Annotated in this window: 44 protein-coding genes and 2 pseudogenes (1 of these 46 cut by a window edge); 14 read left to right on the top strand and 32 right to left on the bottom strand. The window is 66.1% G+C overall.

The window, feature by feature from the left end:
- The 4 genes from ACWESM_RS32215 to ACWESM_RS32200 form a co-directional block, all read right to left on the bottom strand.
- The coding region (locus tag ACWESM_RS32215; protein ID WP_452494995.1) for an AMP-binding protein at positions 1 to 215 on the bottom strand (215 nt) is incomplete at its 3' end.
- 54 nt (positions 216 to 269) lie between these two features.
- Positions 270 to 1,124 (bottom strand): alpha/beta fold hydrolase, encoded by an 855-nt coding sequence (locus ACWESM_RS32210; RefSeq protein ID WP_452494993.1) that lies wholly within the window; start codon positions 1,122 to 1,124, stop codon positions 270 to 272.
- A 3-nt stretch (positions 1,125 to 1,127) separates the two neighbouring features.
- Positions 1,128 to 2,036 carry a VOC family protein gene (locus tag ACWESM_RS32205; RefSeq protein WP_452494991.1) on the bottom strand — a complete coding sequence of 303 codons (909 nt, stop codon included), beginning with the start codon at positions 2,034 to 2,036 and terminating at the stop codon, positions 1,128 to 1,130.
- A gap of 39 nt (positions 2,037 to 2,075) precedes the next feature.
- Complete coding sequence (locus ACWESM_RS32200; protein ID WP_364426121.1) at positions 2,076 to 2,618, bottom strand: VOC family protein; 543 nt, start codon at positions 2,616 to 2,618, stop codon at positions 2,076 to 2,078.
- Between the two features lie 194 nt (positions 2,619 to 2,812).
- On the opposite strand from ACWESM_RS32200, the gene ACWESM_RS32195 reads away from it, so the two are divergent.
- Positions 2,813 to 3,208: a YciI family protein gene (locus tag ACWESM_RS32195; RefSeq protein WP_397277764.1), complete on the top strand. Its 396-nt coding sequence runs from the start codon at positions 2,813 to 2,815 to the stop codon at positions 3,206 to 3,208.
- Positions 3,209 to 3,330: 122 nt separating this feature from the next.
- On the opposite strand, the gene ACWESM_RS32190 is transcribed toward ACWESM_RS32195, so the two are convergent.
- Positions 3,331 to 3,486, bottom strand: a complete 156-nt coding sequence (locus ACWESM_RS32190; protein ID WP_364426125.1) for a hypothetical protein — start codon at positions 3,484 to 3,486, stop codon at positions 3,331 to 3,333.
- Between the two features lie 62 nt (positions 3,487 to 3,548).
- On the opposite strand from ACWESM_RS32190, the gene ACWESM_RS32185 reads away from it, so the two are divergent.
- Positions 3,549 to 4,094: a hypothetical protein gene (locus ACWESM_RS32185; protein ID WP_364426127.1), complete on the top strand. Its 546-nt coding sequence runs from the start codon at positions 3,549 to 3,551 to the stop codon at positions 4,092 to 4,094.
- 31 nt (positions 4,095 to 4,125) lie between these two features.
- Here ACWESM_RS32185 and ACWESM_RS32180 read toward each other — a convergent pair whose 3' ends face one another.
- A complete protein-coding gene (locus ACWESM_RS32180; RefSeq protein ID WP_364426129.1) occupies positions 4,126 to 4,887 on the bottom strand; it encodes a dienelactone hydrolase family protein in 762 nt (253 codons plus the stop codon).
- Between the two features lie 913 nt (positions 4,888 to 5,800).
- Here ACWESM_RS32180 and ACWESM_RS32175 point away from each other — a divergent pair.
- A complete protein-coding gene (locus tag ACWESM_RS32175) occupies positions 5,801 to 6,094 on the top strand; it encodes a hypothetical protein (protein ID WP_355073792.1) in 294 nt (97 codons plus the stop codon).
- 292 nt (positions 6,095 to 6,386) lie between these two features.
- On the opposite strand, the gene ACWESM_RS32170 is transcribed toward ACWESM_RS32175, so the two are convergent.
- From ACWESM_RS32170 to ACWESM_RS32125, 10 genes are all read right to left on the bottom strand, one after another.
- The gene (locus ACWESM_RS32170) at positions 6,387 to 6,698 is read right to left on the bottom strand and encodes a hypothetical protein (RefSeq protein ID WP_452494989.1); all 312 of its coding nucleotides are present in this window, start codon (positions 6,696 to 6,698) and stop codon (positions 6,387 to 6,389) included.
- 525 nt (positions 6,699 to 7,223) lie between these two features.
- The gene (locus tag ACWESM_RS32165; RefSeq protein WP_397277769.1) at positions 7,224 to 8,366 is read right to left on the bottom strand and encodes a fatty acid desaturase family protein; all 1,143 of its coding nucleotides are present in this window, start codon (positions 8,364 to 8,366) and stop codon (positions 7,224 to 7,226) included.
- Positions 8,367 to 8,666: 300 nt separating this feature from the next.
- Positions 8,667 to 10,157 carry a glyceraldehyde-3-phosphate dehydrogenase gene (locus ACWESM_RS32160; RefSeq protein ID WP_364426136.1) on the bottom strand — a complete coding sequence of 497 codons (1,491 nt, stop codon included), beginning with the start codon at positions 10,155 to 10,157 and terminating at the stop codon, positions 8,667 to 8,669.
- A gap of 138 nt (positions 10,158 to 10,295) precedes the next feature.
- Entirely contained in the window at positions 10,296 to 11,534 is a 1,239-nt protein-coding gene (locus ACWESM_RS32155; protein ID WP_452494986.1) for a vWA domain-containing protein, read from the bottom strand.
- On the bottom strand, positions 11,531 to 12,772 hold the full coding sequence (locus ACWESM_RS32150; RefSeq protein ID WP_452494985.1) for an AAA family ATPase: 1,242 nt from the start codon (positions 12,770 to 12,772) through the stop codon (positions 11,531 to 11,533). Before ACWESM_RS32150 ends, ACWESM_RS32155 begins: the two co-directional genes overlap by 4 nt.
- A gap of 56 nt (positions 12,773 to 12,828) precedes the next feature.
- Positions 12,829 to 14,229, bottom strand: coding sequence for a hypothetical protein (locus tag ACWESM_RS32145; RefSeq protein WP_364426142.1), 1,401 nt, complete (start codon positions 14,227 to 14,229; stop codon positions 12,829 to 12,831).
- 457 nt (positions 14,230 to 14,686) lie between these two features.
- A complete protein-coding gene (locus ACWESM_RS32140) occupies positions 14,687 to 15,169 on the bottom strand; it encodes a nucleoside deaminase (RefSeq protein WP_364426144.1) in 483 nt (160 codons plus the stop codon).
- 76 nt (positions 15,170 to 15,245) lie between these two features.
- Positions 15,246 to 15,551, bottom strand: coding sequence for a hypothetical protein (locus ACWESM_RS32135; RefSeq protein ID WP_364426146.1), 306 nt, complete (start codon positions 15,549 to 15,551; stop codon positions 15,246 to 15,248).
- Between the two features lie 337 nt (positions 15,552 to 15,888).
- On the bottom strand, positions 15,889 to 16,920 hold the full coding sequence (locus ACWESM_RS32130; RefSeq protein WP_397277779.1) for a medium chain dehydrogenase/reductase family protein: 1,032 nt from the start codon (positions 16,918 to 16,920) through the stop codon (positions 15,889 to 15,891).
- A 73-nt stretch (positions 16,921 to 16,993) separates the two neighbouring features.
- Complete coding sequence (locus tag ACWESM_RS32125; RefSeq protein ID WP_397277781.1) at positions 16,994 to 17,560, bottom strand: TetR/AcrR family transcriptional regulator; 567 nt, start codon at positions 17,558 to 17,560, stop codon at positions 16,994 to 16,996.
- A 146-nt stretch (positions 17,561 to 17,706) separates the two neighbouring features.
- Between ACWESM_RS32125 and ACWESM_RS32120 the strand changes: the two genes are divergently transcribed.
- From ACWESM_RS32120 to ACWESM_RS32100, 5 genes are all read left to right on the top strand, one after another.
- Complete coding sequence (locus ACWESM_RS32120; RefSeq protein ID WP_364426151.1) at positions 17,707 to 18,153, top strand: CBS domain-containing protein; 447 nt, start codon at positions 17,707 to 17,709, stop codon at positions 18,151 to 18,153.
- 172 nt (positions 18,154 to 18,325) lie between these two features.
- Complete coding sequence (locus ACWESM_RS32115; protein ID WP_452494983.1) at positions 18,326 to 20,518, top strand: serine/threonine-protein kinase; 2,193 nt, start codon at positions 18,326 to 18,328, stop codon at positions 20,516 to 20,518.
- Between the two features lie 71 nt (positions 20,519 to 20,589).
- Complete coding sequence (locus ACWESM_RS32110; protein WP_397277786.1) at positions 20,590 to 21,150, top strand: hypothetical protein; 561 nt, start codon at positions 20,590 to 20,592, stop codon at positions 21,148 to 21,150.
- Between the two features lie 18 nt (positions 21,151 to 21,168).
- Positions 21,169 to 22,503 (top strand): Dyp-type peroxidase, encoded by a 1,335-nt coding sequence (locus ACWESM_RS32105; RefSeq protein WP_364426155.1) that lies wholly within the window; start codon positions 21,169 to 21,171, stop codon positions 22,501 to 22,503.
- Positions 22,500 to 23,516, top strand: a complete 1,017-nt coding sequence (locus ACWESM_RS32100; protein ID WP_452494980.1) for a hypothetical protein — start codon at positions 22,500 to 22,502, stop codon at positions 23,514 to 23,516. The genes ACWESM_RS32105 and ACWESM_RS32100 overlap by 4 nt, the downstream gene beginning before the upstream one ends.
- Positions 23,517 to 23,623: 107 nt before the next feature.
- On the opposite strand, the gene ACWESM_RS32095 is transcribed toward ACWESM_RS32100, so the two are convergent.
- A complete protein-coding gene (locus ACWESM_RS32095; RefSeq protein WP_355073821.1) occupies positions 23,624 to 24,856 on the bottom strand; it encodes a lipase family protein in 1,233 nt (410 codons plus the stop codon).
- Positions 24,857 to 24,989: 133 nt separating this feature from the next.
- Entirely contained in the window at positions 24,990 to 25,844 is an 855-nt protein-coding gene (locus ACWESM_RS32090) for an NAD(P)H-binding protein (RefSeq protein ID WP_452494978.1), read from the bottom strand.
- A gap of 137 nt (positions 25,845 to 25,981) precedes the next feature.
- Between ACWESM_RS32090 and ACWESM_RS32085 the strand changes: the two genes are divergently transcribed.
- Positions 25,982 to 27,004, top strand: coding sequence for an Lrp/AsnC family transcriptional regulator (locus tag ACWESM_RS32085; RefSeq protein ID WP_355073825.1), 1,023 nt, complete (start codon positions 25,982 to 25,984; stop codon positions 27,002 to 27,004).
- Positions 27,005 to 27,269: 265 nt separating this feature from the next.
- On the opposite strand, the gene ACWESM_RS32080 is transcribed toward ACWESM_RS32085, so the two are convergent.
- The 3 genes from ACWESM_RS32080 to ACWESM_RS32070 form a co-directional block, all read right to left on the bottom strand.
- On the bottom strand, positions 27,270 to 27,707 hold the full coding sequence (locus tag ACWESM_RS32080) for a MerR family transcriptional regulator (protein WP_364426164.1): 438 nt from the start codon (positions 27,705 to 27,707) through the stop codon (positions 27,270 to 27,272).
- Positions 27,704 to 28,051 (bottom strand): hypothetical protein, encoded by a 348-nt coding sequence (locus ACWESM_RS32075; protein WP_452494976.1) that lies wholly within the window; start codon positions 28,049 to 28,051, stop codon positions 27,704 to 27,706. Before ACWESM_RS32075 ends, ACWESM_RS32080 begins: the two co-directional genes overlap by 4 nt.
- A gap of 348 nt (positions 28,052 to 28,399) precedes the next feature.
- Positions 28,400 to 29,494, bottom strand: a complete 1,095-nt coding sequence (locus ACWESM_RS32070; protein ID WP_452494974.1) for an Rv2629 family ribosome hibernation factor — start codon at positions 29,492 to 29,494, stop codon at positions 28,400 to 28,402.
- A 139-nt stretch (positions 29,495 to 29,633) separates the two neighbouring features.
- On the opposite strand from ACWESM_RS32070, the gene ACWESM_RS32065 reads away from it, so the two are divergent.
- The 3 genes from ACWESM_RS32065 (at position 29,634) to ACWESM_RS32055 (ending at position 31,765) form a co-directional block, all read left to right on the top strand.
- Entirely contained in the window at positions 29,634 to 29,975 is a 342-nt protein-coding gene (locus tag ACWESM_RS32065) for a DUF3140 domain-containing protein (RefSeq protein WP_452494972.1), read from the top strand.
- A gap of 66 nt (positions 29,976 to 30,041) precedes the next feature.
- Positions 30,042 to 31,250: an alcohol dehydrogenase catalytic domain-containing protein gene (locus tag ACWESM_RS32060; RefSeq protein WP_452494971.1), complete on the top strand. Its 1,209-nt coding sequence runs from the start codon at positions 30,042 to 30,044 to the stop codon at positions 31,248 to 31,250.
- A gap of 11 nt (positions 31,251 to 31,261) precedes the next feature.
- The gene (locus ACWESM_RS32055) at positions 31,262 to 31,765 is read left to right on the top strand and encodes a hypothetical protein (RefSeq protein ID WP_397277798.1); all 504 of its coding nucleotides are present in this window, start codon (positions 31,262 to 31,264) and stop codon (positions 31,763 to 31,765) included.
- 71 nt (positions 31,766 to 31,836) lie between these two features.
- On the opposite strand, the gene ACWESM_RS32050 is transcribed toward ACWESM_RS32055, so the two are convergent.
- The 3 genes from ACWESM_RS32050 to ACWESM_RS32040 form a co-directional block, all read right to left on the bottom strand.
- Positions 31,837 to 33,513, bottom strand: coding sequence for a long-chain fatty acid--CoA ligase (locus ACWESM_RS32050; protein ID WP_397278066.1), 1,677 nt, complete (start codon positions 33,511 to 33,513; stop codon positions 31,837 to 31,839).
- Between the two features lie 122 nt (positions 33,514 to 33,635).
- Entirely contained in the window at positions 33,636 to 35,336 is a 1,701-nt protein-coding gene (locus tag ACWESM_RS32045; protein WP_397075953.1) for an aldehyde dehydrogenase family protein, read from the bottom strand.
- Positions 35,333 to 36,901: a GMC family oxidoreductase gene (locus ACWESM_RS32040; RefSeq protein WP_452494970.1), complete on the bottom strand. Its 1,569-nt coding sequence runs from the start codon at positions 36,899 to 36,901 to the stop codon at positions 35,333 to 35,335. The genes ACWESM_RS32045 and ACWESM_RS32040 overlap by 4 nt, the downstream gene beginning before the upstream one ends.
- A gap of 177 nt (positions 36,902 to 37,078) precedes the next feature.
- On the opposite strand from ACWESM_RS32040, the gene ACWESM_RS32035 reads away from it, so the two are divergent.
- Complete coding sequence (locus ACWESM_RS32035; protein WP_452494969.1) at positions 37,079 to 38,323, top strand: PucR family transcriptional regulator; 1,245 nt, start codon at positions 37,079 to 37,081, stop codon at positions 38,321 to 38,323.
- A 56-nt stretch (positions 38,324 to 38,379) separates the two neighbouring features.
- Here ACWESM_RS32035 and ACWESM_RS32030 read toward each other — a convergent pair whose 3' ends face one another.
- The 8 genes and pseudogenes from ACWESM_RS32030 to ACWESM_RS31995 form a co-directional block, all read right to left on the bottom strand.
- On the bottom strand, positions 38,380 to 39,453 hold the full coding sequence (locus tag ACWESM_RS32030; protein ID WP_452494967.1) for an LLM class flavin-dependent oxidoreductase: 1,074 nt from the start codon (positions 39,451 to 39,453) through the stop codon (positions 38,380 to 38,382).
- Positions 39,453 to 39,965, bottom strand: coding sequence for an SRPBCC family protein (locus ACWESM_RS32025; RefSeq protein ID WP_364426183.1), 513 nt, complete (start codon positions 39,963 to 39,965; stop codon positions 39,453 to 39,455). The genes ACWESM_RS32030 and ACWESM_RS32025 overlap by 1 nt, the downstream gene beginning before the upstream one ends.
- A 317-nt stretch (positions 39,966 to 40,282) precedes the next feature.
- Positions 40,283 to 40,870 carry a TetR/AcrR family transcriptional regulator gene (locus tag ACWESM_RS32020; RefSeq protein WP_364426186.1) on the bottom strand — a complete coding sequence of 196 codons (588 nt, stop codon included), beginning with the start codon at positions 40,868 to 40,870 and terminating at the stop codon, positions 40,283 to 40,285.
- A 136-nt stretch (positions 40,871 to 41,006) separates the two neighbouring features.
- On the bottom strand, positions 41,007 to 42,008 hold the full coding sequence (locus ACWESM_RS32015) for an NADP-dependent oxidoreductase (protein WP_397277805.1): 1,002 nt from the start codon (positions 42,006 to 42,008) through the stop codon (positions 41,007 to 41,009).
- 127 nt (positions 42,009 to 42,135) lie between these two features.
- Positions 42,136 to 42,270 (bottom strand): annotated as a pseudogene (locus ACWESM_RS32010) (SDR family oxidoreductase); the annotation flags it as partial.
- Positions 42,271 to 42,344: 74 nt separating this feature from the next.
- Positions 42,345 to 43,561: pseudogene (locus ACWESM_RS32005) on the bottom strand (acetyl-CoA C-acetyltransferase).
- Positions 43,562 to 43,862: 301 nt separating this feature from the next.
- Positions 43,863 to 44,372, bottom strand: a complete 510-nt coding sequence (locus ACWESM_RS32000) for a winged helix-turn-helix transcriptional regulator (protein WP_452494966.1) — start codon at positions 44,370 to 44,372, stop codon at positions 43,863 to 43,865.
- A gap of 280 nt (positions 44,373 to 44,652) precedes the next feature.
- Positions 44,653 to 45,216, bottom strand: coding sequence for a PadR family transcriptional regulator (locus ACWESM_RS31995; RefSeq protein ID WP_364426193.1), 564 nt, complete (start codon positions 45,214 to 45,216; stop codon positions 44,653 to 44,655).
- Positions 45,217 to 45,479: 263 nt separating this feature from the next.
- Between ACWESM_RS31995 and ACWESM_RS31990 the strand changes: the two genes are divergently transcribed.
- Positions 45,480 to 45,730, top strand: partial view of an NAD(P)H-dependent flavin oxidoreductase gene (locus ACWESM_RS31990; RefSeq protein ID WP_452494964.1) — the beginning only. The gene runs 748 nt beyond the window's last position; 251 of the gene's 999 nt are visible here — the first part of the coding sequence; its start codon is at positions 45,480 to 45,482; its stop codon lies off the right edge, out of view.

Raw genomic sequence — 45,730 nt, 5'->3', positions numbered from 1 at the left:
TTCCACATGAACGTGCCCACCCGATCACCCACCCCGATACCCAGCCCACCCAACGCGTTCGCCAACCGCGCCGACTCCGCCCCGACCTCACGATAAGTCATGGTGCGCACACCGGTACCCGTCCACGTCGACACAGTCGAATCCCCAGCGAACGTCGATGCGTAGCGCAGCAACGTCGCCAACGACAACGGCTCGTCCTGCATAGTGCTCAACATCGGAACTCCTTCTTCCATCGATGACTTCCCCACAGAAAGCCACATTGAGCGAGGTCAGGCCTCGGACAGGAACGGTTCCACGACGCCGAGGAACTCGGCGGTCTTCTCGATCATGGTCCAGTGGCCGCAGTTGCCGAGCACGTGCAGCCGGACGTCAGGAAGAAGTTCCAGCAACGCCCCCGAGGATTCCTTCCACGGCACCACCCGGTCGTCTCGCCCGTGAATCATGAGGGTCGGCTGTGCCACCCGGGTCAACTCGGCACCGGACAGGGCCAGGTCGTCGACCCAGCGTTGGCGCGGTTCGGGAAACATCGCTTCCCACGATTTCGCGACGGCGGGCTCGACACTTGCCCCGTATCGCATCTCGACCAGCTGATCGGTGATCAGCCCCCGGTCGTAGGCGAACAGCCCGATGATCTCGCGCATGTTCTCGATTCCCGGCCGGTAGTTCCAGACGGTGTCGAGCCCTTGCGGTAGCGCCATCGCGACACCCATCGAGCCCATGAGGACGAGTCGACGAACGGCCTGCGGACGCTCGGCCGCGAGTGATAAGGCGATTGCCCCGCCCATCGAGTTGCCGATGATGTCATAGGTCTCGATGCCGAGTTCGTCCATGAGCGCGAGTGCGTGCCGGGTCCACGCCTGTCGGCCCCACGTGCGCGCCGCACCGGTGGCTGTGCCACCGAAGCCCAACTGATCGGGGGCGATGACGCGCCGGCTCTGCGACAGGGACGGCAGCACGGGTCGCCAGTTGGCCGCGGCGCTCACACCGGGACCGGATCCGTGCAGGAGCAGCAGCGGCGGCTGCGCGCTCTCGCCTGCGGGCTCCCCGGTGTCGATGACAGCGGTGCGCACCCCATCGACTTCGCGTAACGATGCGGTCGGATGATCGCTGGTGATGACGGCCACTTGCTAACTCCTCGTCGGGGTGGGTCGGGTTCCGGCCATCGAGGCCGCGTGCTGCGTGGAGACCCGCTTGACCGGACCCAGCCACATGTCGATCGAGCCGGGTTCATCCGGATCGAACGTGCGCGGTCGCCAAGCCGCGTCGTCCTCGATGCGACGCACCCCGAACGAGTATTCGTAGGTGAAGCCTTCGGGACCGAGAAAGTAGAGGAACACCGCTGTCGACTGCGGGTGGCGACCAGGGCCCATTTCGATCTGGACGTCGCGTTCTCGCAGGAAGTGCCAGGAACGGAAGACGTCGTCGATGGACTCCACCTGAAAGTTCATGTGGCACAGACCAGCGCTCTCGCCCTGGAATACGGCGAGCTTGTGGTGGACGGGATCGATCCGCATCAGGCACGCGGCGTCGCCGATCCAATCCGACACGCGGGCGTTGAAGTGCCCGTTCCAGAACCGGTAGGCCTCGTGCACATCCGGTGCGTCGAGGCAGAGGTGCCCGAACTCCGTGATGCCTGCCGGCCGAGCGAAAGCGACGGGGCGGGTGATCGTCTCCTGTTGGCTGACCAGCTCGATGCGATTGCCGAAGGGATCGTCGAAGCCGATGAACTCGGCCACGCGTCGCGAGCGAGCCTCTTGCTTCGACCCGCGCCGCACGGCGAAACCGGCATGCTCGAGTTCGTTCTCGGCAGCCTCCAGCGCATCCGAATCGGCGACGGTGAACCCGGAGGCCAGGACCCCCGACACGCCCTCGACCAAAGCCAGACAGTGGTGGCGGGAGTCGGCGCGAAGGTGTGCGACCCCTGGTTCGGTCTCACCGGCGAGTTCGAGACCGACGATGCGGGTCGCGAAGTCGACGGCGGTCCTGAGATCGGCGACTCCTGACCGCACATAGGCGATGTCGGTCAGCGTGATCATGGGTGTTCTCTCCTGTGGAAACTTGCCGAACGCACGGTGTCAGGAGTCGATCGCGTCCGGGATGAGGTTCTTCACCAGCCCCGGCTGCAGATAGCCGGTCTCCCCGTACCGAGCTACCAGCGCCGCGTTGTCGGCCAGCAGTTTCTCGATCGGTTCGGTGAGGTCGATCGCTGCCAGGAATGGCTGGCGGGCGGGCAAGCCGGTCTGCCAGTACACCTCGCACCGGTTGCCCTCGGGATCGAAGAAATAGATGCCGAACGCGTTGCCGTGCGTCACGATCATGTCGAAGTCGACATCGTGCTCGATGAATCTGCGGTGGAACTCGATCAACTCGGTCAGATGATTGACCCGGAACGAGACCTGCTGAATCAGTTTGGTGTTCTCGTCGGCGCGCGCCACGGTCCGGCCTTCGACGAGCTGGAACTCGTGGTGTTCGAAGTTCGGCCGGGCACTGAAGAACCGCATGCCCAGATTCAGGTCCTCGTCGGTGACCGTCAGTCCGAGGACGTCGCGGTAGAACGCTGTACTGGCTTCCAGGTCATCGCAGAAAACTCCGAAATGACCGAGTTCAGCGATCGGCATGGTGAATCTTCCTTCCCGTGGTGGCGGCCGGGTCATGTGCTGGTCGATCGAGTGCTCCTGGAACGGCCCGGCCGAGGAGTCCGCAGGTGGCGTCACTCCTGTTCGCTACGCGTCCGACCGTAATGTGTATGCACTTTTACTGTCAAGGCTCTTCCGGATGTTGCCGCCGCACGGAAATTGCATACAGTTATGCGATGAGTTTATTGCCTCCCGCCGCCGATCGCGACGCCCCTGACCCCTCACTGCTCCTGGGCCGGGACTACTGGATGGTGACCTCGACCCCTTCGGCCGGGACGACCTCCGAGGACATCGCCGCCCTCGCCCCCGCGCACATAGCCTGGCTGCTGGACCTCGAGGAACGCGGCCTCGTCTTCCTGTCGGGCCCCCTCGTCAGCGGCCCCGGCGCCGGTCCGGGATCGGGCGTCACGATCTTGCGCGCCTCCGACGAAGCCGACGCAACCGCAATCGCGTCAGCGGATCCGTTCGTCACGGCGGGTCTGCGCAGCTTCGTCGTTCATCGGTGGCGCCTCAACGAGGGCAGCGTTTCGATGCGCCTGTCACTCGGCCGCGGCACCTACGAATGGCATTGAGCGGGGGCCCCTTCGAGCCCGCATCTCGTCGCACTCCCACCGCCTTCAGGCATAGAACCGTTGACGAGCGCATTTCCTGATGTCATAGTGTATACACTCTGCTGACAATGGTCGATCAGGTATCAAGGTGTGGCAGATCTCCACCGTCCGCACAGGTCATCGGCGACGACCGCCATCGACAGCAACGGCAAAACCCGGTTGAAGGAACTCCAGTGGGACGCTTGGACGAACGCGTCGAATTCACCTCCGGCGCAGCTCATGGTCAGGGACTCCGCCACGCGGTTCACCTTGCCGAAGAAATCGCACCGACCTCCATCGCGCCTCGGTATGAGGTGCGACGATGACCGCCACGGCCTTCTGCTCCCGAGCCGAACCACTCCGGCCGCGCGACGACGGCGATCCGGAGGAAGAAAAAGCACCGTTGCTCGGGCCTGATCAGTTATTGGCGGCGATCGCTGGTCACCTTACGCAAGGATCATCGCTGATCGAGTGGGCTAGGGAGTTGGGCGATCTGCACGCGGCACTGATCCCAGTGCGCCTGAATCGAACGCGTCTTCCCGCCGAATTCGATGAAGCTCGCGTCCACATCGACATTGCCGAGATCGTCAGCGAGATCGATTCGTGGGCGTTCGTCCATGTTCCGAGAGCCCCCGGAGCGCGCAGGCACACCCATTCCCTGGGAGAGGTGATCAGCCATATCGCAAAGATCTATGCCAACGCGTGGTGGACGGTGCTACACGTCGATGACAACGACGTGCGACACGAGGCATGGTTTCATCTCGGTGAGGTCTGCGAAGGCTACGCGCAGCTGATTCACGACGTCCAGGCCTCCGGGGTCCGATTCCCGCTAGGATGGCGGGGCATCCGACACGCGCCGCCGACCTGACAGCTGCTTCCGCGAGGTCGGCCGAGCCCGGCTACTGGCGCAAATTGCGGTCGAACAGGGCCAGCAGTTCGCGGTAGTGCCGTTCATCGGCCTCGGGGTCGTGTGCGGAGGTATCGGCCTGGGTGTAGCCGTGTTGGGCACCCTCGTAGACCTCGGTGCGGTGGCGGACACCGGCGGCATCCAGCGCCTTGTCGAACAGGGCGATATGTTCCGGAGTCATGTGGTGATCCTCGCCCGCGTGGGCGAAATACAGTTCCGCCGTGACGTTTCCGAGGGTGAGATGCGGACTGTCCGGGGTGTCGGTCACCAGCGGTCCGCCGTGGAATCCTGCCACCGCCGCAACCCGATCGGGGAACATGGCGGCGGTCAGCACCGCCAGCCGCGCACCCATGCAGTAACCCGTGACGCCGACCTTTCCCGCTATGACCTGCGGCGACGCTGCCAGCCACTCGAGATATGCGCCGACATCCGAACGCAGGAGCTCCGGGGTCAGCTCGCGGATCATCGGGAAGACCTGTTGGAAGATCTCCGGCCGCTCCCCCGGGTCGATGAAGTCCGGCAGCTCGATCACAGGCGCACGCCCGTGCCGGTAATAGGCGTTCGGCAACAGAACGGTGTAGCCATGGGCGGCAATCCGATCGGCCAGTGATCGCAGGCTGGGCCGCAGTCCGAAACCGTCCTGAATCACGAGCACTCCCGGATGGGCGGCGCCATCGTCGGGGTAGGCGACATACGAGTCAGCGACACCGTCGGATGTCCGGACGTCGACCGACATACCGTTCACTGCGGTCACCCTCGAATCCTCCTGCCATGCCAGCCTTTCGAACATACCCCATTCAAGATCAGCCGATTCGACTCGACTACCGGTCGTCGGAGCATCGAGCCGAGACAGGGGCGGAGCGGTCGAGCCCGACGCGAACCCGATCATCGACGACTGGGTCAACCTTCTCGTCGACCTCACCGCACACGACCGGGACAACCGGCCGATCATGCTGTGCGGCCTCAGCGCGGGCGGCATGCTCGTCTATCACGTCGACACCAAGCCCCAGGGCGGTCTCAGCGGCACCAGCCGGCACATCCGGCAGGTCCGTAACGGGATGCAGTCGCCGATTTCATCTTCAACAACCGTCCGTCCAGGCTCATGCATTGTCTGCATATTTGCAGAAGACGTATTTATTTCTGCGACATAAAGCGATCGCGACGCCGAGGATCCGCAGATTTGCGCAATAGTCGACCGAAACCGGAGAGCATGCTTCCACTTGGATGGATCGACCGGAGGGGCGTTCGATAGTCGAATGCACCGTTTGGGCACGGGAGAGCCCCCGCAGGACGTGCATGGGATGCGGAATTGTACCGACATACCGCAGTGCGACTCGTCCCCTAGCAGGTCAAACCAGACGACACAGGTTGGTGGCACCGAGTGTGCCGTCGGCTCGACTCACGCCGAACGGAATGGAAGCGCACCGCGAGATCGACTCCGCCGCACGTTGATACGCGGGGTGTCGAGAAATCGATTTGATTTGATCATCGACTTCACCGAGGGATGAAGATCAATTTGTGTTACCTCGGCAAAATATTCAGTTAGCCAACTATTAACGGTGATGATTACCACAGCAAGAGAAGTGGATTTGTAGATTTCTTTTTCTTAACGTTGCTGGTGCGCCCGTGATGGCGTCGTTATCCCACTGTGAAAGGAAGCTCCGTAGATGTTCTCTCGTAAGGCCCTTCTCGCCGCCAGCACCGTCTCCGCCGCTGCCCTGTTCTTCGGCCCGGTCGCGGTGGCCTCCGCCGCCCACTCCGCCGCCGGCACCGGTTCCGCGGGCCTGGCCTCGGGTTCGGCCGACGGTGGCTCGTCCACTGGTTCGGCCGGCTCGTCCTCCGGTTCCGCCATGCTGGACTCCGGCAGCTCGGCCCTCGACGGGGGCACCTCCGCCGTCGTCAACGTCATCGATGCGATCACCGGCATCCGGGACCTGACCCAGCCCAAGCCCGCCTCCTGATCCGGTCTCGGTAGATCACCGCATCGTCCGTCTGCCCCTTCGGGGCCGGACTTCCCTGCGCCGCTCCGCTCCACACCGCGGCCCGCACTACAGCGGTGAATTCGCTACAGCTGAACTAGTCGATTCGCCGCATCGAAGCAGATGCGGCGGGTGGACCCTGAGATTCCGTTTGCCCGCTAGGGAGACAGCTCCCAGTGCTGCGAGCGCTGAGCTTCCTTGAACACAGGTTCGTGCCGCCCGGCGAAGTCGCCGGACGGCACGAACTTTTTTCGGGCCACCCGCCGAATGAAGTTCAGCAGGCTACGTCCCCCTGGGCGGCCTTGTCGAACGACACATGCACATGGTCGTAGTGATTGGCGGTCGGGCTCCCGCGGTCTTCCAGATAGGACCAACCGCTGCCATCGTTGTACCGCTGCCGCCAGATCACGTACGTCACACCGAAACGCTGCTGATTGGCCAGCACGTATTCGGCGATCGCGTCGCCCCGCGCGGAATCGGGTGTCATGAGATCGAGTGCCAAGCCTGCGCCGTGGTCGCCGTCGCTACGGCCGATGGCGCCGCCGATGTCGGCGACGGCGAACGTCTTCTTTAGTAGGTTGCCCACCTGTGCCACGTGCGGCCGCGTGCCTGCGAGTTCGGTCGAGCACGGGACAGGGGGAGGCGGTGGTGGCAGGTGCTGCGCAGCCTCCCTGGCCGACGGTGGTGGTTGCTCGGCCGCGGACGCCGCCGCTGTCGGCCGAGTGATCGACGGCACGCTGGTCGGCGGCGCGACGGCTGCCGACGGCGGCGAATCGGCCGCTGCGGCATGCCGAGCCTCCAGGCCCGGTCGCGATACCGCCCACAACACGACGGCGAGGGCCACGGCGATGCCGCATACGGCCAGGGCACTGAGCTTCCGGGCTGCGGTCCGTTTACGGTGTTGACCAGGCATGATGTCGGCTACCGATTACAGTCGAGAATAGGTCACCGATACATTACGAAATGGTCGCGAAAATGTCACGCCGAGCGGGCGAAAGGTGCTCGGGTCCGCTGACAGGATCGAGTCCGAGTGTCCTGCTGTGCCGCGGAACGAGCTGACCAGGCCAGAAACCGGTAGAGAGCGCTGTAATGGTTCAGCTGAGGTGAGAAGTCAGTCGGGTCGACTGTCGGCTACCGCAGAAGATTGCGGGCCGGCGAGTCGGCCGACGGCGTGGAGGTGGCTCAGCGCTTGGCGGTAGGAGTCCAGGACGCTGGTCTCGCAGTAGGGCACCTCGAGTTCGACGCAGAACTGTTCGACCATCGGCTTGGCCCGGCGCAGGTTGGGCCGCGGCATGGACGGGAACAGGTGGTGCTCGATCTGGTAATTCAGTCCGCCGAAGGCGGCGTCGACGACTCGGCCGCCGCGGACATTGCGGGACGTGAGCACCTGCCGACGCAGAAAGTCTGCCGACTCGCCTTCGGCCAGTACCTCCATCCCCTTGTGGTTGGGCGCGAAAGTGCAGCCCATATAGAACCCGAACAGGCCCTGGTGCACAGCGATGAAGACGACCGCTTTACCCGGCGACAAGACCAGGAAGACCGCGGCGAGATACCCGGCGGCGTGCGCGGCCAACAGCGCGGCCTCCCAGACGCGGTTGGGTATCGCCCAGCGCAGCACCGCCCGGACACTCGCGTAGTGCAGACTGCCTGCCTCGAGCAACAACATCGGAAAGAACAGCCAGGCTTGATAGCGGAAAATCAACCGCCGGATGCCTTTGCCGGTCCGTGCTCGATGGCCGGAATGGGCCAGCACCCCCATCACGTCCGGATCCGAACCCTCGGTGTTGGGGTGAGCGTGGTGGCGGTTGTGATTACTTACCCACCAGCCGATGCTCACCCCGATGCCGAGATTGCCCGCGATCACACCGACCAAGTAGTTGGCCCGCCGACCGGCGAAGATCTGTCGGTGCCCGGCATCATGACCGAGGAACGCGAACTGCGCGAATACCACTGCCAAGAAAGCGGCAACCACCAGCTGCCACCACGAGTCGCCGACCATGACGAACACCGCCCACCCGGCAGCGAACGCCACCGCGGTGACCGCACTCTTCCAGACGTAATACCGCAACCGCCGATCCAGTAGCCCGGCTTGGCGCACTCGACGCAGCAACACCGCATACTCGCTGCCACGCGCCGGTCGGTTTTCCTTGATCTCGGCGGTCGGCGACGAAGCAACCGGCGCTGCTTGCGGTCCGTCCCGATCGATCGGGTCATAGTCCGCGAGCGCGGTTGTCGTGACGGAGGATGTCGGCATCGTCCGACCGGTAGAACCTTCGAGAACCACGGATTGCCTGCACATCCTGTTGTCACTGTTGGTTTCCGGGCTCGGACCGTTGTCCTTCCGTGCCCGGCGTCGACGACAGCAGGCTATCGGAAGTCGGCGCGGAAGACTCACCTGCCTCGAGAACTAGAGTGTCGCGATGAGACCACTGCGAGGTGAACGGATGTGCCGATCGACGACACATCCGCGTGACGATCGGGTTGCACAGACATCGGCAGGCGCGAGATGAGGAATTGTCCTATGGCCGAGACACTTCCGTGTCGGTTGTGCGAGTTACCGAGCGTCGGTAGTAGTCAGCACGCGGGCGTCGGCGGTGCCGTCCAGCCGCGCGCCGGCCTGAGGATAGGTCGGGTACTCGATGCCCGAGATGTACTGCACCGTCCGCACCACCTGGCACGAGTAGCCGAATTCGTTGTCGTACCAGACATAGAGAATCGCGGTGTCACCCTCGACGATCGTGGCATTGGCATCGATGATCGACGCTGCGCGCGATCCGATGAAATCGCTGGAAACCACGTCCGTGGCGGCGGTGTAATCGAGGTTTCGGCTCAACGGCCCGGCGAGCGAAACCCCGCGCAAGTAAGCGAGCACATCGCTCTTCGTCGTCTCCCGCTGAAGCTGCAGGTTCAGAATCGCGACCGAAACGTCGGGGGTGGGAACACGAATCGAGTTGCCGGTGATCTTGGCCTTGAAATCCGGCATAGCCTTCGCGACCGCGGACGCGGCACCCGTTTCGGTGAGCACGAGATTGAACGGCGCGGAACGACCGCGCCGGTCCGCCTTGTGATAGTTGTCCAGCAAGTTCTGGTCGTTGGTGAACGAATGAACCGTCTCCACGTGCCCGCGGATGATGCCGTACTCGTCGTCCATGGCCTTGAGCGGCGGAACGATCGCGTTGGTCGTGCACGAGGCGCACGAGAAGATTTGCTGCGACAGGTCCAGGCCGCGATGGTTCACGCCGTGCACGATATTCGGGATATCGCCCTTACCGGGCGCGGTGAGAACGACTTTCGCGATGCCGGGGCGCAGATGCTGCGACAGCCCGTCCCGATCACGCCACCTGCCCGTGTTGTCGATCAGGATCGCGTTCGTTATCCCGTACTCGGTGTAGTCGATCGTCGTCGGATCATCGCTGTAGATGAACTTGATCGTGTTCCCGTTCGCGGTGATCGTGTCGTTGCCGGTATCGACCTTGATCGTGCCGTTGAATGCGCCGTGCACCGAATCCCTGCGAAGCAGCGACGCTCGCTTGCTCAGATCGTCGTCGCCTCCCTTGCGCACCACCACGGCACGCAGGTTCAGCCCGTTGCCGGATCCGGCCTTCTCGATGAGCAGGCGAGCGACCAGGCGACCGATGCGGCCGAAGCCATAGAGGACGACATCCCTCGGGCCCGGGGACAGAGCCTTGTTGCCGTTGGTCACCTCGGCCAGCACCGCCGCGGTGAACTCGCGGATCGACAGTCCGCGATCGTCGGCGCGATAGGTCATGACCAACTGACCGAGATCGATCTTGCATGGCCCGAGATCCAGTTCACTGAGCACTCGCAGGAAGGGAAGAGTCTCGTCCACCGACAACTCCTCGCCTTCGATCTGCCGCGCGAAGCGGTGCGTCCGCAGGATGCTGATCACCGACTTGTTCACCAGCGACCGGCTGTGCAGCAGGATCGTCACGCCCTTGCCCCGATACAACGTGCCGATGATGGGAATCATTGCCTCGGCGGCGGCTTCCTGGGCGTTCCAGCGGTCGAGTTGTTCGGTAGTCAACGTAGGTCCTCGGATCTCCTCGATTTACACGCGTATCGATGCTAATCAGGGCCCCGATTTCACCGAGGCCGGATCCCCCCTCGTGAGATCGCCAGGTGGCGACCCCGAGCGAGCACCATCGTCCGAGCGGCGGGCGGCCTATCCGATATCGACTACTCGGGCCCATGCGGGAGGCGCGTCCGGAACGTAATCGGGGTCGTTTTCGCGCCACGAAGCGGCGTGCTGCCGACGGAACAGCCCTACCACCGTCCGGCACGGTGGCCGTGTGGTCGGCCAGGGTGTCTGGCCGTCGGTCAGCACCACGAGGACATCCGGGCGGGGGTGGGCTCGTATCGCCTTGGCGATGCCCGTGCGCAGGTCAGTGCCGCCGCCGCCCACCAGTGGTATCCGCTCGGCACGGCACAAGGGATGCACGATCCTCGCCGCCGCGTCGCACGGCAGCACGGTGACCAGGTCGCGGCGGCCGCCCACGGCACGGGCGATGGCGGCCACCTCGAGCAGCGCGCTGCCCAGTTCCGTATCACTGACCGACCCCGAGGTATCGATGAGCACCGAGACCCGAGGCGGCGTTCGCCGCAGACTCGGCAGCACTACGCCGGGCACCCCCGCCGAGCGCCGTGCCGGCCGGCCATAGGTGTAGTCCGCACCCGCACCGGCGACGCAGAACGCGGAGCGGAGAGCCGCTCCCAGCAGATCCCGCCACGGTTGCGGCGGATGGAACGCCTCTTCCGCCCAGCGCCGCCACCCTTTCGAGGCGTTCCCCGGACGGCCGATGATGCCCTGCGCCACCCGGAATCGGACGGCGTCTCGTTCGTGTTCGCTGAGTCCGTCCGCACCGTCGGGCCCGAGTTCCCATTCGCGTTCCAATCCGTCTGCGCCGCTGCCGCAGTCGAGCCACGCTATGCCCTGCGTAGTGGGTCCGAGCCGGAACTTGCGCAGGTAGTCCTCCATGAGCTCCCCCTCGGGCAACCCCAACGACTCGGGCGTGACAGCGTCATCGGGGCGGGTCAGCCCGTCGCCGAATGCGTCGTCGTTGATTTCGCAGTCCGCGGCGATGTTCATCCGCAGTCGTTCCGCCGGGCCGGTCAAGTCGTGTTGCCGGGCGAAGCGGTCACTGCGACCGTGATGGTCGCGCAGCAGATGCGACACCTCGTGCACCCACACCCCGGCCAGATCCGCTACCGAAGTCCGGTCCACGAACGCAGGCGACACGTAGCAGCGCCAGTGCCGGTCGACACCCATCGTCGGTACTCGGCGCGATTCGACGACGCACAGCGCGAACAGAGCGGTCGCCAAGTAGGGCCGGACCCTGGCGGCGTGCAATCGGGCGGCGAAGAGCTTGTCGCGGTCCAGCGGCCGCAGCGCGTTCGCGGTCATCGGCCTGCCTTCGCCGCGACACGGCCCGCTGCCCGATCCGCTTCCGTGGACACCGATACCACTCCGGCGAGTTCCTCGATGGCCGCGGGCACGTCCCAGTCGTCCTGGCGCAGCGTGGCGAGAGTGGTTGCGGGAACGACGATCAGATCCGGCGCCCCGGTTTCCGAAGCCTTGACCAGAAGCGCCCATGCCGCATCCCAGCGGGATTTCTCCGGCCGTTTGCGGACCGCAGCCACAACGCCGTCGAGCACAGCCTGCCGCAGATCCCCCCGCTCGGGCAGGACGGCTCCCGCCGGGTCGGCGAGCAGTACTTCCGGGTCCGGGAGGTCCATCCGGTCCAAGCTCGCCAGCAGCTCGAAGCCCGGCCCCTCGCCAACAGTGCCTCGGACCAGCTGGGAAAGCACATCCCGGGATGAACCGGCCGCGGTGGCGAAGGCGATCAGCCGCAATGTCATCTCCCAGCTTCGAGGCGACGGCCAGGGACCGCCTCGGCGGGTTTCGGTGCTGGGGAGTTGATGCACGAGAGCGGGACGAGCCGCCAGAAGCGCACACACCGCGCGGCGCGCGAAAGTCACAGCGTCGCCCAATCTTTCGGGTGCCAGCCGCGGTAGCGTCGCATGGGGCCAGGTCCCGCCGAGGCCCCGAACGACCACTTCGTGATCGTGGGCCCATTGCAGATGCACGAACCGGTTGGCCAGTGGCGGGCTCAGTTCCCAGCCATCGGCCGCCGAGGATCGCGGATTGGCCGCGGCGACGATCCGAACACCGGGCGGCAGTTGCACGGTGCCGATCCGCCGCTCCAGGACCAGACGGAGCAGGGCGGCTTGCACGGCAGGCGGGGCGGTGGACAGTTCGTCCAGAAACAGCAGTCCGCGCCCGGTCCGGACGAGCCGTACGGCCCAATCCGGCGGAGCCATCGGGACTCCGTGTTCCGCGGGATCGTCCCCGATGATGGGCAGGCCCGAAAAGTCGGACGGCTCATGGACACTCGCGATCACCGTGGTCAGCGGCAGGTCCAGGTCGGCGGCGAGCTGGGTCAGGGCCGCGGTCTTCCCGATCCCTGGTTCACCCCATAGGAGAACCGGCAGGTCGGCGGCCACGGCCAGCGCCAAGGCCTCCAGTTGGTTATCGGGGCGCGGTTCGGTGGTTACCTCGCGGAGCAGACTCAGCAACTCGTCGGCCACATCGAGTTGGGCGAGGCGGGCCGGATCGGCGGCCGTACGGACAGCAGTAAGCATGTGTGATCACCTGAAGGGGTTGCGTTGTCGAGTGGATGTGCGGCGAGGTCGCCGGGTCAGCGCGAGGTCGCGTTGCGGGGGTGCGCGCGGCGGTCGCGTGGACGGCGCACCGGAGGAACGCGCCCGATCCCTGGCTCGGACAGGCCCGCCTTGAACAGTCCATAGGTAATTCGTTGTCGCGCGAACGTTTCCAGTTCGTCGCGCAGAGCACCGTCGCGCAGTACCGCGTCGGGACCGAGCAGTCCCGCTACGATGGCCAGCGCGCCGGCGGTGTCGCCATGGTCCAAACGCTCACGGACACCGACCAGACAGTCCGGATGACGGTGCGCCTCATCGATGGCCTGCAGGCAAGGCAGTGGAGTGCCGGTCAGTGCGACCAGCAGTTCTTCCCGCCGGATCTCGGCCTGGTTATGGTCCAGCGCGGCCAGGAACCCGTCGACCAGCCCGATCCTGTGCTGTTCTCCCCTGCACTGCACCAGGCGCGGTTGACCTGCCCGGTCCAGGATGCGTGGCGCATCGTTCGGCGAGTAGTCGGGTACCAGTGCCGAGGCGACCAGCGGATGCAGCCGATCGGCCGCTATCGCGCCGGCACGAAGCAGTGCCAGATCGGGCAGCACCCAGGTCGCCGCGTCGGGCAGGACGGGCAGCGCGGAGACGCCGCCAACCGGGTATCCCGACGCGATCCGCACCATGGACGGTCCAGAACCGTTTCCGTCCACGTCGAGAACCAACCGTTGCCGGGCCCCGAACCGCACCACGAAAGTACCGCTACGCCGTCCCTCGGTGTGGCGCAGCATCTCCGCCTCGGCCGCCCAGCGGTCGACGGCGCAGCGGCGGACCTGCGGCACCGCGGCGAGCAGTTCGGCGGCCGGCATCGCGCAAGTATCCGCGTGCCGCTCGGCCCCGGACCGTGTGCGCAGCTCGCCGACTCTGCGCGCGTCCCACAAATGGCGATGGAGATCCAGGCGAAAACGCCGGTGTGGGCGAGGATGCGGATGGAGCCCGGCGCTGGTTCCGGCGGCGGACCCGTCCCACAGCGCGAGACTGATCCGCTGACCGGCGTCCGCCCAAGCCGGCGCGGTCCGAACGACAAGGTGCATGGGGCGTGCGCCGCCGCGCTGGTCCGGTGCCGTGTCGTACCGCGCCAAGGCGATGGTCAGACCCGGCCGCAACAACCCGTCCGGAGCGACTCTCGGCAGATGCCAGCGCAACAGGTCAGGAGCCAGATGGCGGAGATCGGCCCGGATTCGAGCCGCGAGTTCGTGCCCGTGGCTACGCGCCACCGACCGCACAGTGAAATCGACATCGAAGCCTGCCGCGGCACACGCGCCCGCCCAGTCCCCCACGCGACGGCGGGCGGTAGCAGTCTCGATCATGGAGGGCGGCACGGCGAATTCACGCACACGCAGCCAGAAGGAAAGGCGGGAGTCGTCCTCGTTCGCGATGTGAGTGAGCATCAGCACTCACCTTGTGCGAACGGAACCCCCAATCTTTGAACAGATGGAGTCATCATCGCGTTGATCATAACCTCCCGAACCGCCACCGGCCAGCCGAAGGGGCTCGGCGGCAGCTTCGCCGAACCGCTTCCACCCCCACAAGCACCCGCCAGACCGGTTGGTGCAGTTGATGATCAGCTAGTTTCCGGTGATACATCGACGCCACATCCCCCTGCGGCATCGCCCGGGGGACGACTGCACCAGCAGATCCAGTCGCCCCGGATGCGCCACTCGAGCCGTACGGCAACCGCCTACCGAATGAATCGGCGAATGTGATTCGGGAACGGGAGGTTTCGAGTGCGGCCACCACCTCATCGACGAGGAGCCGGCGAACCTCTCCTGAATCAGCAGGACCATTCTGGACCGGAGTCCCGTCACCGCCGAGAACTGAACACCATTGCGGCTGAGTGGTGCCGCTTCAGCTGCGGAAAGCGTGCGCACGGTGGAGTGCCTCGATCGCGTCGGTGAGTTCGGCGACCGGCCCGTCGACCACGGCGTCCGGCACGACCTCGGTGATCGGCAGCGCCGCGACCGGGGCACGCGGGACACCCCATTCCGCCAGCCAGGACACCAATTGACCGGACGACACGGCGTACACGATCCGCCCCAGGCCGACCCATCCGTGGCTCGCCGCGCACATCGGGCAGTGCTCGCCGGAGGTATAGACGGTGGCCGCGGCGCGCTCGTCAGGCGACAGATGTGCCGCGGACCAGCGAGAGATCTCGAATTCGGGATGACGTGTCGCGTCACCCGCCTTGATCCGGTTCCGATCCTCGAAGAGCACTTCCCCGTCGGCCGAGACCAGGAGCGAGCCGAACGGCTCGTCCCCGTCGTCGAGCGCCTCCCGGGCGAGTTCGACGCAGCGGCGCAGGTGCGAAAGATCCTCGGCAGTGATGGTCATCGCACCATCCTGGTAGCAGAAAGCGGGTGGGCCTTGCCGGAATCGACAAGGTCCACCCGCCGACGCGGTCGATCAGCTATCGCATCGGCGCCGGTCCGCATTCCTTGCCCATCAAATCGGGGAGGTGCGCCCATCCGGACGAGCAGTTCATGACCTCGCCGCCGTTCACCTGGAACGGCTGCGTGATCTCTCCACTCGCGGGCGCACCGTTCGACGGCGTGCAGTCCATAGCGGTCACCCTGCCTTCCCACACCGGCGAATGGGACGAACAGTTGTAGTTCCACATCTCCTGCGCCGTGGCGGTCGGCGGACAGAACAACAGCGCCGCCGCGGCGGCGAAAAACGGGGGAAGACCCAAACGAACGAGGCGTGTGGCTTTCATGACGATCTCCTTGTCCTGGTTCCGTGCGGTCTGAATCGGTAACCGCCCCGGACGAACAGTCCGAGTGGTAGCGAGCAGAAACTGCTTGGTGCTCAGGAGAGAACGTGCACACTGCGATAAGGACGCTACCCCCGGGATATCCGACCTGATGCGGAATGCCGACCGCTGTGACCATTCGGATATGGTGGCGCCCATCTCGGCTGCCGAGCCGGGCGAACGCCGAGCTCAGTGGGCATGCTTCCCGGGCGCGGCGCTGCCGCGGTACTCGCCGAGATCGGAGACGAGCTCCATGATTTCGGGCATGCCGTGCGACCATCGAGAGTCCGGGAGCCGTGGTTCACGGTTTCAGCACAACCTTGCCGACCACCGTGCCCGACTCCGCGAGCCGCACCGCCTCGGCGACCTCGGTGAGCGGCAACCGTGCGGCGACCTGTGCCCGCAATGACCCGGCCACCGCGAGATCGAACACCTGCCCGAGGTCCTCGGCGATCCGGGCGCGGAAGGCCGCGGCGTCGCGCTTGCCCGCCCACAGATTGAAGAAGTGCGCTCTGCGCTTGTTCGGCACCGCGTTCCACAGTTGCAGCCGGGCGAGCAGTTTCAGCACGGGAAGCCGGGAATCGCCTTCGACGTCGCGGGTAGCCGCGGTGCCGTAGGACACCAGGGTGCCACCGGGCGCGAGCAGCCGGAAGGAGTCCACGATGCCGGGGCCGCCGACGTGGTCGAACACGGCGTCAACACCGTTCGGCGCCAGCGCCCGGACCTGGGCGGGCACGTCGCCGCGGTAGTCCACCCACTGCGCGCCGAGCGCCCGGACCGCGTCCGCGTTGCGGGCCGACGCGGTGCCGATCACCGCGATACCGGCCGCGCGGGCCAGCTGCACCAGCGTGGAGCCGACGCCGCCGTTCGCGCCGTGCACCAGAATCGTCGCACCGCGCCGGGTTCCGGCGACCCGGTGCAGCATCTGCCACGCGGTGATCCCGTTGACGACCAGCGTCTCCGCTTCTGCCGGGTCGAGCCCGTCCGGCACCGGCACCAAGTCGGCGGCGTCCAGCAGCACGTGGCTGCGCCAGCCGCCGGTCTTGGTGAGCGCGGCGACCCGGCGGCCCCGCAGCGCCGCGTCCACTCCCGAACCCACGGCGACGACCTCGCCGACTAAGTCGTAGCCGGGCACGAACGGGAACGGCGGCTGGTCGTAGTACTTGCCACGGCGCATCTGCTGCTCGGCGAAGGAGACTCCAGTGGCCTCTACCCGCACCAGCGCCTGCCCCCGACCGGGTGGCGGCAGTTCGCGCTGCCGCACCCGCAGTCCGCTCGGTTCGACTTTGCCGGGCAACACGATCTCGGTAACTGTCACGTTCGGTGTGCTCATCTCGGAACCTCCTAGTGTGTGATTGATCAATCACTCTGTGGGTAAATGGCGACTTCGCCGCTCAGGACGTCGATTACATGCGGTTCGGGTGCCGGATCCCCTTGGTGAGCATTGCCGCCCACTCTCCTGCGCTCGCGTCGATGTCGAGCGTGGTGATCAGATGACAGAGCTGGCCGTAGGCGATGAAGCGCTGGACCTGCTCGGCGCTGCCGCCGGACCGCTCCGCGGCGAACGCGGTGACCCGTTCGAGCCCGCTGCGCATAGCGGCGGCGATTTCCGGGATGTCGGCCGCGGACTGGGCGTGCACCTGCACCATGAGCAGTCTGTTGTCCGCGATGAGTTCGGCGTAGGCGCCACCCATTCGATACAGGATCGCATCCGGGTCGGTCTCGCCCGGCCGGGACGCACCGGCCGACAGCGCTTCCTCGATCAGTTCGAAGGCGCGATCGAGCGCGGCGACGAACAGCGATACCTTGCCGGGGAACAACTTGAAGACGTACGCGGGCGAGATCGATGCGCGTGCCGCGACGCTCGTGATCGGCGTGCCGTGATAGCCGGTGCGGGCGAACTCGTCGATCGCGGCGTCGACGACGGCCTCGCGCCGGAGTTCCGCCGTGGAAAGAGTGGCACGTCTGCTCATGTGAGTGACTGTACACTCACTGCTCGAGTTCGCGCAACGGCGCCCGAGGCGGTCGCCAGATGACCTTCTGCCCTGTCGATACCTTCGCCGCCGTCGAATGATGATCGGAGTAGCGAACACGCCACCGCAATAGAAGGAGATGCATCATGACGACCGCGCGGACCATCATGCGGCCCGACGTACAGCACATCAGTGTTCGAGAAACCATGGAGGCAGCCGCCCAACGCATGCGGCAGCTCGACATCGGCGCACTGCCCATCTGCGACGGCGAATGCCGTCCCGTCGGCATAGTCACCGATCGGGATATCGTCGTGAAGGTGGTCGGTGTCGGCGCGAATCCGAAGACCACCACCGCCGGCGAATTGGCGCAGGGCGCCGACCGACTGCACACCGTCGATATCGACACCGATGTGCGCGACGTGCTGGTCCTCATGGAGCAGCAGCGGATCCGTCGGCTCCCGGTCACCGACAACGGCATGCTGGTCGGCATCATCACCGAGGCCGATCTGGCCCGCAATCTGGCCGATAGCACCGTCGGCGAATTCGTCGAGGCGGTCTGCGCGGCCCATCTGCCCGCCACCGAGAAAGTGTGAGGATCCGACGCGTCGGCCAGCCCGTCGAAAACTGTCTCGGAGAGGTGCAACGCGGGCAGCATCGCGACAATGATGCAGTAGGAATGCCGAGGCCGATATCATCGATACCGCGACCTTTTCACAATGCTGATCCTCCATAGCGAACGCGATTCATCCGTGCGGGAGGTGGTCGGTGAACGGCATAGCGTTCGGTCGCTACCGGTTGCACGAGTTGATCGGCGAAGGCGGCATGGGCCAGGTATGGCGGGCCTATGACACCGCTACCGACCGCATCGTGGCGATCAAATTGCTGCCCGAGCGCTGTGCGATTGATCCCAGCTTCCGGGAGCGGTTCCGACGCGAGGCTCACGACACCGCTCAACTGCGCGAACCACATGTGGTCCCGATCCACGGCTACGGCGAGATCGAAGGCCACCTCTATCTCGATATGCGCTTGATCGATGGCGACGACGCGAGAACCCTGCTCAACCGCGATGGTGCGATGGAGCCTGCGACAGCGGTTGGGGTGATCTCCCAAGTCGCGGCGGCACTGGATGCGGCGCACGCTCAAAGTCTGGTACACCGCGACGTCAAACCATCCAACCTGTTGGTCACCGATACCGGCTTCGTCTATCTGATCGACTTCGGTATCGCGCGCTCGGCCAGCAATACCCCGCTGACCAGCACCAGCACGATGATCGGAACCTTGGCCTACATGGCTCCGGAGCGATTCACCAGCGGGGTCGCCGACGCTCGGTCCGACGTGTATGCCCTTACCTGTGTGTTGTGCGAATTCTTGACCGGAATACCGCCCTACCCGAGCACCAGCACGGAACAACAGGTCGCGGCGCACCTGACCGCAGCACCCCCGGCGCCGAGCATGCGGCGGCTCGACCTACCGGTCGGGTTCGACGATGTCATCGCCCGGGGCATGGCGAAGGACCCGGACGACCGCTACCAGACCGCCGGAGAGCTGGCAGCCGCCGCCGAACACGCTCTCACCACTGCTCCTGCGGTTGCCGCCGGAAGCGCTCCCCGAGCCGGCCCCGCTTCGGTGCCCCCCGGCTTCGGAGATCTCCGCGATCGGCCCGGGCCGCCGTCGCCGGTACCCCCCACAGAGCCGTACGCGGAGCAAAATTCCACGATCAACGCTGGACCTCCCGTAGATCTGCCCGGTCTTCAGCCCATCCGATCCGAATCGGGCGGGATCCCACGTGGCGGCACCGCACCGCCTCGAGGTAAACGGCCTGTCGTGGGGGTAGTGGTGACCGTGGTCGCCGCGTTCATCGCCGCGGCCCTAGGAGCGGGTATTTGGTGGCTGACCCGGCCATCGAAGCCGGAAGCCGCTTTCGACGGCAAATACGAAGTCACCTACACGCCCAAAACTCTCAACGGGAAGCCGGACAACAGTCCCCCACAAGAAAGGACATGGTCAGTCCGATCCGACTGCCCATCGCACGGCGAACGCTGCGTGGCCTCGATAACCAGCCAGAGCACGTCCGAGCGGGAGACAGCCCCGGCCAGGTTCAGCGCGGACTATCGCGACGGCACGTGGACGATCACAAGAGACATACGGGCCCGCCCCGACCCCGATTGCGAAAGTCCGATCACCAAGGTGCCGCAGAACGTCCCGGCATGGCAGAGACTCGAATTCCGACCCGGCATCCCGGCGTGGACCGGAAACTCATTCAGTTTCGTCGGCGGCCCTTGCGCGTACACCCAACAACAAGAGATGAAGCTTTCCCGCGTCGGCGAGATCGATCCGAAGGTCGACGTCGTCCCCCCCGAAACCATCCCCGACCGCGGTCCCAGCCCGACCATCGCGCCGATCAGCGGCTCCTACGACGTAACCATCACGTATACCGCGACACCAGACGTTCCCAATCCCCCACCGCCGAGCAAGTTCCGGCAGCAATACAACACCCTGTGCATGCGTGAGGGCGACCGCTGCGCCGCAACGACGGACACAAATTCCGGCACAGATCCGCGCAAAGATCCACGCGCCGTCTTCGCTCCGATGTTGAGGCTCGAGGGCGGGGTCTGGCGGACCGATTACAGCATCCCCTTTCCCTGCTTCGCGGAATCGAACGAGCCGCACACCATCGCGACATTCAATTGGGATTTGTTCGCGTCCGACGTGGGCCCCGACCCCACCGAATTCTTGACCGGTACATGGACCCGCGAGAAATCGGATCCTTGTCCCGAGACCAGCCGTGCCACGGTCGAAATGCGGCGGGTCGGCTCGACCGGCGGGCGGCCCGCTGTCGCAGGCAGCAATGCGGACCAGCAGCCCCATCCGTCCGCGGCTCCGGCGATCGTCGCAATCCGCTTACCCAAGGGCAGCGATGGATTTCGAGACCCACACCTCGGTCAAACGATCAGATAACAACGACAAGAGCGGTCCGGCCGAGGAATTCCAGCTCGCTCCGCGCCGCACCGCTCGAGATGGAGGCGGACATGACCACAGGCGATGCGGATTGGTCCAGGCCGGCGGCGATGGCCCTGCCGAAGGAGGGGTTCTTCGAGCTAGAGCAAGGCCGGTACGGGCCGGTCTTTCCCCGCACACCCGCCAATTACGGCTTCTCGATCATCGCGCGGGTCAAACCCGGCCGCGAGGAGGCGATCCGGGAGTACGGCAAGCAAATCGAGGCCGCGGTCGCCGAAGATCCCACTGTGCTGGCGCCGCTCCGGCTGCATTACTTGCGGTGGGTACTGTTCGACATCGGCGACGGGTTGTGTTTCCAATATCAGGGGATCTTCGATACCGACTTCGACAAGTACGTCGAGGATGCTATCGCCTTGTTCCTGTCGACGGGCATCACAACCGTATTCGTGAACCTCGAAGGGTTCCCCGAAGACTGGAAGACCAATACCGATGCGGTGGTCGGGTTCTTTCGTGAGCATCAATTCCCGAGCTTCCTGGAGTACGGTGAGTACCCCTATGTGACCGCGGACGAGGTCAAGAAGGCGCTGCGCGTGAAGGCGGCATTTTCCGACATGCTCGACCAGATGCAGTAGGGACCGAGAGGTTTGCCGATGCTCGAACTCGACGACATCCAGCACATTCTGCTGACTCGCGTCCCAGCGCTGACCGGACGCTACGAGTTCCTGTCGTTCGCCAGTGCCACCGGTGGGCGGGCGTGGCTGTCGGCCATGGTCGACCGCGTGGCCTCGGCCGCCGACGCACAACGCTCCGTGACCACCGACCGCCGATGGGTGACACTCGCGTTCACCTGGACCGGCCTACGCGCACTCGGCGTGCCCGAACAGTCACTGGCAACGTTCCCCGAGGAGTTCCGCCAGGGCATGGCAGCGCGGGCCGCCATCCTGGGCGACACCGGGACCGCTCACCCCGACCATTGGGTCGGTGGATTGGCGGGCGACGATCTACACGCGATCGCGATCCTGTTCGCCCACGACGACGCCGAACGCGCTCGCTGGGTGCACGAGCACCAGCAGCTGCTCGGCCGCTGCACCGGAGTGACGGTGCTGTCGTCGCTGGACCTCGCGGCCGTTCCGCCGTTGGAGTACCCGCACGACCATTTCGGCTACCGCGACAGGTTGTCGCAGCCGGTGATCGAAGGCTCCGGTGAGCAGCCCACACCGGGCACGGGTGCCCCGATCAAGGCCGGCGAGTTCATCCTGGGATATCCCGACGAGGACGGTCCTCCGGTGGGATTGCCGCAACCGGAGGTGTTGTCGCGCAACGGCAGCTACATGGCCTACCGGCGCTTACAAGAACACGTCGGGCGATTCCGCGAGTTCCTGGCCGAGCACACCGACACCCCGGAGGAACAGGAGTTGCTGGCCGCGAAACTCATGGGCCGCTGGCGCAGCGGCGCTCCTCTGGTGCTCGCCCCCGAGCGGGACGATCCCGAACTCGGGGCAGATATGCGGCGAAACAACGATTTCAACTACAAACAGATGGACCCCTACGGGTACGCCGTGCCTTTGGGCTCGCACATACGCAGGCTGAATCCCCGCGACACCGCGGTGAACATGCAGCGGCGGCGCATGATCCGCCGCGGCGCCACCTACGGACCGCACCTCCCCGAAGGCGTTTCCGAGGACGGCGCCGAGCGCGGAATCGCGGCCTTCGTGCTGTGTGCCAGCCTGGTGCGCCAATTCGAATTCGCCCAGAACGTGTGGATCAACGACAAGACGTTCCACGAACTCGGCAACGAGCGGGATCCGATCATCGGCAACCAAGACGGGACCCTGGAATACAAGATCCCCAAACGTCCGATCCGCAAGACCATCAGAGGATTACCGGCGTTCACAACTCTCAGGGGTGGCGCGTACTTCTTCATGCCCGGTGTTCGCGCACTGCGCTACCTCTGCACCCCTACCGACAACGAGGTGGCACCATGAGCACCGTCACCCAGGCACGCACCTACAACCAATCTCAGCTGCCACGCACCTACACTCCCGGCAGACGCCGGTTGAGCATCTACTGGACGTGGAGTTATCCCTGGGAGGCACAGCGCGATCCCGCCGCGCTCGACAACCGCTTCTCCACCATGACCGAGGTGCGCCAAGCGGCTTGGCCTGCCTACGAGACGCCCGAGTACGACGCCGCGCACTTTCTGCAAGGGATCGCCGGAACGCTGGAATTGTTCCACCGCTCCACCCTTACCTTCCAGCAGATCGCCGGAGAGGCCACCGGTCACCCCGTCGCGGTCTTCCAGCGCATCGATCAAGCCGGGTTCGAACTGCCCCTCGACGAACGCATTCTGGCCGACACCGATACTCTCATGATCTTCGGCCTCGACCACGTTCTCGGTCAGGCAGAAGCCGCGCCCGACGAGATCGCGGCCCTCGACGAATGGCTTCGACGCGAAGGCACCTGTCTGCTTTTGGCGCCTCATCACGACGTGGGTTGCACCGATGACCTCCAGCAACGCCAAGTCGAATTTCAGCACCACGGCGACCCGCTGGTGCCGCGCCAACAACGCTTCAGCGCCTACACCCGCTCACTGATGAAAGCCCTCGACGTTCCGGTGCACAACATGTACGGACTCCGACCCGCCGTCGCCGAAGGCACGAAATCCATTGCGCCCCTGTCCACATTTCCTGACCTCGACGACTTGCACCTGCTCGACAACGTCACCACATTCAACTTCCACCCCCACCTCCCGCACTATCACCTCACCGCGCCCGCAAGCGCATCCGTGCGCCTGCTCGCCCGGCAACCCATCGACCTCGACCGACCCCACCCCTTCACCGCCGAAGGCAACACCGAATTCAACACCGCGATCTGGCTGCCGCCCACCGACCGACGCGCAGGCGACATCGTCATGATCGACTCCACCAACTTCACCACCCTGTTCGGAGGAACCGAAAGCCTCATCAACCTCTGGAGCAACTTCGCCCTCATGAAGTGACCGCGCACCACACCGACGCGGTCTACCTCCTGCCGGCCAGGGGCCATCCGCCCACGGCGTTCGGCGGCCATCTGCCGCAGTTCCGCTTCGCTACGTGGGCGTCGATGTCAGCAATTGGTAGGGGCGAGCTCTCCGCGGGCCCGGCCTTCGAGCCACAGCAGCACCGCAGGCGCACCCAATACCGCAGGGGCCAAATGTTCCAGCGCGGAGGGCAGTTCAACCGACGGCACCAGCACCGTCTGCACCCGCACCCCGGCCGCGCACCAGCGGCGGACGGTATTCTCGATCGCACCGAGCGGAATCTGCTGGTCCTTCGGCGAATGCCATTCGAGGATCGGGTTTTCCGGCATACCGGGATAGAGCTCCAGGCTGTTCTCCTCCACCACCGAGCGGGCTTCGCGGCTGTCGACGATCGAGGTGTTGTCGAGGTACTCCCGAGCGCTGCCGTCGACGCCCGCGGTGAGGATGTCGTTGCTGCAACTGTTGGCCATGTCCTGAGCGACCGCGAGGCCGCGCGGGTTGAGATACGAGCTCGTCGGCAGTCGGTCCGGGTACTCCCGCTCCAGACCGATCGCCGCCGCCATGGCCAACCCGAACGAGGGGTGCCGGTCCAGGCCCAGTGTCTCGGCCATCGTCATCAGATTCATCGGGGCACCACCGATGGCCGCACCCGCGAGTTTCAGCTCCGGTGCGTATGCCGGCTGCAACGCGGCCGCCCATGCGGTGGCCAGGCCACCGCCGGAATAACCGGCCATGACCGCGGGGCTGTGCTCCACGGCGAGTGCGGGTAGCCGCTTCACCGCACGGATGCCGTCCAATACGACATGGCCACCCAAACGCGCTGCCCCGAGAGCGAACTGCGGTCCGAGGTGATCCGGCAGCGCCACAGTCCAGCCCTGGGCCAGCGCCACGTTCAAGATCGGCGTGGTCGCCACCAGGTTCAGATCGTCGCTGTACAGCTTGTGCGATATCGCGCAGCCGGTGCCGAGCGCGTTGATGAAGTGCTGATACGACAGCAGCGGCCCGCCGGGCTGTCGGGCGAAGGGAGTCAGAACCGTCGTAGTCGCCGCGATCGGCGCTCCATGCGAGTCGGTGGACCGGAACTTGACCAGCGTGACAGTGGCTGCGGGGAAGATCGCCAGCGCGGGCAGTGCCCGCACACCCAGCACATCCCCTGCTTCGTGTGCCGCCAGATCCGCCGGGGCGGCATAGAACGGGTCCGGATCGGGCAGTGGATACAGCGGTTGCGCGGTTGCCGTCGTCGCCAAGAGCAGCCCGAGTGCCACACCGCCGATCGCACCGCTGCGCCTGCTGCCGGGCAAGAGAAACCGCCGGATCACGATCTTCTACCTCCAGTAGTTCGCGCATTTGTCGACCGGCCAGCCTGCATTCAAATCCGACGCTGCGGGCTGACCTTCAGCGACACGCCGGACGGAAATCTGAAACGGTAGGAATCGAGATGTGCACGCGCTGTCACACACGCGCGAAGTCGGCAAGGTGTCGGGTGGCCCATTCGCGGAACGAGGTCGGCCGCACGCCGGTGACTTCCTGCACCGTCGGATGCACGACGGAGGTGAACGACTCCAGCGCGGTGGCTCGCAGTGCCATGATGGCGTCGGCCATGATCTCGGAAAGTCCGTGGTCCAAGATCGCCTGACGGGCGGTGGCGGGCTCGACTTCCAGGAACCGTAGCGGCCTGCCCAGCACGTCGGCGAGTACGGCGGTCATCTCGGCGGGGGTCAAAGCCTCCGGTCCGCTGAGCCGGTAGGTTCGCCCGTCATGACCGTCGGTGGTGAGCACGGTGGCGGCGACGGAGGCGATGTCGTGTTCGTCGACGACCGCGATGCGGCCGTGGCCATAGGCGGCGAACACGCTGTCGCGGTTCCGGATCGAGTCGGCCCAGTGCAATGCGTTGGCCATGAACCCGAGCGGGCCGAGGATCGTCCACGGAATGCCGCTGTCGCGCAGTGCCTGTTCACCGCGGCGATGCCAGCTCGGGATGGGGTCGGTCGCGGTGTCGTCGCCGGTACGCCCGGAGGACAGCTTGACGACATGCGCGACATCGGCGCGTACGGCTTCGCGCATCAGGTTCGCGTCGTGGGTTGGGATGTCGGGGCCGGTGGAAAGCAGGAACACGCGGTCCACCCCGCGCAGCGCCGCGGCGATGCTGCCGCGATCACCCAAGTCGCCCGCGACGACGTCGACGGCAGCGGGAAGACCGGCGGCGGCGGGCCGACGGGTCATCGCGCGCACGGGCACCTTCGCGGCGACGAGTCGGTCGACGAGCGAGCGGCCGACAGTGCCGGTGGCGCCGGTAACCAGAATCATGAGAGTCCCTTCCGTTGATCGTTGTCGTCACGTCCTGTCCGACGACGGGACCCAGCATCGGCCCGGAGCCCCCGCCAGCTCCATCCACAGGGAGATATCGGTGGAAATTTTCCATTGAAGACGGAATGCTGAAAGAAATGACCGTGATAGACGAGCTGGACCGGGGCATCGTCCATGCGCTGCACATCGATGGCCGCGCAACGTTCAGCCGTATCGGCACGGTGCTCGGTGTGTCGACGCAGACGGTGGCCCGGCGCTACCGGCGACTGCGCGCCGAGGCCGGGTTGCGGGTGGTCGGGCTGAGCCGTCTCGACCGCGACGACCACACCCGCTGGCTGGTCCGCCTCGGCGCCACCACGACGGCAGCCCGGACACTCGCTCATTCCCTCGCCCGACGACCCGACACCTCATGGATCAAACTCCTGTCGGGTGGCACGGAAATCCTTCTCATCCTTCGCATGCCGCACCAGGCGGACGCGGCACATCCGCTGCTGCTGCAGGAGATCCCCCGCACCGCCGGTATCACGACCGTGTCGGCTCACTATGTGCTCCACACCTATTTGGGCGGTCCGACGCCGTGGCACGGACAAGTCGCAACCCTCACCGAGCACCAGCAGCGACAACTCACACCACCCCATCACGACGCGCTGTCCGCACGCCGGCTCTCCAGCGCCGACGATGCCCTGTTGTCCGCGCTGCAAGCCGATGGACGGGCCGGGCTGGCCGAGCTGGCGGCAGCCACCGGATGGTCCCCGGCGACGGTCGCGCGCCGCCTGGCCGATCTACGGGCGCAGGGCGAGATCTTCTTCGATGTCCAGGCCGACGACACCCGGTTCGGCGCCACCACCCAGGCACTGCTGTGGATGTCGGTCGCTCCCGCGCGGCTCGACCAGGTCGGCCTCGAGTTGGCGCGGCATCCCGAACTCGCCTTCGTGCTCGCCACCACCGGTCCGAGTAACCTTGTGGCCCAAGCGATGTGCCCGAATCCCAGCGCCTTGCACCATTACCTGACCCGCCGCCTCGGCAGCGACGACGCCATTCGAACACTGGAAGTGACACCCGTACTCGCCACGGTCAAAGCCGCGGGTCACGTCATCACCGAAGGCACCAGGCACGGCACAGCCAGCCGTCGTTCGAAAAGCGCGGCGAATTCGAAGTGAGGCGCCCGTGCCGCAGCCGCATCCCGCATCCGCGCAATGCCCCGAGGTGGTCGTGCATCCGGCGCGCCGGGCGCGGGTCCACAACAGACCGATCGCACCGGCGACAATAAGGGCGATGCCCAGCGACTCCAGCCACGAAAGGCTCACCAACGCCACCCCGCCGCCGAAGATTCCGGCGGCGACCAGGACTGGAAGCGCGCAGCATCCGACACACAGAAGCGCGCCCAGCCCGATCGGTACCCACCAGCGTCGCGTCCGCGTGCGCTCAGCACCCACACTCGCCTCCTTCACCGGCGGAGTCGGAGGTGAACGGTACTGGGCAACAAGGGCTTTCGCTGCAGGCAAGCAAGTCGTCACAACCTGCCTCCAATGCGGCATGCAAGGTGTCGCGCACCGCGGTCAGCTCGGTGAGTTTCGCATCGATCTCGGCCAATTTGGCCGCCGCGCGCGCTTGTAGCCCGACAGCAGTACGGCGACCCGATCGGGCGGCGGCCAAAAGCTCGGCCACCTCGTCGAGGGTGAACCCCAGCCGCTGGGCCGCCTTGATCACACGCAACACCGTGACGGACCGCTCCGGATACAGTCGATGCCCGCCGAGAGACCGCTGCGGTTCGGCGAGCAGACCGCGCCGCTCGTAGTACCGCAACGTCTGAGTGTTCACCCCGGCGGCCGCGGCCAGCTCGCCGGTGCGCAATCCGGTCAAAGCCGATCGCCGCCGATCCAGGCGTCCGCCCGCGCGGCCAGCGCGTCGAGGACCGCGGCCTGATTGTCGGGAACGGCGATACGCATCACCGGACCGTCCTCGGTGGCGTCGAAGCCGAAGGTGAAGAACGAGCAGCAACCGGACTCGCGCGCGGCGAGGTCACGGCCCTCCTCCTCCGCCTCGGCGGCCAGTAGGAGATTCAGTCGCGTGCGCGCGGGCCGATCCGTGCGCCGCACCGATCCGGTGATGAAACGGTCGAACTCAGCGACTCGTACCGACTGTTCTACGGTGGGCAGTGTGCACGAGTCCGGTACCCAATCACCGGTCGGGGGCGTGATCGTCATGCCCTCACGGTAAGCCCGTACCCAGGTACAAGATGCAACCTCGAACCGCGGAAACGTGCGTGCGCCCACCATTCCGCACTGCCGTATTCCAGCGTTCGCGCGTCCGGTGAATTCGATGCTTCAGTTCGAAGTGCTACGGATGTTCGGTCCGTTGCACCTGTTCGTTGATGAGGGTGTCGTCGTCAGCCGGCGGCTCGGGGTCATGCCACTCTTCTGCTCGGCTGGAACGATTGCCTCGTATCGTGCCTTCCAACTCGTGGGCCAACTCGTCGTCGTGTACGGGACCGTGCTTGGTATTTCCTCGTTCCATGGGATCTTCTCCTGTTGCGGTTGCTGGACACCGGCGCGCTAGCGGTGGCGTAAAAGGGTGGCGACCCCTTCCCGGGGTACGACAGCACCTTCGACGGGCACGATCGAGCCACCCTGCAGCAATGTGACCACCGGCAACGCTTCGTCCGCGCGGTAGGTGCGAGACGATGTCGCATCATCGATCCACTGCGCCGCGGTGATGCCGCGAAGCAATTCCGGATCGAGTTCGACGGATCGGTCCCCCACGGTGTCCGGATCGATCAGCAAAGTATCGGCGTTCGCCGCCAGCAGCGCCGAGACCGTCTGGGGCAGCCCCTCGACGGCCAGGCCGTCGGCCCTGCCCCGCGCGGTATTCAGTTGCTCGACGACCTGTCCCTGGTGCTGCCGTGCCTGCGTCCGCACCGCTTGCTGCACCTGCGCTTCCAGCGCGGCGGAGTCAGCACCCGCGGCCCGGGCACCGGCCTCGACCTCGACGATCCGAGCGGTAGGCGAATCGAGTGCCTTTGCCAGCGCTGCGCGGGCGCCGACCTCACCGACCAGCACGATGACCTGCGCTCCGACGCGATCCGCGAGATCGCGGACCGCCGTGGCGGCCTCCCCGACGTTCCGGCGGACCACTTCCTCTACCCGGCGCTGCATCGAAAGGTGTGCCCACCCTCCGCCGTGATGGATCTTGTGCACCGGATGCGCGGTGCCTTCGGCGGTCATCTCGATCAGGTTCTCGTCCTCGTCGACGCCGTACAGATCGCAGCCGACACGGTCGACGACCGCGATCACATGCGGCACCTCACGGGACTGCTGCTCGATGAGAGGCAACAGATACGGAAGCGCCGACACCCGCACTGTGTCGCGTGCGGGCGGCTCGGCGAGCATGTGATCGACGAGGACGCTGTCCGAATCGGCGATCAGCAGGCGGCCTGCACGCCCTTTCTCCGCCTTGACTTTGCTGATCGCGTCGTCGAGTAGCGTCAGCGTCTTCTCGGGAACGTGCTGGGCGGCCAATTGCTCGCGGATCGAGCGCCACCGTAACGCTTTTTGCTGCTCGGCGTCTTCGGTGTTGTGCGAGGCGTCGACGCAGAGCGAGACGAACGGGCCCCGCCGTTGCGCTATTTCTCTGAGATTCGTGCCATACACATCCGGCGCGTACCCGGTTCGGCGTGCACGAATCCGAATCCGCGCGTGCGTTCGGAATACGCTCCGAACGGTGGTTTGGCCGACCCAGGCCCGGGTAGTCGCCACGCGTCCGCCGGGACAACCGACTGGAGGTGAAGCCATGGCCGAAACCGTCATCGACGACGAGCTGTGGGAGGAATTCCACCGCCTGGTCAATATGTCGTCCCGGCAGTTGCGCGACTGGCTGCGCACCGAAGGTGCCGGTACCGGCACCGAAACGGAACCCGATCGCGCGGGTCCGGAGATCGGCCGGCGCATCCTTGCGGTTCTCGGCAAACGTCGTACCGACCTCGATGCCGACGACATCGCGGTGATGCGCCGGGCCGTGGACGAGATCACCGCGGCGCGCGGTGCGGAAGCAGAGCGCGAGCCGCGCGCGGGCAGAGACGACTGGCGCAGGCATCTGATGTCACTCGGACACGACCCACTCCAGCCGTCGTGAACTCCGCATCGCGAGTCGAGCGGACGGGTGTGCGCTCTGCAAGCTGACGGCGAGGAGGGTGCTTCGATGAAAGCAGTGGTGTGGCACGACGTGGGAGATATCCGGCTCGACGAAGTCGATGATCCCAAAATAGTGGAACCGACCGATGCGCTTGTGCGGATCACGACCTCGGCTATCTGCGGTACCGATCTCCATCTCGTGCGCGGCACGATGCCGGGCATGCAGCCGGGAACAGTGCTCGGGCACGAGGCTGTCGGAGTGGTGGAGGAGACCGGGGCAGCGGTGCGCGGGTTCAGCCAGGGCGATCGGGTCGTAGTGTGCTCGACCATCGCATGCGGGACCTGCTCCTACTGTCGTTCGGGCTACTTCGCCCAGTGCGATACCGCGAACCCGAACGGACCGCAGGCGGGAACCAGTTTCTTCGGCGGACCGGAGAGCACAGGCCCCGTCGCGGGGCTGCAGGCCGCTTACGCGCGCATCCCCTTCGCCGCCACGACGCTGGTGAAAGTCCCGGATTCGGTGTCCGACGAACAGGCGATCATGGTCTCCGATGTGCTGCCGACCGGCTGGTTCGGCGCCCGATTGGCGCAAGTCGGGCAGGGCGACACGGTACTGGTGCTCGGTGCTGGCGTGGTCGGGCAATGCGCGATCGCCGCAGCGAAGCGTCGAGGCGCGGCACGGGTGCTGGTCGTCGACGGTATCGCCGATCGTCTGGCGACCGCTCGCGCGCAGAACGCCGAGCCGATCGATTTCAATGCCGAGGATCCGGTGGCAACGGTGCGCGAGCTGACCGGCGGTATCGGAGTGGACAGGGTGATCGACGCGGTCGGTGTGGATGCCCAACGCCCGAAGTCCGGACCGGCCGCACAGAATCTTCCGGTTTCGGATTCGACGCTGGAAGCCGAGCGCGAGAAGGCGGCCCCGCAGGGCAGGACCGAGGGCGCGCGGTGGTTGGCCGGCGACGCGCCCAGCTTGGCGGCGCGGTGGGCACTCGAGGCAGTCGCCAAAGCCGGTAGCGTCGGCGTCATCGGAGTCTATCCGCCGAATTTCGACGCTTTCCCGATCGGCGCCGTGGTCAACCGCAATCTCACCGTTCAGGGCGGCAACTGCAACCACCGCCGCTACGTCCCCGGCCTGTTGGGCAGGGTGGCCCGGGGCGACATCGATCCGACCGCCTTCATCACCCAGCGCGCCGACCCGGTCTCGATCATCGAGGCCTACGAGACGTTCGACCGGCGCGAAGACGGCTGGCTGAAGACGATCGTGCCGATGTGAGGTGTGTAGCGATGCTGAAGTCGATCCTCCGCGGCGCCGCGGCGGGAGCCGCGGGCACGACCGCGTTGAACGCCGTCACCTTCCTCGACATGATCGCGCGCGGCCGACCACCGAGTCGCACGCCCGAACAGAGCGTCGAGCGCATGACCGACAGGTTGGGCGTGCAGGTGCCCGGTGACGAGGAACAACGGCGCAGCCGGATTTCCGGCGCGGGTGCGCTGCTGGGCACGGGGACCGGCGTTTCGGTCGGCTGTGCCTACGGTTTCGCCCGTTCCATGAAGTGGCAGCCGTCGATTCTCGCCGCCAGCACGGTCAATACCGCCACGGCCATGTCCGTCACGGCGCTATCGCTTCTCAACTTGGGTGTTTCCGATCCGCGCCGATGGACACGTTCCGACTGGCTCAGTGATCTCGTGCCACATCTTGCGTACGGGCTGGTCACTTCCCTCACCTACGCCGCCATGGCCGACAGTCGTTCGACCTCGCGGCGACGTCGGCAGTGGCCGTGGGCATGACCCCAGCGGTGCCGGCCATCTCCGTGATGGGTTCGCGACTGCGCGGAGCCGGGTCGGCGAGCCTGTGCCGGTCAACCCGCCCTGCTGTCCGAGTTCGTCTGCGTGCTGGTCGAATCGATGACGACGATATCCAGTTCGCCTGACGAGTACCGGGCGCGCAGGGCTTTCTTGTCGAATTTGCCGACACTGGTCTTGGGTACTTCGGGCAGGAAAGTCCAGCGCTCGGGCAGTTGCCATTTCGCTGTCCTACCGGCCAAGAACGCACGCAGCACGCCCGCGTCCGCCTCCGCTCCGGCCCGCAACGCGGCGGCGACGACCGGTCGCTCGTCCCATCTCTCGTCGGGTACGCCGAACACGGCGGCCTCGACGACGTCCGGGTGCGCCATGATCGCGTTCTCGAGCGCGACCGACGAGATCCATTCGCCGCCGGACTTGATGATGTCCTTGGCTCGATCGACCAGGGTGAGGTAGCCGTCGGCGGTGATGGTCCCGACGTCACCGGTGCGCAGCCAGCCGTCACGGAACGCGTCGGAGCCGACCGTGCCCGCATCCGGCGAGTAATAGGACGCGGTGATCCAGGGCCCCCGAACCTCCAGCTCCCCCACGGCTTTTCCGTCGCGGGGCAGCTCCGCGCCGTCATCGCCGACGAGGCGCGCTTGCACCGTAGCGGGGAAGCGTCCCTGGGTGACCCGGTAGGCGTAGGCGTCTTCGCCCTCGGTTCCGGGTGGCGGCCACGCGACGCAGCCCAGCGGCGAGGTCTCGGTCATCCCCCATGCCTGAATGATGCGCACTCCGTGGCGGTCCTCGAAGGCGCGCATCAGTTGCGGCGGCACGGCCGAGCCTCCGACCACGACCGCTCGCAGGTGGCCGAGGTCCTGCGGGGCGGCGTCGACCGCGGCGAGCACACCGTTCCACACCGTCGGTACGGCGGCGGCGAAACTCGGGCGTTCGGCTGCCATGAGTTCCAGCAGCGGCGACGGCTGCAGGAAGCGGTCCGGCATCACCAGCGAGGCGCCCACCATGAGCGCGGCGTAGGGCAGGCCCCACGCGTTGGCGTGGAACAAGGGGACGATGGCCAGCACCCGATCGCCCGTCCTGATGCCCATGCCGTCGGTGGTGCAGGCGTGCATGGAGTGCAGCCAGTTCGAACGGTGCGAATAGACAACGCCTTTCGGGTCACCGGTGGTGCCGGAGGTGTAGCACATCGCGGCGGCGGATCGTTCGTCGAGCAGGGGGAAGTCGAACGTGGACGAATGTCCGGCCAGCAGCGTGTCGAGTTCGTGTACCGCCACCCCCTCGGGTGCGCGCAACGCCGCCGCGTCACCGTTGGCGACGATGACGTGGCGGACCGTACGCAACTGCGGCAGCACCTGCGTGAAGGCGGGCACCAGCGAACCGTCGACGATCACCGCCTTGTCCCCCGCGTGATTCGCGACGAAGGCGATCTGTTCCGGGAAGAGACGGATATTCAGGGTGTGCAGCACCGCGCCCATGGCGGGTACGGCACAGTAGGCGAGGAGGTGTTCGTTGTTGTTCCACATGAAAGTGCCCACTCGGTCGCCGCGGCCGATTCCCAGCGCGGTGAGGGCGTGCGCGAGTTGGGCGGCCCGATCACCGAGTTCGCGGTAGGTCAGTACCCGCGACCCGCTGCCCGTCCAGGTGCGGACCGTGGCATCGGCGTGCACGGTGGTGGCGTAGCGCAGCAGCGTCGCCAAGGAAAGGGGTTCATCCTGCATGGTGCTCGGCATCGGCAGGTCGTGCTCGTGGTAAGTCATTTCGTGCTCGTCTTTCTCGAAGAATGCCCGGCCGACGGGAGCGGTGGTGAGCCCGGGCCGACGTTGCCGCCGGGCCCGGGCTGGTCTCATGGGTTTCAGCCGCGCAGCGCGGAGGCGAAAATCGGCGCGAGCGGGGCGACGCCGGGCTTCTTCGCGAAGTTGGTCAAACGCCGCAAGGTCGTGGCGCCCGTCCGGTTGGTGACGAACCACGGCGGCTTCGGCGACAGGCTGAATTCGCCGTGCAGCAGCGACCGAGGCGAGGGGCGGAACGGCCCGCGCAGGACGGTTCGTTCCGGTTCGGCGATCAGCAAGGCGTTGTGCACCACACCGATGCCGCTCTGGATATCGGTCAGAGAGTGCCCAGGGAAGGCGCCCCACGACGCGCGGGCGGTGAGGTAGCCCAAGCCGGTCCAAGCGTTGACAGCGATCGTGCCGTAGCGCAGTTCGGTGACGGCCGTGTCGAATCGGTCACCCAACTGTTTGATGGTGGCCGGGTGGGCGATGATGTTGACGCCGAGCGTGCCCTCGAACTCGTCGTTGCATACCTGCACCGCCCGCGCCAGGAACTCGGCCGGGTCGCCGCCGGGCAATTCGATCACGCCGAGTACCGGGGCGAAGTATTCGGTGTGCAGAGCGGGCTCGCGCCGATTCGGTGTCAGGCCCTCGATGAGGGTGCGTGCGCCGATCACTTGCGCCTGCGGGTAGCTCTGTCGGGCGGCCTCGACACGGTCGGAGGATCCGGGATAGTAGTCCGGCCGCTGCGGCGCGCGGCCGATAGCCGCACGGAGTTCGGCGAGGAACCGCTCCTTTTGCGGCCAATCCGCGGAGATCACCGCCACCTGTGCGGCGATGCAGTTGTACCCGTTGTTGTGGAGGCGCTGCGTCGCCAGGTGCTCGGCTTGGAAGCGCAGGTCCGCGTTGGACCATCGGCCCGGCACCACGATGGTGGGAGAAACACCGCCGAGTTCGCTGGTGATCGGCTTCGTGAGTCTGGGCGTGCCTGCCGCCTTGTTCCGTTCGGCCTCCGCTCCGGTGCCGAACACGATGGCGTCGTGGGTCGCCGCGCTGCCGGTCATGTGGACGGCGTCGACATCCGGGTGGTGCACCAAGGCCGCGCCGACCTCAGGGCCGCCGGTGATCAGGCGCACGAATCCGCGCTCTATCGCCGGAGCGAAGATCTTCTCCAGCACCGGCAGCAGCGGATCGGTGATCGGGTTGAGCTTCAGCGCCACCACCCTGTTGTCCGCGTAGAGCTGGTACAACACGTCCAGAGGGGCGATCGAGAAGATGTTGCCCGCCCCCAGGACGACGCCGATGCCGCCGGTGCTGGTCGGCGTGCGCTGCCCCAGGCCCGCACGGGCGCGAACGGTTTCGGCGTCGACGCCGGGCCGCGACCAGACTTCGGCGCGGAATCCGTTGAGCAGCAGGGCGTCGAACACTCCGTGCGGAAACACTTCGACGGCCGTCCGGCCACCGGGGGCCGGACGCATCGGGTATCCGTCGACCGGGCTGCGCCCCTCCTCCAATGCCAGCAGGGATTCCGCGAGCGCGGCAGCCCCGGTCAGCAGGGAATACGGTCCGCTCACCCACTCCTCACCGAGCAAGGGCGAATCCGAGGTCAGTTTCTTGATCCGGGCCGCGGTCTCGACCCACTCCTGCGCATGCCGCGCCGTGTTGACATGAATCTGATCCAGCAGTCGGCGTCGTGCGGGCAGCGCGGTGCGCGCCCATTCGACTTCACCACGCCTTAGTGCGGAGACCGCGGCGCCGACGGTTGCCGTCACGGTCGAGGTCATGCTTCGGTTCCTTCCGATTCGGCGTCCTCGAGGACCATGTCGGAAGCCTTCTCGCCGATCATGATCGTGGGAGCGTTGGTGTTTCCGCGCACTACCGACGGCATGACCGACGCGTCGGCCACGCGCAGACCGCGCAATCCCAGCACGCGCAATCGCGGGTCCACGACGGCGCCGATCGCGCAGGTCGACGTCGGGTGGTACAGGGTCTGCGCCGTCCGAGCCGCGAAATCGAGCAGCTCGGCATCGGAATCGCCGGTGGGGGTAGCGAATTCACCGGTGGTGAGCTCCCGGAGCGCGGGTTGGTCGGCGATCTCGAGGGCGCTGCGCAGCCCGGCGATCACGCTCTGGCGGTCCTCTTCGGTCTGGAGATAGTTGTGCTGGATACGTGGCGCCGTGCCGGGGGACGCGGAACGCAAGGTGACTTCGCCGCGGCTCGTCGGGTTGATCAGGCACGGGCCGAAGGCGTATCCGTGCTCCGTCGCGGCCCCCATGCCTTCACCGTGGAAGAGCACCGGCGCCATGTGGAACTGGATGTCGGGCCCCGCGAGACCGCCGCGGGTCTCGATGAAGCCCCCTGCCTCGCCGATATTGGAGGTCAGCGGGCCGCGTCCTTGCTCCTGCAGCAGAGCGAGGTTTTCCGGGGTGAGTGCGGTCATCAGCGACTCGCGATCGGTGCGGTAGTTGAGGAACACCGACAGATGGTCTTGCAGATTCCGCCCGACCGGCAGGTCGCGGATCGCCTCGATCCCGAACGCCGACAGCTGATCGGCCGGGCCGACACCCGACAACAGCAGCAGATGCGCCGATCCGTATGCGCCCGCGGCGAGAACAACCTCGCGCCGGGCCTGGATCACTTCCGTGCTCCCGTCCCGGCCGACGACCACACCGGTCGCGCGGCCGTTCTCGATGACGACTCGATGGGCGAGCGCGCCGGTGATCACCGTCAGATTCGGGCGCGACGCGGCCGGGTGCAGATAACCGACGGCGGCGCTGCACCGCATGCCATTGCGCTGTGTCACCTGATAGCGACCGACGCCCAGCTGCGTGGACCCGTTGAAGTCCTCGTTGCGGAGGTGGCCCGCTTGCTCGGCGGCGCGCAGGAACGCGTCGCCCAGTGGATGCCGCGATCGGCTTTCGCTCACCGCCAGCGGCCCGCCGACGCCGTGGTAGGCGTCCTTTCCGCGTTCGTTGTCCTCGGCCTTGATGAAATAGGGAAGGACTTCGTCGTAGCTCCATCCGTCGGCGCCGCCCGCGGCCCATCCGTCGTAGTCGGCACGTGCTCCGCGAATGTAGATCATCGCGTTCATGGAGCTGCTCCCGCCGACCACACGCCCACGCGGCAGATAGGCGCGGCGGAATTGCAGCCCGGCCTCGGGCTCGGTGTCGTAATCCCAATCGAGCGGACTTTTGAACAGAGAGGGAAATGCGACCGGCAGATGGATTTCGTCCGCCGTGTCCTGCGGCCCCGCCTCGATCACGGCCACCTGGACCCGCCGGTCCTCGGACAATCGACTCGCCAGCACGGATCCGGCGGATCCGGCGCCTACGACGACATAGTCGTACACGGTCGGCACCTCTCTCGAAATCAATTCTCGAATCGGGGCGCTATGACCCCGGTCACTGTCGCAGTCGATACTGCTGGGGGGATGCCTCGAACCACCATGTGCACGGGCCTACCGATCGACGGCGGATATGTGTGCCAGAGCACAATCGCATTCCCGGCGAATGCCTACCATCTATCCATGACCACGCTGACGGAGCCGCCCGTGAATGATTCCGCCTCGGTGGCGCGCACGCTGCTCGCGGAGGTCGACGACCTCACCGCCGAACTCGTCGGCAGGATCCGGACCGGGGACCACGCCTACGCGGAATCGACCGCGCTCACCGACGCTGAGCTGGGCTTCGTCGTCCGCGACAACCTCGTCTCGCTGCTGGGCCAGCTCTCCGGCGGTGTCGGGCGTCGGCTGCAGCCCGCTACCGTGGTGGGCCGGGTCAAAGCCGAGCTCGGCGTGCCCCTCCCCGCGGTGCTGCACGCGTACCGGCTGGCCGGACGACTGCTGTGGGAACGCGCGCTCGCAGTGGCCACCGGCACGAGACTCGACGTGTTGCCCCAGCTCGGGTCGGAGATGTGGCGGATCATCGACGACTATTCGGGAGCGGCGGCCGAGGCGTACGGCGACTATCTGACCGAGCGAGTCCGCCACGACGATTCCGAACGCCGCGCTCTGTTGCGCCGTCTACTGAACGGCGATTCCCACGATCCGACACAACGCGACATCGCCCGCGCCCTCCACCTGCCCCCGCTGGGCAGCTTCGTCGTCGTGCATGCCGAAGCCGATCCCGAAGCACTGGCGCCACTGATGGGCATCGAGTCCCGGCTCCGCGCCGAATACGTCGAATCGATCTGGATCACCGAAGCCGGCGCTCGCATCGGGCTGCTCAGCCCGGCCACCGAGCGCGCGCACCAGCAGGTACTCGCTCAACTGCGGCAACACGCCACAGGCCGGGTCGGCGTGAGCCGCCCGTTCTCGACCGCGGGGGACGCAGGCGCCGCACTGCGGGAGGCCGAACTGGCCGGGCGTTGCGCACCGGCAGGCACCGCCACGGTCACCGTCTACGGTGACACACCCATCCCGCTCGTCCTCGTGCATGCTCCGTCCGCTGCGCACGAAATGGCGCACGAAATCCTCGGACCCGTACTCGACCTGCCACCAGAGGAGTGCGATCCCCTTCTCGACACGCTCGCCATGTGGTTCGAATGCGGAGGCTCCAATACCGAAGTCGCGCAACGTCTGCACTACCACCGCAACACCATCCACTACCGGCTGCGCCGCATCGAAACCCTGACCGACCGCCGCTGCTCCGATCCCAAAGCGGCCGCCGAACTCTACGTCGCCCTGACCGCCGTGCGGCTCATCGGACTGGACCGGTCCGGGATTGCCGCCGATCCCCCGTCGCGTGGCCAGGCACAACGCCTCGGCTTCTGATCACAACAGTCTTTCACCGGCTGGTCAGAGCACGCCACTCGCGCCGGAGCATGCGTCTAACCACCCTGGGAGTGACAGATCGTCGAACGACCATCCAGCCCGTGCACAAGATCGATGCCGCGGCCGAGATTGTCCAGTCGCGCGTGCAGGGTGTCGCCCGCGGGATAGAGACGTACCGTGTCCACGCCGGTGTCGCGCCAGGTTCGCAACCGCTCGCGGACCATGTCCTCGGTGCCGATCAGCGTGGTGGCCAGCACCATTTCGTCGGTGACCAGCGCGGCGGCGCCATCGCGATCACCGCTCTGCCACCGTTCACGCACTCGAGCGGCGACATCGGCCCAGCCTTGGCGGCTGTAGGCGTTGTTGTAGAAGTTGGTCGAGCCCGATCCCATTCCGCCCAGCGAGAAGGCGAGTTCTTTCTTGCGGCTGCCGAGGACCTCGTCGAGTTGGGCCTCGTCGGCGACGATATTGATCTCCGCGCCCTGGCAGATGTCCAGATCCGCGCGGTCCCGGCCGGAACGGGCCAGCCCGGCGTCGAGATGCTCGAAATAGGCGTCCGCTCCCTCGGGGATGAAGCTGGTGCCCAGCCAGCCGTCGGCGATCTCGCCGGTCAACTCCAGCATCTTCGGTGACAGGGTGGCCAGGTATATGGGAACCGCGACCGCGGGCACGCTCAGCCGCATCGGTTTGCCCTCGCCACCGGGCAGCGGGATTGTGAAGTGCCGGCCCTCGAAGACGACCTTCTCACCGGTGCAGGCCGCCCGGATTATCTGCACGGTCTCGCGCATGCGGGCCAGTGGACGGGCGAACGGCACGCCGTGCAGACCCTCGATGACCTGCGGGCCGGAAGCACCGAGACCGAGCAGGAATCGGCCTTCGCACAGTCGTGCCAGGGTCATGGCAGTCTGGGCGATCAGGACCGGCGACCGGGTGCCGAGTTGAATGATGCCGGTACCCAACCGCATTCGCTCGGTGCGCGCGGCGAGGAAACCCAAAGGTGTCACCGCATCGCTCCCCCACGCCTCGGCCATCCAGCAGATGTCCAGGCCGAGTTTCTCGGCTTCGACTACGAATTCGACGAGGTCGGGCCAGTTCGCCCCCGAGGCCTCGATGGTGGTGGCCGTGCGCATCACGCGTCCTTCTCCACTAGGTCCTTGATGGCGGACAGATTGGCGGCCATGCCGAACTCGAACTCGCGCAGGCGCACGAAAACGATTTTCTGCTCCTTCTCGGGCATGGCATCGATCGCGAAGTTGAGTCCCGAACGCGCGGGACCCATCTGGGTCCACTGCTCCAGGACGGTGCCCGCGCCCTCGGGTTGGAGGGTGAAACGCCATATGCTGGATGGGTATCCGGGATCGCCGACAGCCCAGGCGAAGCGCCGCTCCGGCTCGAATTCCACGACCGTGCTGGTCGTTTCCCAGTTCCCCATGGCCTCGTGGGCGTTGCGGCCGATGAACCGCGCGCCGACCGCGGGTCCGGTGGCGCCGTCGAGCCATTCCACGCTCTGTAGTTCTTCACTCAACCGCGGCATGAGGTGGATATCGCTGACGAATGCCCACACCCGTCGCGGTGGCGCGTCGATGAAGGTCTGAACTGCCACGGTCGGGGTGTCGGCATACACCTGCCCGGTCCACTCCACGATCAGCTCCTTCCGGCTGTTTCGCCCATAGTTGCATAGATAGACTAAGCACTACAACGGTCTCTTCAGCGCACTCAACAGCTGAGTTTCACATTTGGACTCACGGGGATGGGGCTATGCCGCGCACATCGTCGGCGAACTGTGATCGTCCCGGCACCCCGCACGATTGATCCACTGGGGACGACTCTCGGACGCCCCTAGACGGGGCGTCGCTTCATCGATCGCCGACATGACGGGCTGGAGTAATCGATGGCTCTCCGACGAGGGAATCGGCAAAATCCGGCGATCCGTAGCCGGTCATTCACCGGGAGACCGGTCTACTTGGACGCACCCACGATGCGCAGCGCGAGGTCCACGTAATAGTCGCCGATCTCCTCCGGCGAGAGTGAGCCGTCCTCCCGGTACCAGCGAGCGAGGTCGATGCCGAGCGACAGCAGAGCGACCGCCGCCATATGCGGATTCGGGTTGTCGAACACACCCGCCGCCACACCTCGCTCGATCAGCTGCCGTATCTCCGCGTCGATGAGGTGACGGATCGCCTTGATCTCGCCTTGATGCTCCGGACTGAGTGCGGCGAGTTCGTAGTTGATGACCCGGGCCACGGTGTGCGCCCGAGCATGGAAAACAGTGAAGGCCCGGACCGCCGCGATCAACTGATCGACCGGATCGTCAGCGGAAGCGACAGCGCTCTTTAAGCGCTCCAGCGTGTTGTGGTGACCGGTCCGGGAGACCTCGTAGAGAAGTTCCTCTTTCGAGCGGTGATGCACATAGATGGCTGCCGTGCTCAGCCCCGCGATCGAGGTGATGTCGCGAGTGGTCGAGCCGTGGAAGCCCCGCTCGGCGAAGGCGACGACCGCGGCATCCAGCAGCCGAGCTCGTGTGTCGTCCGCACGTGATTCGGTCACTTGAACAGTCTCGCATCCGGCCATCGAACACTTCCGGACGGTATCGGTCCGGCCCCCGCGCGACCGGCGTCGATGCTGTCGTGACCTTCGGCGCGTCGCACGGCTGTGATCCCGGATACGCTGCGGTGGTCGCCGCTCAGAGCGCGAGCACGAGTTTTCCGTTGTTGGCACCGCTGAACAGCATGTTCAGCGTCTCGCCGAAACGCGCGACGCCTCCCTCGACGACGTGCTCGCGGCTCTCGAGCTTGCCCTCGGCCAGCCATTGCGCGATCTGCGCGACGGCTTCGCCGTAGCGATCGGCGTAGTCGAAGACTACGAATCCCGTCATCGAGGCGCGGAAGACCAGCAGTGACATATAGCGCGACGGACCGGGAGGCAGCTGCTCGGCGTTGTAGGCCGAGATCGCGCCGCACAGCACCACGCGGGCCCCACGGCGCAAGTTCATCAGCGCGGCATCGAGGATGTCACCGCCCACGTTGTCGAAGAAGACGTCGATGCCCTGCGGGGCGAGCTCGCGCAACCGCTTCGCAACGTTGTCGTTGCGGTAGTCGACAGCCGCGTCGAAGCCGAGTTCCTCGGTGAGCAACCGGGCCTTCTCCGGGCCACCCGCGATCCCGATGACCTCCGCGCCCTTGGCTTTGGCGATCTGACCGACCACGCTCCCGACGGCGCCTGCCGCCGCCGAGACCACCACGGTGTCGCCTGCCCGCAGCTTCCCGACCTCGAGCAGGCCGAAATACGCTGTCATGCCGGGCATTCCGAGGGTGCCGAGCCAGGTGGGGCCGGGGGCGATGGTCAGATCGACCTTCGAGACGTCACTGCCGTCACTGATCGCGTATTCGGTCACCCCGAAAGTGCCGCTGACCGTGTCACCGACGGCGAAGTCGGGGTGCGCCGATTCCACGACCGTGCCGATATCCAACGACCGCATCACCTCGCCGATCCCGACCGGCGGCACATAGGAACGCTGATCTCGCAGCCATCCACGCATGGCGGGATCGATGGAGATGAAGTCGATCTTCACCAGCAGCTGCCCTTCGGCGGGTCCGGGCAGTTCCTCGGTCGTCAGGCTCCAGGTGTCGTCGCCGGGCAGCCCCGACGGACGCCGCGCCAGACGGATCTGCTGAGTCTTCGTCATGACATTCCTCTTCTCATCGATTCGGCCATACATCCGGGATGGCGTCCGTTGCCGTCGAGAAACTCTGCCCCACAGCTAATCTGGTCAACTGCAGGTCCCGCTCGCAGACGGTCGCGAACCGTGCCGGTCAGTTCTTCGGTCCTCCGGCGACGTACACCACCTGCCCCGACACAAATCCCGCACCCTCGCTCGCCAGGAATGAGACGGTGTGTGCGACATCCTCGGGCGACCCCGCTCGCGCGACGGGAATCTGCGCGATCGCTCATGGTGTTCTCCTTCGGGATGGACAGATGCTCGACGGTCCACGCGTAACCGGTCGACGACAGCGGTGCGCGCTCAGGACAGCCGCTCGAGCACCATGGCCATGCCCTGGCCCCCGCCGACGCACATGGTCTCCAGGCCGAATTGTTTGTCATGGAACTGCAGCGAATTGACGAGGGTGGTGGTGATCCGCGCACCGGTCATTCCGAAGGGATGGCCGACGGCGATCGCGCCGCCATTGACGTTGAGCTTGTCGAGGTCGATATCCAATTCGCGCATGGACGCGATGACCTGCGCCGCGAAGGCTTCGTTGATCTCGACCAGGTCGATGTCGCCGATCGTCATGCCCGCGTTGGCCAGCGCCCGCCGCGACGCCTCGACCGGGCCCAAGCCCATGATCTCCGGCGACAGGCCGCTGACACCGGTGGAGACGATGCGCGCGAGTGGCGTCAATCCGAGTTCCGCCGCCTTGGTATCCGACATGACGACCACCGCGGCGGCACCGTCGTTGAGCGGGCAGCAATTGCCCGCGGTGACCGTGCCGTCCGGCCGGAACACCGGCTTCAACGCCGCGACCGCGTCCAGCGTCACACCCGCGCGCGGACCGTCATCGGCCGACACCACCGTGCCGTCGGGCAGAGTCACCGGGGTGATGTCGCGTTGCCAGAATCCATTCGACAGCGCGATTTCGGCGAGGTTCTGGCTACGCACGCCGAAGGCGTCCTGCTCCGCGCGGCTGACACCCGCGAACTGCGCGACGTTTTCGGCGGTCTGCCCCATCGCGATATAGATGTCGGGCAGTGCTCCGTCTTCGCGGGGTCCGACCAAACCTGCCCTCCCGCAGCGAATTTCGACGTCCGCGCGACCGCGTCCTCGAACAGGGGGTTCTGGGTGCCCGGCAGGCCATCGGCATTGCCGCTGTTGTAGCGGCTGACGGTCTCGACGCCCGCCGAGACGAACACATCACCTTCACCGGCTCGAATCGCGTGCAGCGCCATCCGGGTCGTCTGCAGGCTCGACGAACAATAGCGATTGACCGTGACGCCGGGCACCCGATCGAGCCCGGCCAGTACCGCCACCACCCGTCCGAGATTGAAACCCGATTCGCCCGCGGGCTGGCCGCAGCCGAGCATCAGGTCGTCGATCGTGGCCGGATCGAGCGCGGGCACCCTTTGCAGCGCGGCCTTGACGATCTGCGCCGCCAAGTCGTCGGGGCGCATGTCCTTCAGCGAGCCCTTGACGGCGCGTCCGATCGGCGACCGGGCGACGGAGACGATGACGGCTTCGGGCATGTGCCCAACCTCCCAGCTACTTACTAAGCGCTTATTCAGCGCATACGATGCTGGATCGGACAGGCCGCGGTCAATACCGACGGCCCGCATCCATCGATGTGATCTGCCACACAACATGTACATAAGCGCTGGTGAGGCAGGTGAATTCGGCGCGCGAAGAACGCGGCCACTGTGCACGTATCGCCTCGTCCGGAGTGTCCTAGGCAGAGCAGAGCACCGAAGCGACGATGGCGGTGGACCAGCAACTCGGTGTGCCGCCACGCCTCGGGACCTGAAACCGGCCCCGGTGAACTTTCGTCAGTTACTTCGACTCTTGCCGCGCGAAGCGCTCCACGACGTCGGGACGTTCGCGCAGATGTTCGGGGTAGCCCGGACCCATGCGCAGGCGGGATTCCTCGATCGGGACAGGCTGTTCACAGTGCTCGCAGACCACCTTGACCTGTGTGTCATGACCGCACGCGGTGTGCCGCATAAGCACCGGCGGACCCGATTCGTCGGCGAGCCAGCGATCACCCCAGCTCGAAATCGCCAGCAACACGCTCCAGAAGTCGGCGCCCTTCTCGGTGAGCACATACTCGTACCAAGTCGGCTCGACCTGATACGGCCGTTTCTCGAGCAAGCCTTCGTCCACCAGACGACGCAAACGGTTGCTGAGGGTATTGCGCGCGATGCCCAACTGCTGCTGGAAGTCCTCGAAACGGCGTACTCCATAGAAGGCCTCACGCATCACCAGCGGGGTCCACCAATCACCGAGCAGATCCATCGTGCGCGCGACGGAGCATGGCCATCGTGCGAAGGATGTACGCCTCATGCAGCGAGGATATCGGTTTCATAGATAGACCATGCACTTGATGACGGCCACGCGGCCGCTCCCGCTCTGTGCGGCCATCCGTCGGACCCAAGCCGCGACGCCGAACTTCGCCGGTAGGGTGTGGCCGCCACGCCTGGGTGGTTGGGCGGCCACAGCTCGGTCAGCGAGAGGCTTCAGCGCCTTCAGGACGCGATCGGCGGCGTACGGCAGGGATTGTCGGCCGGAACCGGGCGTCGACTTGTGGGGATGGTTCGCGTTGCGATCGAACGCGGCCGGAGGCTCAGGTCGAGCGCGATTCGCTCGGCGTCTGCATGGCATCGAGGGCTTCGATGACTTCCCTACACCAGACGATCCAGGCACGTTCGGTCCCGAGACCGGCCTTCAGGATCAGATGCCTCATCGCGCCCGCATCGTCGCCGACAGCCGGAAAATCACGTGCCTCGATCTCCCGATAGGTCGCGAACGTCTTCTCGTGCACCGCGAGGTGGTGCGCGACGACCTCGCGGACACCTTCGAAGTCCCCGGTGGCGGCCGCTGCTCGCAACCTGATCAGCAGCGTTTCTCGCTGCTGCGGCGGCTCGTCGACCTCGCACACCCAACGGCGAAGCGCAGCGGTGCCCGCCGGTGTGATGGAGAAACGCTTCGGCTGACCACGCCCCGGCGCCTGTGGCTGCGAAACCTCGGCGACCAAACCGCCACCGCTGAGCCGATCCAATTCGCGATAGATCTGCTGATGGGTGGCCGACCAGAAGTATCCGAACGCGCGGTCGAAGCGCCGAGCGAGTTCGATGCCGGTCGAGGCCCGTTCGGTCAACGCGGTGAGGATCGCGAACTGCAGTGCCACGGCCCCATGTTAGAGAGCGTCGAGCGCGTCGGTCCCGCGACCTGAATCCGGAGTATCCCCGGCGAAGGCTGTGCGCGCGACCTTGCGCGGCCCGGGATCCGGCCACTTGTGAAGCCGTGACCACAGGGCATGTGATCGGCCACACATGTTTTTGCAACTTATTGCATGAATGCGGGGTGCGTCGATAGCTTCGTCGTAACGCAGCGCTGTGCGGCCGGAATCGCCGCGAGTCAACGCTTCAGAACTTCTCGAAGGACGTCATCATGGCCTTACCCGCCGCTCTGTCCGGTCGCCTCACCCTGCCCATCGTGGGCTCGCCGATGTTCATCTCCTCCGGACCCGAACTCGTGATCGCGCAGTGCCAGGCCGGGGTGATCGGATCCTTTCCCGCGCTGAACGCACGTCCGGCGTCACTGCTGGCGGACTGGCTGGACCGCATCACCGAGGAAAACGCGTCGTTCGCGGCGGCGAACCCGGACGCCACCGTCGCGCCGTTCGCCGTCAACCAGATCGT

The sequence above is a fragment of the Nocardia sp. NPDC003999 genome, from assembly GCF_053604885.1.
This window is presented reverse-complemented; position numbering and strand designations above follow the sequence as displayed.

Excerpts from the sequence above, each read along its gene's own strand:
- ACWESM_RS32065 (WP_452494972.1), top strand. The coding sequence starts at position 29,634 with ATGGCCGAAACCGTCATCGACGACGAGCTGTGGGAGGAATTCCACCGC.
- ACWESM_RS32015 (WP_397277805.1), bottom strand. The coding sequence starts at position 42,008 with ATGACGAAGACTCAGCAGATCCGTCTGGCGCGGCGTCCGTCGGGGCTG.
- ACWESM_RS32000 (WP_452494966.1), bottom strand. The coding sequence starts at position 44,372 with ATGAGGCGTACATCCTTCGCACGATGGCCATGCTCCGTCGCGCGCACG.
- ACWESM_RS32165 (WP_397277769.1), bottom strand. The coding sequence starts at position 8,366 with ATGCCGACATCCTCCGTCACGACAACCGCGCTCGCGGACTATGACCCG.
- ACWESM_RS32150 (WP_452494985.1), bottom strand. The coding sequence starts at position 12,772 with ATGCTTACTGCTGTCCGTACGGCCGCCGATCCGGCCCGCCTCGCCCAA.
- ACWESM_RS32085 (WP_355073825.1), top strand. The coding sequence starts at position 25,982 with ATGACCGTGATAGACGAGCTGGACCGGGGCATCGTCCATGCGCTGCAC.
- ACWESM_RS32050 (WP_397278066.1), bottom strand. The coding sequence starts at position 33,513 with ATGCCGAGCACCATGCAGGATGAACCCCTTTCCTTGGCGACGCTGCTG.
- ACWESM_RS32060 (WP_452494971.1), top strand. The coding sequence starts at position 30,042 with ATGAAAGCAGTGGTGTGGCACGACGTGGGAGATATCCGGCTCGACGAA.
- ACWESM_RS32030 (WP_452494967.1), bottom strand. The coding sequence starts at position 39,453 with ATGCGCACGGCCACCACCATCGAGGCCTCGGGGGCGAACTGGCCCGAC.
- ACWESM_RS32105 (WP_364426155.1), top strand. The coding sequence starts at position 21,169 with ATGCTCGAACTCGACGACATCCAGCACATTCTGCTGACTCGCGTCCCA.
- ACWESM_RS32135 (WP_364426146.1), bottom strand. The coding sequence starts at position 15,551 with ATGAAAGCCACACGCCTCGTTCGTTTGGGTCTTCCCCCGTTTTTCGCC.
- ACWESM_RS32100 (WP_452494980.1), top strand. The coding sequence starts at position 22,500 with ATGAGCACCGTCACCCAGGCACGCACCTACAACCAATCTCAGCTGCCA.
- ACWESM_RS32200 (WP_364426121.1), bottom strand. The coding sequence starts at position 2,618 with ATGCCGATCGCTGAACTCGGTCATTTCGGAGTTTTCTGCGATGACCTG.
- ACWESM_RS32055 (WP_397277798.1), top strand. The coding sequence starts at position 31,262 with ATGCTGAAGTCGATCCTCCGCGGCGCCGCGGCGGGAGCCGCGGGCACG.
- ACWESM_RS32035 (WP_452494969.1), top strand. The coding sequence starts at position 37,079 with ATGACCACGCTGACGGAGCCGCCCGTGAATGATTCCGCCTCGGTGGCG.
- ACWESM_RS32195 (WP_397277764.1), top strand. The coding sequence starts at position 2,813 with ATGAGTTTATTGCCTCCCGCCGCCGATCGCGACGCCCCTGACCCCTCA.
- ACWESM_RS32090 (WP_452494978.1), bottom strand. The coding sequence starts at position 25,844 with ATGATTCTGGTTACCGGCGCCACCGGCACTGTCGGCCGCTCGCTCGTC.
- ACWESM_RS32120 (WP_364426151.1), top strand. The coding sequence starts at position 17,707 with ATGACGACCGCGCGGACCATCATGCGGCCCGACGTACAGCACATCAGT.
- ACWESM_RS32140 (WP_364426144.1), bottom strand. The coding sequence starts at position 15,169 with ATGACCATCACTGCCGAGGATCTTTCGCACCTGCGCCGCTGCGTCGAA.
- ACWESM_RS32185 (WP_364426127.1), top strand. The coding sequence starts at position 3,549 with ATGACCGCCACGGCCTTCTGCTCCCGAGCCGAACCACTCCGGCCGCGC.
- ACWESM_RS32145 (WP_364426142.1), bottom strand. The coding sequence starts at position 14,229 with ATGCTCACTCACATCGCGAACGAGGACGACTCCCGCCTTTCCTTCTGG.
- ACWESM_RS32155 (WP_452494986.1), bottom strand. The coding sequence starts at position 11,534 with ATGACCGCGAACGCGCTGCGGCCGCTGGACCGCGACAAGCTCTTCGCC.
- ACWESM_RS32075 (WP_452494976.1), bottom strand. The coding sequence starts at position 28,051 with ATGACGATCACGCCCCCGACCGGTGATTGGGTACCGGACTCGTGCACA.
- ACWESM_RS32110 (WP_397277786.1), top strand. The coding sequence starts at position 20,590 with ATGACCACAGGCGATGCGGATTGGTCCAGGCCGGCGGCGATGGCCCTG.
- ACWESM_RS32175 (WP_355073792.1), top strand. The coding sequence starts at position 5,801 with ATGTTCTCTCGTAAGGCCCTTCTCGCCGCCAGCACCGTCTCCGCCGCT.
- ACWESM_RS32125 (WP_397277781.1), bottom strand. The coding sequence starts at position 17,560 with ATGAGCAGACGTGCCACTCTTTCCACGGCGGAACTCCGGCGCGAGGCC.
- ACWESM_RS32045 (WP_397075953.1), bottom strand. The coding sequence starts at position 35,336 with ATGACCTCGACCGTGACGGCAACCGTCGGCGCCGCGGTCTCCGCACTA.
- ACWESM_RS32205 (WP_452494991.1), bottom strand. The coding sequence starts at position 2,036 with ATGATCACGCTGACCGACATCGCCTATGTGCGGTCAGGAGTCGCCGAT.
- ACWESM_RS32130 (WP_397277779.1), bottom strand. The coding sequence starts at position 16,920 with ATGAGCACACCGAACGTGACAGTTACCGAGATCGTGTTGCCCGGCAAA.